Below are 44071 nucleotides of genomic sequence, written 5' to 3' on the forward strand. Positions count from 1 at the left end.
GCCCCTTGGCCGCCCCTTCACTGGCCAGCACCACCGCCGCGGCGCCGTCGCAGATGCCGGAGGCGTTCCCCGCCGTCACTACGCCGTCCTTCTTGAAGTAAGGCGCCAGCTTGGCCAGCCCCTCGGCGGTCGTATCGGGACGCATGTGCTCATCGGCGCCCCACGGCTCGTCCTGCTTCGTCTTCCGGTTGCGAATCGGCACCGGCGCGAGTTCGTCGGCAAAGAAGCCGCCGTCCCACCCCGCCTTGGCGCGCTGCTGACTGGTGAGCGCATAGGCGTCCACCTCCGCGCGCGAAATCTTGTACTTGTCCGCCAAATTCTCGGCGGTTTCCGCCATCGAGAACCCGCACTGCGGATCCTTGAGCGATTCCCAAAGGAGGTCCTCAAACGGCGGCGCCGGCCCGAGGCGCAGCCCCCACCGCGCGCCGCGCACCACGTGCGGCGCCTGGCTCATCGATTCGGCGCCACCGGCGAGCACAATCTTCGACTCGCCAAGGAGAATCTGCTGGGCGCCCTGGATGATTGATTCGAAGCCGGAGCCGCAAAGGCGGTTGACCGTGACGGCGGGGGTCTCGATCGGGAGCCCGGCCCGGAGCGCCACGTGCCGCGCCAGATAGATGGCGTCGGCGCTGGTCTGGAGGGCGTTGCCAAAGACGACGTGATCCACCGTCGAGCCCTCAACCCCGGCCTTGATCAGGGCGTGCTGGGCGGCGTAAACGCCGAGCGTGGTTGCGGTTAGGTCCTTGAGCGTGCCACCGAAACTGCCGAACCCCGTGCGGGACCCGGACAGGAAGAGGACATCGGATTGCTGGCCCTGCGTTTTCATTGCGGTGCCCTTCGTGAAAGAGGGTCGGTCGAGAACCGAAAGATGTCCCCAACCGACCCCCCGTTCAAGGAAGGCGCGCCGGATGCTATTGGGTGGGTGGAGGGGGGTGCCACATGTCGTAGAGAATCTTCCACGCGCCGTTCGATGCTCGTGCCCAGGCCACCATGTACCGCCCGGAGGCGGTCGAGGCCTCCTTGCCGTCGCGCTGGCCGGTACTCGTCCACGTGCCGACATCGACCGCCAGGTCTCCCTCGATCTGCAGGTGTTCGATGGTCAGCACATGCGAGATCTGCCGGTATCCCGGCGGCCACCGGAAGTAGTGCGCGATGGCGGCGGGGCCGACGATGTCCCGGTTGGCAGGAAAGGCGATCGCCGAATCGGCGTAGGCCCGCGCCAGGGCAAGGGTGTCATTCCGCACGTAGGCGGCCGAAAAGGCGCGGGCCGCCGCGGCGATGGCGGTACTGTCCGCGGCGTATGTTGACTGCGCCGACAGGCCCACCGGCGCGATGGCGGTGATCGCGATGATCACCGCCCACCTGGTGCTCACGCCTTCTTGAAGAGTCGGATGACGAACAACAGGATCACGGCACCGGCGGTCGCGCTGATCAGCGTGCCGATGATGCCCACCGGCAGGAATCCGAGCATCCCGAAGATCCATCCGCCCAGCCAGGCGCCGACGACACCGACCACCAGGTCGCCGAGCAGGCCGAATCCTTTGCCCTTCATGATCTTGCCGGCCAGAAATCCCGCCAGGATGCCGACGACGAGAAAGACGATGATGCCCATGGAACCTCCTCAGGGTGGAAAGGGCCTGCGAGTGTGCGACGTCTGTACAGCGATGAGGGCGGTCACGGCGTCAGGACCCGCTCGATGCGCCGATCGGGGACCAGCCAGATCAGGGCCACTGTGATGAAGGCGGTGCCTGCCATCCAGACCTGGAAGAATGAAGCGACTATTCCGATGACGTACAATGCCATCGAGATGTTTCCCTTCCGGTCCTCGCCGATGGCGCGCGCCAGGGTGGAGTCGGGTCCCTCGATGCGGAGCGCGGCGCGGACCATGATCGTGTAGGCGATGGCGGCCATCAGAAGCACGAAGCCGTAGAGCGCCACCGGCGCGGGGGCAAAGTGGTTCTCGCCCATCCATCCGGTCACGAAGGGGACCAGCGAGAGCCAGAACAGGAGATGGAGATTTGCCCACAGCAGCGGCCCGCTGACCCGGTGCATGGCGTGCATCATGTGGTGGTGATTGTTCCAGTAGATGCCGAGGTAGATGAAACTGAGCACGTAGCTGAGGAAGACAGGAGTCAACGGACGCAGCGCGGCGAAGTCCGCGCCATGTGGCACCTTCATCTCCAGCACCATGATGGTGATGATGATGGCCAGCACGCCATCGCTGAAGGCCTCGAGTCGTCCCGTCGTCATGATGCTCCCTTTCCGGGCCACCAGTTCCACCGTCCGGCGAGCTGCAGGAGGGCTGGACCGATGGCGAGGCGAACCAGTGTGGCGTCGAAGAGGACCGCGGCGGCCAGGGCAAAGCCAAGCATCTTCGTGGGCAGGAAGCTCCCCATGGCAAAGGCGCCGAAGACCACGATCATAATCGCGGCGGCGCTGGTAATCACGCTCCCCGTGGTGACCAGGCCGCGGGCAATGGCGGCGCGTTCGTCCAGTCCGCTGGCGCGCGCTTCGGCCACACGTGCAATCAGGAACACCTCGTAGTCCATCCCGATCCCGAACACGGCGCAGAATACCAGGATCGGAAGGGTGGGGAAGACCGCGTCCAGAGGGTGCGTCAGCCCGACCAGGCTGGCCCCCACGCCATGCTGGAAGACGACAACTACGGCGCCACACGCAGCCGCCACTGTCAGCAGGTTCATGGCAATCGCCTTGAGCGGGACCAGAACCGAGCGGAAGCTCAGGAACAGCGCCACGAAGGTGAAGAGGAGCACCAGCGCCACGATCGGCCAGAAGTAGCCCTCGAGGACGTCCTCGTAATCCACGTTGAAGGCGGGGAATCCGCCGACCACGAGCCGCGCGCCCGGCATGCCGGTGATGTCCGCCGCGTCGGCAAGGCGGATGGTACGCACCAGCGCCATCGCGTCCGTCGGGAGCAGCCCCTCACGGGGAATCGCCTCCGCCAGGACCATCGTGGAGTCCGCGCTGATGAACTCGGCAAGGACAGTGTCGGGGGTGAAGGCGCGCACCGCCGCCCGTGACGTATTGTCCACCGATGTCGGGAGCGACCGCACCCGGCCGACTCGCGGGTCGGTCTCGAGGTAGGTACTGAGTCGCATCGTCGCTGCCCAGCCAGCCTTCGACAGCGCGGTGGTCGTGTCCGGAAGGATCATGACCACCCGCACCATCTGCAGGACGCCACTCCGTCCGAATCGGCCCATGTCGCTGAATCCCTGCGCCGCCTCCGCCTCGGGCGGGAGCCAGTCGCCGCTCGGCAGTCCGATGTGAATCCGGCGGACCTGCCAAGTGAGAAGCAGGAGCGGGATGGAGGCGACAATGAGGACCGTCCACGGCCGGACCGTGACGAACGCCGCCCAGCGTTCCCAGCGGCGGTTGGCCTTCGCCAGGCGCGACGCGGCCTTCGCCCCCATCGGGCCGACCCAACGGTCCAGCCACGTCAGGACGGCGGGCAGGAGGGTCGTCGCCACGAGCACCGACATCGCCGCCACGAGGAGCCCCGCAGCGCCGACGGATTGCAGCTCGTCAACCGGAATCACCAGGAGGGCGGCAAACCCGATGGCGACCGTGGCGCCGGAGAGGGCGACCGTTCGTCCGGCCGTGGAGACGGAGAGTGCGGCGGCCGGCTCGGAGTCCATGCCGTCTCGCCGCGCCTCCCGCAAGCGACTCACGATGAGGAGGGCGTAGTCGATGCCGAGCGCCAGGCCGAGCAGGGAGGCGATGGTGGGGAAGAGCAGCGAGACCGGTATCAGGGCGGCGAGGATCGCCCCGATGCCCAGGGTGACCGAGACCGCGAGCATCGATGCCCCGATCGGCAGCGCGGCGGCCACCAGTCCCCCGAAGGCCAGCAGCAGGAGCACCCCCACGACCGGGAGCGCACGGGACTCCGCCAGGTGCACGTCGGCGCTGCTGGCCCGTTTCAGGTCGACGTTGAGCGGATCCTCGCCGGTCCAACGCAGCACGAGGCTGGGGTGAGCTTGTCGGAGCCGCCGCGCGACCGGCGCCGTGGAGGCGCGCAGGGCGGCGACTTCGCCGTCGATATCGGGTTCCGTGGCTGCGATTCCGACAACCACGATGGCGCCGCTGCTGTCGCCGCTGACCAGCATCGTGTCGGTGGAGGTCAGCGGCGAGAGCACGCCGGTCACCATCGGGAGCGTATCGATGCTCGCGACGATCTCGGCAAGCGCAGCGCGGGTGCCACTGTCGCGCAAGTTCAGCCCGCTGGCCGCCAGGATACCGTACCGGGCAAAGCGGGAGTTGAAGTGTTCCTGCAGCAAGTCCACCAGCTGTTCGGATTCGCTGTCCAGGATGCGACCGGCCGGCACCAGCCGATGGTCGAGATGGCGCCCGATGGGGATGATCGCCAGCCCCAGACAGATCCAGGCGAGCGTGATCCAGCGCCGATGCCGGACGATGGCGGGCCCGACCGATCCGACCTGGTGCGCAGGCGCCTCGATCACCGCGGGGCGTGCAGGTTGGAGTAGCGGGCTGCGGGCCCGCCGGGGTGCACTCGACTACCTGGACTTCGGGGCGTTGTCGCCGCGGACCGTGACCTCGAGCCGGACTGCCCGGCCGGACTGGGCGCCGGTCACCCAGACGTTGTACTCGCCGCTGGTGGTGGCGCGGATTTCCCAGGTGCTGCCCCCCTGTACCCCACCGCTCATGAGCTGACCGACGTAGGGCGACTGCGTTCCCGACATCCGCGGCCTGAGCTGCAGCTGAATTCCACCGACATCGGTCGTGGCGTTGTACCGGCAGCCGGCGACGAGGTCGATCCGGGCCCGTTCACCCGTGGAGGTGAATTCGGTGGAGAGGACGGTGGTTCCAACTGCAATGGGGCAGCTGGTGGCACTGACCTGCTCGGCGTCGCTGGCGGGAGCAGGCGCCGCTGAGGTGCTGGCCTGTTGCCCGGAGCTGCAAGCCCCGAGCAGGACAAGGAAGGCAAGGTATGCGGTGCGCATCGGTGACTCCGGCAGGGAGTGAGGGTTGAAGACTCTAAGGTACTTTACGTACCTGTCATGCGTGTGACGAGGGCGCGGCTTGACAGGACCTGAGAAATGTGACAAACTTTGTTGCAATTCAATCTATTTGAGAGTGACTCTCATTTATGCAATTGCGGCCCTTTCTCGCCAAACTTGGATTGGTCGGCACGCTCTTCTTCCTCGTCAAGGGGCTCATGTGGCTCATCATTCCGGCGCTCATCATGGCGCTCCAGTAGACAGCGACCGGGCAGGCACCATGCTCACCCTCCGGGAGAGCACGGCGAGCCACCACCGCCGGGCCGAGCAGCACGAGTTCCAGCGAGAGTTTGTGCGGGGCACTCTCCCACGGGAACTCTATCTCCGCTGGTTGGGCCAACTGCTCCACATCCACACGGCCCTCGAGACGCACCTCGATGGGCTGGTCAAGCAACATCCCGAACTCAAGACGGTGTTCGACGACACACGGCGAAAGGTCGGTCCGCTCCGGAAGGACCTCGCCTTCAACGGGGCGGCCGCCGACCAGCCGGCGCTCCCCGCGGCCAGGGCCATGCTCGCGTGGATGGATACCCTTGCCAAGACCGAGCCGCTCGCGTTGCTCGGCGTGCTCTATGTCCTTGAAGGAAGCACCAACGGGTCGAAGTTCATCGCGCGAAAGGTGCGCCCGGCCTATGGCCTGCCAGCCTCCGGCGATGGCACCGCCTACCTCGATCCCTACGGTGATGCGCAGCCGGCGCGCTGGCAGGAGTTCAAGTCAGCCATGGATGCGCTGCACCTGCCCGCCACAGACGTCGAACCGATCGTCACAGCGGCCCAGCACACCTTCGATGCGATCCGCGAACTGGGCGCCGAGCTCCTCGGGACCAACGTGGCCCCGGCGTAGTCGCAGCAGAACGGCCTACTGCAGGGATCCGAAAAAGAACTCCAGGGACACACCCGCGACGTTGAGATGGGGGGTGTCGCAGGTGGTGCAGTTCTGGCGCAGATAGTAAGTGTCCAGGACCCACTTGTCCTTGTATGGCCACTGAATGCCGATGCTGTACTGCTGTTCGTTCCAGGAATCCTTCGCCCAGTCGTAGAACACCTCTGCCGACAGGTAGGGGGAGTATCGGAAGGCATGGTGGCGCAGGTCCGCCTCCAGACGCAACCGGTTCCGGTACCGGCTGGAATAGGTGCCGTTCACCCACCGAAACTCAAAGCGGTTCCGGTCTTCGATGAGGATGGCGTCGCTGGGGCGATGCCGCCCCGTCGCCTGCGCCTTGAGCCGGTTTTCGTACTTGGGGGACGAGGATCCCTGCGTGTCCAGGTATTCGTACCCGATTCCGAAGACGTAGGCATGCTCTTTGGATGGGTCGATGTTGGTCAGGTGGGTTCGCATGATTCGCTTGACCTGGTAGCTCAGGTCGGTCCCGAAATTCCACTGCCTGGTCGGGTAGCCTTCCTCATTCTTGAGCTGCGCGTATACAGTCTGGCTCAGCCCGGAGGGCCCCTGATATCGTGCGGACAGCTCGGGCCAGAACTCTCCCACGGTGGTGGGATCCTGCCCGAACGCTCGCGAACACACCACCATCGAAAGCAGCGCGACCACCGACACCACGGCACGAGCCGGCATGCTGATGGCCCCGCTCAGGCGAGTGCGCTCATCAGTGCGGCGGCCACTTCGGTCGTCGATCCGGTGCCGCCGAGATCCGGAGTGAGCGGTCCGCTCGCCACGACACGTTCCACCGCTCGTTCCAGCTTTGCCGCTCCCGCCGCACATCCCAATTGGTCCAGCATGAGCGCCCCGGTCAGCACGGTGGCCATCGGATTGGCGACTCCCTTCCCGACCAGCGGCGGGGCCGATCCGTGCACCGGTTCGTACAGCCCCGCGCGTCCCGGGTGGAGGTTGGCGCTCGCCGCGATCCCGAGCCCGCCGATCAGTCCCGCGCCGAGGTCGGAGAGAATGTCGCCATAGAGGTTGGTGGTGACGATGACCTGGAACCGCTCCGGTTCCCGGACCAGTTCGAGCGCCAGCGCGTCGACGTATCGATGCTCCCGCTGGATGCCGGGATACCGTTCCCCGATTTCTCCGAAAAGCCGTCCCCAGATGCGCTGGTAGGGGATGGCGTTCGACTTGTCGCTCATCGTGACGCGCGTCTTGCCGTGCGCGGCGGCCCATTCGAACGCCGACTCGATGATTCGCGCGACGCCCCGGCGGGTGTTGATCTCCTCGGAGACGTGGACCTCGTCGGGCGTGCCGATGCTCTCGGAGCGCCCCTTCCCGAGATACTGACCCTCCGTGTTCTCGCGAAAGATCACGAAGTCGATGGCGGTACTGCCGCCGTCGCTCCGGCGATCGGCGCGGAGCGGCGAGAGCTTCGGGTGGAAGAGCCGCGTGGGACGGAAGTTGATGTAGAGGTCGAGCCGGAACCGGAGCCCGAGGAGAATGTCGCGCGCATGCTCGTTGCCAGGCACCCGCGGATCGCCGAGCGCCCCGACCAGGATGCCGTCCACATCCTCGCGGAGGTGCTCGAAGGCCTCGTCGGGGAGGGTCTCACCAGTGCGCAGGTAGTGATCGGCGGAATAGGGGAGGCGCTCGACCTCGAACGCCAACCCTTCGGTGCGGGCCGCCGCTTCGATGATCGGCAGCGCCGCGTCGATGACCTCCGGGCCGATGCCGTCGCCGGCAATGATGGCGATCTTCGCTCGCGTCACGACACTCCTCCCTGGGCTTCCTCGCCGCAACTCACGCAGTACCGCCAGCCCACATCCATGTCGGCGCCGCAGGCCCGGCAGGTGCCAACGTCCTGACCCATGCCGCAGTGCGGGCAGAAGTTGATGGTCATGCGGGGCGGGACGAGCCCACCGCAGAACGGACAGCGCGCCTGCGTCCGGTCGAGCGAGGCCGGCGGAACAGCCGGCATCTCAGGCTCGAGCGGGGTAACCGCGCTCGCGTTCGCCTCGAACACCGGATCCGGGACCCACGCATCATCCTGCCTGGCTGGCGCCTCGCGTGGCTCGGCGGATGCCTCGGCGTCCATCTCGTCGAAGACATCGTCCGGCACATCCTCCGCTTCCGCCACCAGCCCCGGGTCGCCAGGGGGCGCGTACCGTCGCTCGGGGTGCACCTCCATCGCGCTCCGCAGGGGGTCGGTCCGCAGCACCACGTGGGTGTCGCCGTACACGCGGAGGAACGCGAGGTCGGGGAGCGGCTTCTTGAGCTCGGCGAGCAGGGCGGTCTGGGCGGCGGGGTCGGCCTGGACGAAGTCACCTTCCCCGGCACAGAGCCGGAGGAGGAGGGTCTCGTAATCCTCGGCGCTGTCCACACCGAGCTCCCGCCGGACCAGCCGGTAGGGCAGCAGCCCGTCCATCAACTCGTTGATGGCGATCGGCTCATGGATGCGCGGCGGCTCCTGCTCCGAGAGCGTGCGCACCAGCAGCCGGAAGAGGGGGTCGAGAGACGTCATGGATGCAATCTCACCGACTTGGGCTGATGCCGCCAGACGTGACCGGTCGGCTGCCTCGCGTGGTCGGCCGCCTCGGGACTGCCCTCCGAACCACTCCCTTCGCTCGCGTTGAACCGGCAGAACAGGAGGAGGGTGATGTGGGAGGAAGGGGATCGTCGGCGCAGGAAGTTCGCAGGAGGAGTGGAGCGGGGCGGCCGGAGAACTTCCGGAGCCGACGACCCCGACGACCACATCCGTCGAGGTCAAGGGGCGCGCTACTCAACATCTCGCAGTTCAATCTGATCTCCGCGCGCCAGGCGGTCCGCCAGCCGCTGATACGTTGCGTCGGCGTCATACTCGAGGAATTGCCCCCGGCCACGCTTCGCCGTGAGCCACGTGTCGAAGCCGGACGGGATGGCCCCGTCCGAGGTGTGCTGCTCGGTGGCGGCGCCCACGGCCAGGTCGTTCGCGTATTCGTTCTTGGCGTGTCCCTGGTGGCCGCGTACCCACGTCCACTGGACCTCGTGCTTCCCGGCCGACGAGACGAGCTGCTGCCAGAGGGGGAGATTCTCGATCGGCCCTCCCTTCCGCGTCCACCCGCGCGCCTTCCAGGCGGGCACCCACTCGCGCATCCCCTTGACCAGGTACTCCGAGTCCGACACCAGGAGGACGCGCATCCGCTGGCCCTTGCCGGCCAGGAGCTGCAGCGCCGCGATGCCGCTGGCCAGCGCCATCCGGTTGTTGGTGGTGTCGGCGGCGTGCAGGAAGAAGTCCCGGCGCTGGACGCCGCCCTTCGTGGCGGTTTCGATGAGCCCGCCAGCGCCGCCAGGGGTCTTCCCCTCCTGGCCGTTGCCGAGGCAGCTCTCGTCGAGGTGCACCACGGCGATCGCAAGCGGCTGGGTCATCCGTCGTTCCTCAGGACCTGGAACCAGGCGATATCCTTGAGCAGAAACTCCATCATCTCTCCTGTCATCGGCAGGCGGGCGTGAAAGGCCTCGCCCCGTGGGCCGGCGCTCACCTTGTCCGCAATCACGATGTACTCCGTGCCGCGGCGGTCCACGACCACCCGCAGCCCGTTCCGACACGCGTGCTCAAGTTGGTCGTACTTTTCGCTGTTCCAGCGCACCAGGACTCCTCAGGCGTCCCCCCTCTCCATCATATGGAGAGGGGGACAGGGGGTGAGGTAACACCGCGGGGCAGCGGGGCCGTTGACAACGGGTTCATGAAGGCTGTCTCTCACTTATGTGGATCGTGCCCGTCTCCCCATCCACCAGCCTCCCGATCACCGCCGCGGCCAGCGATTGCGCTTCCTTCAGTCCGGCCAGAAGGTCGGCGAGGCGCTCCGGCGCGACTGCCAGCAGCAGTCCGCCGGACGTCTGTGCATCCGCAAGCAGGATTCGCTCGGCGGCCGTGACGCCCGAATCGTATGTGGTCGTGGCCGAGGCTGCCTCGATGTTGCGCTGGGTGCCGCCCGGCATCAATCCTTCCTCGGCCATCTGGCGCGCATGCTCGAGTACGGGCAGATTCTCCACCCAGAGATCGGCAGCGAGGTGGCTCCCCGCGAGGATATTGCCGAGATGGCCGAGGAGCCCGAACCCCGTAATGTCGGTCGCCGCGCGAACGCCCGTGGCACGGGCCGCGCGGGCCGCCCCGGCGTTCAGGGCCCGCATCGAGGCAACCGCCGGGGCAATGTCCGCCTCCGTCAGCCGGTCGCGCTTCAGCGCCGTGGTCAGGAGCCCGGTTCCGAGCGGCTTGGTGAGGACCAGCAGGTCGCCTGCCGTGCCAGCAGCGTTGGTCATCAATTGGTCCGGGTGCACTTCTCCGGTCACGGCCAGGCCGAACTTTGGCTCCGCGTCGTCGATGGAGTGCCCGCCGAGCAGGAGGCACCCGGCCTCCTGCGCCACCTCCGCGGCGCCGGCCATGACCTCGCCGAGCAGTTCGAAGGGGAGGCCGGTCCGCGGCCACGCCACGAGGTTGAGGGCAAAGAGGGGCGTGCCCCCCATCGCGTACACGTCGCTCAGCGCGTTGGCGGCGGCGATGGCGCCCCAGCTCCGTGCGTTGTCCACGATCGGCGTGAAGAAATCAGTCGTGGCAATCAGGGCCCGGTCGGCGGAGAGCCGGAAGACCGCCGCATCGTCGCGAGACCCGGCATCCACCAGCACTCGGGGATCCGCGACTCCCGGCAGGTGACGCAACACTTCCGTCAACTCGGCACTGCCGAGTTTGCAGGCACAGCCCGCGCCGTGTGAGAGCGCGGTGAGCCGGATCCGGGCCTCGGCCTGCCGAACGGTCATTCGTATGTTCCTCGCAGTGGAGTCGTCAAGGTGAATCCTTCGGTCGCACTCGGCACGGCGTTTCTCCTCGGCCTGGCACATGCCATCGAGGTGGATCACATGATCGCCGTCACGGCGTTTGTGAGCACTCGACCCGCGCTGCGGTCCGCGGCGGGGTTCGGCCTCCGCTGGGGACTGGGCCACTCCCTCGCCGTGTTCCTCGCGGGAGGCATCCTGATCGCGACGGGGCTCCGCTGGCCTGCCGGATACGACCAACTTGGCGAGGGGCTGGTTGGCGTACTACTCGTGGCGGTCGGAATCTGGGCCATGCTCCGCGCTCGCAAGTTACATCTCCACGCGCCCGAGGAACACGGGGACCACGCCCACCTGCACGCGCACGGGGCCGCCGCCACCGCCCACACCCATGACCACCACGAGCCCGCGGCGCCGGCGCACCCGCCGGTGGGTCATCACCACCATCACGCGCCGCACCGCGATCGGCACGGTATCACCGTGGTCGGCCTGATGCACGGCCTGGCGGGGACCAGTGCCGTGGTGGCGCTGGTGCCGGTCACCCTGATGGACCGCAAAATCGTCGGGCTGGGCTACCTGGTGGCGTTCGGGCTGGGGACGATCGTGGCCATGACCGCGTATGCGGTGGTGGCGGCGGCCGCGCTCCGCCGCGCGTCGGAAGGCTCGCTTACGTGGGGCCGGATGCTCGGACGCTTCGTGGGGATGGGGAGCATCGGGGTCGGGCTCTGGTGGATCTGGCGGGCCGTGGGGTAGTGGCGGGGCGGGGGCGGGCACTTCCCGTCCCGTACCCCACCCCAGTTCACGATATCCCTCCGAAGCGGTGGGCCACGGCAGCACGATAGGTGCGTGACAGGAGCAGCAGCGCCCCCGACTCCAGCCGGACCTCGTAGTCCCCATCTCCCAGCGGCCGCAGTTCACGCACCGCGGTGATGCGCACGATGCTGGAGCGATGAATCCGCGCAAACTTGGCAGGATCGAGCAACTGCTCCAGGTCCTTCATGGTCCGCCTCGACAGATGGCGGCCGTCGGCGGTGTGGAGCCGGACATAGTTGTCCGCCGCCTCGATCCACTCAATGGCCTCTGCGGGCACGATCGATATGTGCTTCGGTCCCCGTGCGGCAATCTGCTCCAGGTAGTGCCCGGGCCCACGCCGGGCCTGCAGCGCCTCCGTGACGCGCTGATGTTCGAGCGCGCGGTTGGCCGCATGGCGCCGGTGGACGCGTTCCATCGTCTGCACCAGGCGGGCGCGGTCGAACGGCTTCAGGAGATAATCCGCCGCCTGCACATCGAACGCAGTGATGGCGTAGCGGTCATAGGCGGTCACAAACACGATGAGGGGAGCGGTGCCTGGATCGAGCGCCGCCACGACGCCGAGGCCGTCCAGTTCGGGCATCTGCACGTCGAGGAACACGACGTCGGGGGAGTGCTCTTCGATGCGCTCCAGCGCGTCGAGGCCGTGGCCGGCCTCCGCCACGACGCGGACACCAGGAATGCCTCCCAGCATCCGGATGAGGTCGCGGCGGATGATCGGTTCGTCGTCGACCACCACCGCGGTCAGGTCCACCATTACCCGGCCCTCGAGAGTGGGAGTGTGACCACCGCCTCGACCCCGGATGGGGTCGCCGTGCGCAGGATCACGGCGGCGTCCGGATGCGTGGTGCTGAGACGTTCCCGCGTAGTACCAAGCCCGAGGCCGTCGCGCAGCTGTGCTGGAAGCGGGACCCCGTCGTTCCACACCACGATGCGGAGTTGGCCCGCCGCCACGTCGGCGGTGACACGGATCACCCCGCCGGCGGCCCGAGGCGCCAGTCCGTGGCGGAGGGCATTCTCGGCGAGCGGTTGCAGGAGCAGTCGGGGGACCATCGCCGTCCGTGCCTCGGGCGAGGCGTCGATGTCCACTCGCAGTCGATCGCCAAACCGGATCAGCTCAATATCCAGATAGCGCTGGAGCAGCTCGAGTTCCTCGGCCAGCGGCACCCGGGTCCGGTCCGGCTCTGCGATGACGTCACGGAGCAGGTCACCCAGCTGCGCGAGCATGGCGCGGGCCCGCGCGGGGTCCTCATCGATCAGCGCCCCGATGGCGTGCAGGGTGTTGAAGAGAAAGTGCGGTTGCAGGCGGGTGGCGAGTGTCTCGAGCCGCGCCCTGGCCGCCAGCCCTTCGAGGCGCGCGCTCTGCATTTCCCGTTCGCGTAGGGAACGCAACAGCCGCTCGGCGGCACCGGTGCCGAGAATGCCCGCATACACCAGCGCCCCGATCTGCATGCGGGTGCCGCTCAAGGCCTGGCCCAGCATGGCGAGATGGGACGGTGGCGTCTCTGTGGCCGGGGCGAACATGCGGAAGCCAACCCAGACCAGCAACCAGGTGAGCGGGACATACATCGCCAGCCCGGCGAGGAGATGCACGCAGGTGGCCCGGAGGCGCTGCCCCGGGGTGAACCGGACAACGCGACCGAGCCAGAGAATCACCGGAGCCACGGCCGCCCAGGGGAACCAGGCGGCGGCGCCATACGTGAACGCCCGCGCGACCGTCGTCGGCTCGCTTGCCGCGGCGCGGGCGAGATAGATCTGGAGGCCGGTGAGGAGCCCGAGGGCGGTGCATCCCACGACCGTCACCGCGGTCGCGGGGCGCACATGCGCCGCCATCCACCGGGTGATCACGGCATGGCGTTCGTCTCGAGAATGGTCGACCATGCGGTCAACTTAAGATGCTGCGCCGCGGCCTGCACGGGTGCGAATCCCTCGCGCTTTGTGGCGGCAACGACCTCCCGCGCGTAGACGGTCGGGGAGGTGGCCGACTGGATGTAGTCACCCGCCCAGAGGAACTTCGCCGATGGGAGCCAGGCCATCAGGGCCCCTTCGCTGGCCACGCCATCGATCGGTGCGAGGTCCACGGCCCCCCCGGCAAACGACTGGCGGCTGCTGACCGGGAGCATCTGAGTCGTCTGTGGGAGGGTGGTGCTCCGAATGTCGGGGGTGAGATCCCAGCGCCGGTCGATCACCCGCGTCAGGAATGGAATGGACATCGGATGTGTGGCGATCGCCGCGCCGCGCGCCGCCCAGAAGCGAACGCCCGCGATGTGCGGCCACGCCAGGTCCGTCACCACCAGCACCATCGCGTGGCGGCCCGGAAAGAGCTTCGCGATCCACGCGGAGTCGGCCTGGCTGCGCCATTCTGCCGTCGTGGCGTCGAACAGGAATACGGTGTCCTTCGCCATGGTCACCGCGTGGGTATAGGTCGGTGTCGTGAGCAGGTAGGTGTTGTCGCCAACCCTGACCGTATCAACCGGCTGGGGAGTGGAGAGCCAGCCGGTGCTGCCGCGCTGGTCCACGGCGGGCACGGGGAGGGCAGGCCAGGCGGACGCGAGCGGCACCGTCTCACCCAGGGTCTGCGAAGAGAAATCAAGGTCCCGGTGAAGCTCTTCGACCCCGTCGATGTAGCGCGCGCTGGTCACGGGGAGCATGAGCGGTCCAACCTGCCACCAGGTCGTGTAGACATATTCGGCGAGCACCTGGCCCCACAGGTAATGCGGCTCGACACGCTCATACTTGACGGGGACGGCGCTGCCGGTCTGCAGGTACAGCCGCTCCCCGGGCCGACCCCGGGACAGGACGACGCGCGGGTAGCCCCGGAAGTCGCAGGTTGCCACCACGGTCACATCCGCCGAGCGCCAGTCGGCGAGCACGGCCAGCGGGTTCAGGAAGCGGCTCGGTTCATAGAACTCGTAGAACCGCGGGATCGGGATCAGGGTAGTATCGCCACGAATGCCGAATGCGGCGGTTGGCGTCATGAGGACGCTCCGTCCCGGTGCGCCCCCAGCCGGCATTGTCAGCCGGCGCTCGGTTCCGCCCACAGGGTCAAAGGTGAACCGGATGCTCGACGTCGCCCCGATGTAGGGAGGATAGGGGCGGTCGGACTGGTAGAACTGGATGCTGGATTCCGATCCTTCAAAGACCACGGCGCCCTCGACCCGGGACATGCCTGTGGCGGCGATGGCCCGCTGGATCCACGCCCGACCATCCCCGGTGGCGGCGACGCATTGCTCCGGTTGCAGGCGCGCTCTCCCAGCCCAGCTGGTCTGGGCCCGCAGGCTGCTGACGGGGACGAGGCTCGCCGAGAGGAGGGCTGCGAAAGTGACCGCGCGTCGGAGGCGGTGGGGGGTGGGGCAGGGGTGCATGGTGACTCTCCGGATCAGGGTGTTGCCCGGGACTGCGGCGTGATCCGAGAGTAGAGTCGTGGCTGTCCGGAGAGGGTGAGGGTGGGGCAGACCGCGTGAGGACGGGGTGAATAGCGGCTGGGCTAGTTCGCGCCCGTGCTGTGCAGCAGTGCCTGCAGCCCGATCAGCGCCCGCTCCTCCTGGGCGGTCGCCCCGAAGGCGCCGTCTTTCCGCTGCATGGCGATCAGGGCAGGTACCGCACGTGTGACCGCCTTCCGCGCGGGCGGCGTGTTGGCCACCATCAGTGAGTGCAGCGCATGGAAGAGGTCGGCGTTGGCCCAGGTGCCGTCGTCCTGCTGGTTGTCGGCGATGAAGCGGGCCGTCTTCAGCGTGGCTCCCCGGTAAACGGGCGGCGAAATCGCCAGCGGATGCAGGGCCGCAATGATCAGGTCAGGCGCGTAGTACCCGCTCCAGTCGTTCCATACGTCGGCCAGCACGGCGAGGCTCATCAGGTGCTTCTTGACGCTTGCCTTCCCGGCCAGGCCTGCCATCACCACGGCGCGCAGCGCCAGGCAACTCACCGCAAAGCGCGCCTGCGCTTCCGCGCGAAAGGTCTTGCCGCAGGGCAGGGTGATTGGCGCCAGCCGCTCGGTCTCGGGCGCCGGGGCGAAGAACCCCGCCAGGTAGTGGTCACAGGCCTTCTGCTCGTGACGCGCCGGATGGCACCCCTCACCAAAGGCCCCAGGCTTTCCCGCCAGGCCGAGTGTCCAATTGATGAACCGTGCGGTGCCCGGTTCCTGTCCCGAGTGCCCCAGGTCCATCAGCTCGATGGCACGCCAGATGGTGGGGAGGGCGGCACCGCCCACGCTGCCGTCGGTCCGGAGCCCTCTCTGCAGGCTGGCAATGATCGCCGCGCGCGCGGCCTCGTCCCCAGGAGCGGGACGACCGAGCGCCTCACGTGCCAGGATCGCCGCGCGGGAGCTTCGCGGGGCGAAGAACGCTTCCAGCCGCTCGATGGCGGCATTGGTGTTGGGGTGTCTCACGCCAGGAGCAGGGAGAGGATGCCGCCCGCGGCTGCCCCGCGGATGCCGCCCAGGAGCACGTGCAGCAGTGGAGGGAAGGGCGCATGGTCCATGTCGGCCACCCGCATCCAGCCCGCCCATTCGACCAGCAAGCCGAGCAATCCGAACAGGAGCCACCATCCGCCGTGTCCGAGGCTTGCAAACCAGAGCCCGGCGATGAGCGTGAAGAGCAGCGCCTCGATGAAGTACGCACCCGGCGCACGGCGCAGCACACCGCGACCCGGCTCACGCCCGCCGCCGGCGACTTTCCCCTCGATGGCTTCCCAGATCAGGAAGAGCATCCAGATGGCCATCCACCCGAGAAGCAGGTGCACGAGGGGCATCGACGCTACCAGCGATTGCGGATCGAATCCGCCAGGACGAGTTGCCCGCGCACCATTACACGCGTCACTGCGCGGGTGTTCCTGATGTCGGCCAGCGGGTCCTTGCTCAAGATCACGAGGTCGGCGGCCTTGCCAGGCACGAGCGTGCCCAGCGAGTCGGCTCCGAGCAGCGCCGCCGCATCGCGCGTCCCAGCGCCCAACGCCTCCGCCGGCGTCAGCCCGGCGCCGACCAGCAGCTCGAGTTCGAGGTGCTCGCTGGCGCCTGGCACCAGCATCTGGTTCGATGCGTCGGTGCCGGTCACGACTCGGCCGCCCGCCTGCTTGAACGCCCTGACGAAGAGGTCCTGCATCGGCCGTCCCCGGCGGAACGCCGCGAAGTCGGCCTCCGTCCAGCCGGCCCGGGCCACCATGTCGGGGACATTCCACGCCGCGCGCTCATTGGCGGGCACCGAGAGCAGGTCAGGGTTTGTGGCGGAGGCGGAGTCGTCCAACTGACTGAACACTTCGTGGAGTGCCAGCGTCGGGACCATCGTCACCTTCGTCTCGGCGAGTTGCCCCGCCAGTCGGGTCAGCGTGACGGAGTCGAGCGTCGCCCAGCTCCGCTCGAACGCGGTCCAGCCGGCCCAGAATCCGTTCCGGTGTGCGGCAAAGAGCGGATCCGCCCGTCCCGCCGCCTCCGGCACGCCGCTCAGGTGCTCGATCGATGTGACCCCGATCTTGCCGGCGGTGAGGGCGTCGGTCAGCCCGAGGTGCGCGGCGACCGGCATCCGGAAGGTGCGGGCCTCATCGACAATCGCCTCCATCAACTCGGGGGTGATGCGGGTGTAGGCCTTGATCAGATGGGCGCCCGCCACCGAGAGACGGTCCACCGCCTGGCGCGCGCTGCGGGTGTCGGTGACCTCTGTGGCGTTGGGATAGGTGGCGGGCGCGCCGTCGATCATGGCGCCCGCAACATAGATCCGGGGGCTCAGGCTGCCGCCGCCGAGATCGGCAGCCTCCGACATCGCGAAGATACTGTCCTGGTCGTTGTGGACGTCGCGCACGGTGGTGACGCCGTATGCGATATACCGGTCGAGCGCCCAGCGGGCGACGTGGGCGTGCGCATCGATGAGGCCTGGGATGATCCAGCTGCCGGAGACGTCAATCTGCTTGGTGCCGCGGGGGAGGAGGACATTTTCCCGGGGGCCCACCGCCTCGATGGTCTCGCCGCGCACCAGGATGACGCCGTCACGGAGCGGCGTGCCACCTCGGCCGTCGAGGATCGTGGCGCCCATCAGCGCCGTGCGCGGTGGTCCCTGCTCGGCGCAGGCGCCGAGCAGCGTCAGACTGAGGAAGATGCTCGCGACGGTCGCGGTCGCTCTGGTCATGAAGGCTCTTCCCGGCATCGCTCTGCCGTTGCAGCTGTGAGGTGAGCGGGGTTGGCGGAAAAGCGCCCCGGGGTGGCCGGGGCGCTGGAGGAATCTACTTCCCTCTCTTCTTGACCGGCGTTCTCTTTCTGGCCGGCGCCTTCTTCTTCGCGGCCTTTTTCACCGCTTTCTTCTTCGCGGGGGCCTTCTTCTTGGCGGCCTTCTTGACCGGCTTCTTGCTGGCCGGCGCTTTCTTCTTCGTAACCTTCTTTGCCGCCTTCTTCTTCGCCGGTGCCTTCTTCTTGGCCGGCTTCTTGGCTGCCGCCTTCTTCGGCGTCACCTTTTTCGGCGTCGCCTTCTTCGCAGCTGGGGGCTTCGGCGGCGGAGGTGGGGGTGGGGGAGTCGGCACCTTCTGGGGCGACATCGGCATGGGGTCCATCCATCCCGCTCCGGACCAGCCCATCTCCAGATTACTCATCGGCTATTCCTCCACCTGCTGGTGCGACGCCCCCCGTCGCCGGACCGCGCAACCTGCGCGGGCGTAATTTCATCCCTAATTACTCGCACTTCGGGGGTGGTTCTGCAAGCGCCGGGCGCGAAACCGAGCGATTCGGGCGGTTCCCGGCGGAAGAGGGCAGCGGGCCCCGCGCCGTGGATATAACGATAACATTATGTTTCACAACAACTTATGTGCTCTTGCCGCCAAAATGGCGCCCACCCCGCCACGGGGAGCGCCCGACCCGCCTTTCTCCGTCCCCGTCCATCCTTTAGTTTCCCCCCGTGATCCGCCCCCGATTCCTATCCCTGATGCTCCTTGCCCTGCCCTCCCTCCTCTGGGGGCAGACCGCCGTCGAGGTTCAAGTCACTCCCGCCCAGCTGCGGCTCAAGGTGGCCCAGGAGGAGCGCCTCTTCCTCAGCGCCTACGATGCCGATGGCAACCTCCTGACCGCACCGACATTCAGCTTCGCGGTCTCCAAGGCCGGGGTCGTGAGCGTGGACAGGGAGGGCACCGTCGTCGGGGTGGCCCCCGGCAAGGCGAGTATTGAGGTGCGCTCTGGCACCGGCTCGGCCACCGTTGCCGTGACGGTGACCGGTCCGCCGCCGCCCCCTCGCGAGCCGGAGCCGATGCCGGTGCTCCCCGCCGGCGCTCGGCTGGTGCCGACTCCAGACTCTCTGTGGCTGCTCCGGCTTGAGACGGCGCGGGTGTCGATGGGGTTGGTGGTGCCGGACGGCTCGGGGCTCGGCCAGGTGCAGGTCTCCTGGCGTTCGACGGCCCCCGACATCGTCTCGGTGACGGAAACAGGTGAAGTCACGGCGCTCCAGCTGGGGCAGGCCCAGGTCATCGGCACCGGACTCGGTGGGCTGACCGGCACCGTGCAGGTGGTCGTTCGCGACGACTCGCTCGCCGTGACCCCCGATCATCTCGTTCTGCCCGTGACCGGTGTGGATTCAGTGCGGGTGTCGGTGCCGGCGCAGGGTGACCGGACGCTCACCTACGGATTGGCCTGGCGGAGCAGCGATTCCACCGTCGTGGCCGTCGGTCGCGAGGGCCTGGCGCGCGGCGTGGCGCCGGGCGAGGCCTATATGCTCCTCATCGGGTACGGACAGCAGCGCGCAGTGCGAGTGACCGTTCACCCCCCGATCGATCGCCTCCTGCTGGCTCCAGCGCCGAACACGCCGATCCGGCTCACCCCCGGTGCCACCACCGCGTTTGTGCTTCAAGGACTGGCCGCCGACTCCACGCCGGTCGCCGCCGCCGGGTATGAGTGGGTGGTGGGCGACACGACCGTGGCCACCTTCGATCCCGCCGCCCGCCGGTTGACCGCGCGTGGCCTCGGCCGCACCACGCTGGGCATGACGACGTTCGGCTTCGAGCCCACGGTCTGGGACATCGAGGTTGTCGCCGGAGGACTCGCCTTCGAGCGGCCGCGGCTGCGGCTCCTTCCCGGCATGAGGGACTCCCTCCTCGTGTCGCTGCTCGATGTCGATGGCCGCGCCATCGGCCGGCCAAGTTCGGTCGAGTACACCATCGATCGGCCGGAGGTGGCCACCGTCGACCGCAACGGGGTCGTGACGGCCGCCAGCGTTGGCGGGGCGACCATCACCGCGCGCACCCCGTGGGGCACCGCCGCCACCGCGCGCCTCTTTGTGACCGACGATCTCCTGCTCAGCATTCGCCGCGGCGCGGGCGCCGACCTCGTCCAGGTCGACCCGGAGGACGCCGGCTCCCTCGTGCCGCTGCGCGCCGACGGGAACCTGAACGAGCAGGCCGTCTGGTCGCCCGATGGCACCCGGATCGCGTTCAGCGGCACCGTCGACGGCAACACCGACATCTATGTCATGGACGCCGACGGGAAGAATCTCACCCGCCTGACGACGGCGCCGGAGCAGGACAGCGAACCGGCCTGGGCCCCTGATGGCGGAACGATCGCGTTCACGTCGCAGCGCGGTGGTACGCCGCAGATCTGGGCCATGAATGTCGACGGGACGGGCCTGCGTCAGCTCACCAGCGGCAACGGTGCCAACACCTCGCCTGTCTTCCGCCGTGATGGGAAGATGCTTGCCTTCATCTCGACCCGGGACGGGAACGCCGATCTCTTCGAGATGGGCAACGAGGGCGCCGACCCGCAGGCGATCACGCGCACCCCCGAGGCGGAGTCACATCCGGCGTATTTCCCCAACGGCGACCTGGCCGTGGTGGTGACGCGTCCCGGGCGCGGGGACATTCTCCGCATCCGCGCCGGCGACGGCCAGCGGATCATGCTCCAGTCGATGGCCGGGACGATCACCTCGCTCGCGCTCGCTCCCGGTGGTGGCACGCTCGCCTTCACGCTCGCGCAGCCGGCCGTCGACCCGACGGCGCCGCCGGTCACCTCGTTCCAGATCAAGGGTCTCGCGCCGGACCTGGCACCGCTCGCCCTCCCCGTGTCCGGTGACGTCATCTCCGCCGCCTTCCAGAGGAGCCGGTGAAGGCACTCGTCCTGCCCAAACTGGGTGGGTGGGAAGACCTGGCGGTGGCCGACGTGCCGGCGCCCCGGGTGACCCGCCCCGGTGACGTCCGGGTGCGCGTCCATACCGCGGGCATCAATCACCTCGATCTCTTCATTCTCGGCGGCCTCCCCGGCATCAGTTACACCTTCCCGCATATCGTGGGGAGCGACGCCGCCGGCGTCGTCGAATCGGTGGGGTCGGCGGTGACCGGGTGGAAGCCCGGCGACCGGGTGATGATGAACCCCGGCATCGGTTGCAATGCATGCGATCTCTGCGCGGCCGACCAGCAGCCGCTCTGCCGCGACTATCGCCTGCTCGGCGAGCATGTTCCCGGAACCATCGGTGAATTCGTGGTGGTGCCCGCCACCAACCTGGCACGGGTGGCCGACGACATGCCCTGGGCGCAGGCCGCCGGTTTTTCCCTGGCGGCGCTCACCTCCTGGCGGATGCTCACCGGCCGGGCGCGCCTCCGCGCCGGGGAGACCGTGCTCATCTGGGGTATCGGCGGTGGCGTGGCGCAGTCCTGCCTGCAGATCGCCAAGATGATCGGCGCGACGACCATCGTGACCAGCTCCTCCGATGACAAGCTCGAACGCGCTCGGGCGCTGGGCGCCGATCACGTGCTCAACCACGCCCGCGATGACGTGCCAAAGGCGGTTCGCGCCCTGACCGACGGCCGCAACGCCGACGTCGTGGTGGACAACGTCGGCGAAGCCACCTGGCAGAAATCGTTGCGTGCGCTCGGCCGCGGCGGCCGCCTGGTCACCTGCGGCGGCACCACCGGCCCGATGGTGACGACCGACGTGCGGAAGCTCTTCTGGTACCAGTGGGACATCCTGGGCAGCACGATGGGCGGCGACCGGGAGTACCAGGAAGTGGCGCGCCACGCTGCCGAAGGGCGGCTCTGGCCCGTCGTGGATTCGGTGGTACCGCTGTCGGAGGGGGCGGAGGCGTTCCGCCGCATGGCCGACGGCGCACAATTCGGCAAACTCGTGATCGAGGTGGCACCGTGAGTGAACTCTGGGACCGGCTGTCCTACGGGATGGAACAGCTCAGCTTTTTTCTGCCGGCCATCATCGGCGCCGGTGTGCTCCTGCTGGCCGGCTACTTCGTGGCGCGCCAGGTGGAGAAGTGGGTGGACCGCACCCTCATGAAGCTCAACTTCAACCGGGTGGCCGCGGAAGGCGGGCTCGCCGAGGTCATGGAGCGGGCGGAACCGTCCCTCGACCCGGTCCACGCGGTCGGCAAGCTGGCCTTCTGGCTCGTGATGCTCGTGGTCATCCTGCTCTCGAGCACCGCGCTCGGCCTCGAGAGCATCAACGAAATGTTCGGCTTGATGCTCGGCTTCCTGCCGACCCTCATCAGCGCCATCGTTGTCGTCATTCTCGGCATCGTGGTCGGTGAGTTCCTGCGCGGACTGATCGTGGCGTCGGCCGGCAAGGTGGAGGGCGTGCCGACGCTGGCCCGGGTGTCGAAGGGTGTCGTGGTGATGATTGCGGTGTTCATGGCGGTGCAGCAGGTGGGCGTCGCCGAGGACATCGTGACCACGGCGTTCTCGCTCATTCTCGGCGCCGTGGCCCTCGCGACGGGCCTGGCCTTCGGGATCGGGAACACGAAACTGGCGGGCGAGGTCACCCGCCGCTGGTATGAGGAGGGACGGCGGAAGCGGACCGAGCGCACCCGATCGACGGACCCGAAACCGCCGGAGGCATAGGGTCCATTTCGTCGGACAACACCATGCGCGGGCGGACCGACCGGGGTGGGCCTATGCCCACCCCTCTTCAAACGAATTCAACCCAACGTGCCGGATGCCAGGAATCCCCACGGTTTACCATTTCCGTGAGGCTGCCTGCTGACAGTTGCAGCCGGCGACTGCACCCGCCGCCTACCTGACGTCGAACATGTAGCTGTTGAGGTACTGGATGGTGGCGGTCTTCTCCGCCACCTGGAAGGCCAGCAGGTCGCCGCTGGTCACGAGCCCGATGAGGCCGCGGGCGTCGGTCACCGGCAGGTGCCGGATCCGCTTGCCGCTCATGATGGCGCCACACTCCTCGATGCTCGTTTCCGGCAGGCAGGTGATGACGGGTGACGTCATCACCTCGCGCACCTTGGTCTCCGCCGGACTCCGTCCCGCCGCCACCACCCGCCGCAGAATATCTCGTTCGGTAAAGACACCCAGCAGGGCGCCGTCTTCCAGGACCACGAGCCCGCCGATGGTGTGCTGGTTCATCACCTGGGCGGCGGCGAGGACAGTATCGGAGGGGGCAATCGAAATGACATCGCCGCTCTTGCGAGCGAGCAGGTCGCGGACGGTGGGCATCGGCGCGCTCCTGAGGAGGATGCTCCGATATTACGTGCTTGTGGCGGGGACCGCCAGCACGAGGCGGAAACGACCCTAGCGCCGCGAGCGCCGGATGACGGCGGCGAAGAGCCCCGCACAGGCCACGGCGATGATCATGGCCAGGATCGGCCACGAGACGCCGGCACCGCCCTCGGCGCCTCGATCCGAGACGACGGCCGCCGCAACGCCCAGCCCAACGATCCCGGCGACCAGCGCTGCGGCGATCTGCCGACGGGGCGGTGTCGTGACTGACTCCTCGCCGATGGCGATCGCGGCGGCCGCACGGAGATCCTCCCTGCTGGTGCCGGGATACTGGGTCTCGAACTTCTCGACCTCCGCCTTCAGGCGACGGCCGAGGTCCTGGGCCCGCGCCGAGACGGCGGGCTGGGGGGGCACAACGATGGGGACGAATGCCATCTAGAACTCCCGCTTCTTCATCTCCTTGAAGAGCCGTCGCGTCTCGGAGTCCATCTCCTCCGGCTTCTGGCGGAGGGTGGAGTCGTACTGGGCGGCGCGCTCCGCCACCGGTGGCTTGATCTTGGCGGCGTTCTTCTGGGCCAGCCGGGCAATCCGCTGGTCGTCTTTCTTGGACATCGGGCCTCCGATCGGGGGTGGGTGAAATCTATAGACGGGCTGCGCATTTCGCTTTTTTTGTCATTGCGAGGCCGCGAAGCGGCCGAAGCAATCTCGGCTGACGACGAAGCCGCTTTACCTCACCCCCTGTCCCCCTCTCCACCATGTGGAGAGGGGGAACGTGGGATCACGGCCCCGCGGCCCCGCGGCCCAGCTGCCCCGCCACCGGGCGCCGATAGCGCAGGAAGATCATCCCGTCGGGGCGGACCTCCTTGACCAGCACGGCGTCGGGGCTTGCAGCCAGCACATAGCCGTAGCCGTAGAAGAAAATCGACTCGACCAGCCGCCCGTCCCGGCCAACCACCTGGTAGCGGCGCACCGTATCGGGAATGACGCGGCTCTTTTCGAGCCAGACCCTGCCGTCGCCGCCAGTGAAGGCGTCATCGAACGGCGGCTTGACGGGGCTGAAGGGGACCTTCTCCGCGGCGGTGCGCATGGCCGACGGGAACTTACGGAGGAAGGCCTCGCGGTCGGAAATCGTGATGGTGAACACCTGGTCGGGAAGGACCTGGCCCTTCTTGAGCTTGCCGTCTGCCCCGAGCCAGTCCACCCGGTTGGGATAGACCCGCGCCACCCAGACGCTTCCGTCGGGAAGAACCCCCCAGTGGTCCTCGCCGCTGAAGACACGGCGCTCGAAGCGGCGGCCCGCATCGCCATTCACCTCGGCGAGGTCGAGCGGGGTGAGGCGGAGGATGGTGTCTCCCTGCGAAAAATCGGGAGGGAACCGAACGACGGCGGCGGAGTCCCGCCTGCCGCTCCCGTCCGGACCAGGCGTGGGATTGAACTGGACATACCAGTTGCCCTGCCCGTCGCGGGCCCGGGGGAGGTTGCCGTTGGTGATGTCCGGCGTGCCGATGGCTGCAGTGAATTTGCCCTCGAGGGTCCACGCCGTCAGCCGCCGGAGCGCCCAGTCTCCCACGTAGAAGCCATCCCCCCCCTTGAAGAGCGAGAAGGGCCCATCAAACGGCTCCTTCATTCCCTTTCCGACGTCCGTGATCGACCCGTCGGCAAAATCCAGGACCACGACCCGCTTGTTGGTCGGGGAGAGGACGGCCCAACGGTCGCCGCCGAGCCAGATGCCCGCGGTGGCCTCGAAGAGCGTCGTGGGGATGGAATCGGCGGTGGGGCCGAGGGCGAGGTCCGGCGCGTCGGCGGCCCTGGTGCCACACGCCGCCGTCCACAGAAGGAACGCCAGGAAGGAGAGGCGGGCAGGGGAGGAGGTCGGCATTTCGGGAATCTAAGGAATCGGCGCGCATTCTGCCTCTGTCATTGCGAGGGGCGCCAAACCCCTCACCCCCCCGACCCCCTCTCCCTCCGGGAGAGCGGGAGCTTGCCGTCGATGCACCCGGGATGCAACCATTTGCGCCGTGAAGGCATCCAAGGAAGTACAGATAGAAAGGAGGTCCCGATGGTCATGCTCGCCACAGATTCCCCGATTCCCACCTTCCGACTGGTGGATGACAACGGGACCTCCGTCGGTCGCATCGTGCTTCCGGTCGCCGAGCGAGTCAGCGGGATCGGCGCCGAGACGATCTTCCTGCGGCGCGACCCGCCATTTCGACGGCGGAACCGGTCCCCAAAGTCAGCAGAGCAAAGCCCCCTCACCCAGCACTAGCCCGGTGAGGGGGTTTGGCATTGCAGGACCGCGCCATCCGGGTGTACCCCCTCTCCATGTCATGGAGAGGGGGACAGGGGGTGAGGTGGACCTGGGCGACAGCCCATCTTGCGACAATCCCCACCGACCGCGCATCCTCCATTCCTGTACCCACCCCACTCGAGGTAACCGTGCCGCGACGCCCGTCCCTGCGCCCTGTCTTCGTCGTTCTCGCTACACTTGGCACTCTTGCCGCCGGCCGCCTGACCGCCCAGCAGCCCAAGGTCCCGGTCCAGAGGCTGACCAAGCCCGACGCCACCTTCGACGAGCCATTTACCCAGGTAGCAGGGCTGCGGGAGCTCAAGAACGGCGATGTCATCGTGGCCGACATGCGCGACCGGACCCTGCAGAAGATTGACCTCAAGAAGGGGACCGCCACGGCGATCTCTCGCGAGGGGAGCGGGCCGACCGAGTATCTCTTCCCCACCGGCGTCTACCCCTTTCCGGGTGACAGCACCGCCGTCTACGACATGGGGAACCAGCGCTACCTCCTGCTCGACCCGACGGGGAAACCCATCAGTACCTTCCGAATGGACGAGGGGAACAGTGGCGGCGGGATGATGATCCTTCGTGCCGCGAGCGGGGCCGACGACCGGGGGCGGCTCTACTACTCCACCCGCGGCGAACGCCGGGGTGGTGGATTGGATGGGGGGCCCCCCGAGTTCTCGGACTCGGGACGCGTCGTACGGTACGATCGCGCCACCAAGAAGTTCGATACTCTCGGCGTCGTGATGGTGCCAAAGCCGAACGTGCAGGCGAGCGGAAGCTCCAACAATCGGTCGATCAGCATCCGTCCCGCCCCGATGGCGCCGGAAGACGCTTGGGGCGTGGCGCCGGACGGCCGCATCGGCGTGGCGCGCATCGCCACGGACGAGGTGCAGTGGTGGCTCCCCGACGGCAAGCGGGTGACGGGACCCCCGGTGCGCTATTCGCCCGTCAAGGTGACCGACGCGGACAAGAAGGCCTGGCAGGAGCAGGCGGCGCGCGGCGGCATCATGGTCAACAACGAGAACGGCAAGATGACGGTGAGCCCGGCGCCGAGCACGCCTCGGCCGATCGATCCGTCCATCGAGTGGCCGGCCACCAAGCCGGCCTTCCCCGCCAACGCCGTCCGGGTCGCCCCAAACGGAGAGCTCTGGGAACTGCGCTCGACACCTGCCACTGATCCGCTGCCACTGTACTATGTCTTCGACGGCACCGGCAAGCTGGTGAAAGAGGTCCGCCTCCCCGCCGAGAGTCGGATCGTGGCGTTCGGGAAAAACGTGGTGTACCTGGTTCGGCGGGACGCGGATGACTTGGAGTACCTCGAGCGGTACAGGTTGTAGTCCTCTCAGCTTCGGTAACCCCTCACCCCCGGCCCCTCTCCCTCCGGGAGAGGGGGGCGGGGTGCACATGATGTTCTTCGCGGGAGCCACCCTTCATCGGTGAGCGATGCATGACCAGGTATTTGACCAGCACGCTGTTTCTTCTTGTCGCCTGCGGCGACGCTGGGCCCAAGCTCGACGCCCCGGTCGTCACCACCCTTCCGAATGGCGCGGTCGAGGTCAAGAACAGCGGACCGAGCGGCTGGGCCGACACCAACGGCTGGAAGCTGGTCGAGCTTTACCGCGTTGGGGGCATTGACGCCGAGGGGCTGGGAGCGGAAGAACTTGTCCAGCCGCAGAGCGTGGCGCTGGACGCGAAGGGCGGGCTCTACGTCGCCGACGAGAAGCCGGCCGTCATCAAGCAATTCGGGCCCGACGGCGGATATATCCGGAGTTTCGGGCGTGAGGGCGGCGGACCGGGTGAGTTCCAGGTGGCGTTCATCGCCACGGCGCCGGGGGCGCTCGCACTCCACGATCCGCGCTCGAGCCGAACCAGCGTGTTCGATTCCGCCGGCAACTTCCTCAAGAGTTGGCCGTCGAGCTGCTGCTACTGGTCGAGCATCATGGTCAGCCGCGACACGCTCATTCACGTGCCGACCTCCGGCCCGGCCACCGCGATGGGTGAGCCCAACGACACCTATTACCTGCGATACCGGCTCGACGGAACCTTCGTCGATACCATGGTCATCCACACCATTCGTCCCGGCGGTGAACAGAAGTTCTGGATGCTGCAGGGGGGGACAGGGAACAACAAGATGACCATGATGATGGGCATCCCGCTCGCCCCGGACGCGACCTGGGCGCTCGATCCCGAGGGTGGCGCGGTTGTGGCGTGGACCGCCGATCCTCGCTTCCTGGCGACGCAGAACGGACTGGACACGACCCAGGTCGTCCAGCTCGCGACAACTCCGGCCGTGGTATCCGAGGAGCGTCGCGTGCATATCCGGGACTCGATGGTCGATGAATTCGGGAAGCAGTTCGACCGGAAGGCCGTGGAGGACGCCTTCAAGCTGTCGGACATTCCCTCCACCGCCCCCTACTTCGAATCGATCCAGATAGACGGCCGCCGGAACCGGTGGCTGCGTCCGGACGACGGCGGCAATCGCGCCGCCGCACGGTTCGATGTGTTCGACTCGACCGGCGCCTATCTCGGCGCCGTGCCGGTACCAGCTGTCTTCGGCGCGTCGTGGACTACTGTCTGGGGAGCGGACAGGGTGGCGACGGCCACCGAGGACGCGGATGGGCTGCCGGTTGTGGTGGTCTACAGGATCGAGAAGCAGGGACTCGATGACTAGGACGGGGATTGCCGTTGCCGCGGTGATGCTGGCGGGGTGCGGGGATCTGCGCCCAGCGTTGGAGGCTCCCACCGTCACCACGCTTCCCAACGGCACTGTCGAGGTCACGAACAACGGCCCGAGTGGATGGGCCGACACCAGCGGCTGGAGGTTGGTGGAGCTGTACCGGATCGGAGGCGCCGAGGCAGAAGGCACGGGTCCCGGGGAGCTGGTGGATCCCATGGGGGTGGCGCTGTCGCCCTCGGGAGTCCTCTATGTGGTCGACCAGAAGCCGGGCGTCATCAAGGAGTTCGGCGCAGACGGCCGGTACCTTCGCAGCTTCGGGCGCGAGGGGGGCGGACCGGGTGAATTCCAGGTGGCATTCATTGCCGCGGCGCCCGGCGCACTCGTGCTGCACGATCCGCGTGCGGCCCGTACCAGCGTCTTCGATTCGACCGGGCAGTTCCTCCGGAGCTGGAGTTCGAGCTGCTGCTACTGGTCCAGCATCTTCGTCAGCCAGGACACGGTCATCCATGTCCAGACGGGGAATGTGCAGCGCGCGCCCACGGCGGTGAAGCAGCGGCGGTACCTCCGGTACCGGCTCGACGGAACGTTCCTGGATACGATGGCGATCTACACCGGTGGCGCCACCGACTTGAAGGTCTGGCAGATTGCCGGTGGCAGCGGCAAGGACAGCTGGGCCATGGCCACGGACATCCCACTGGTTCCCTCGGTCAGCCTCGCCCTCGATCCGGCCGGTGGCGCCGTCGTCGGATGGCCGGACCGGTACCAGTTCATCGCCTCGGCCACGGGGCGCGACACCACCCAGATCGTCACACTCGCGGCGAGCCCGGTCGCCGTGTCCGATGCGCGCCGCACGCGGATCCGGGACTCGATGGTGAGCCTGTACGAAAAAGACTACGACCCGAGCACAGTACGGGAGGCCTTCCATCTCGCCGACATTCCGGGCACCGCACCGTTCTACGAATCGATCCAGGTGGACGGTCGGCGCAATCGGTGGGTGCATCCCGACGACGGGGGGAACCGCGCGGCGGCACGATTCGATGTCTTCGACTCCACCGGTGCCTACCTCGGCGCGGTGCCGGTGCCGACCATCTTCGGCAGCGCGTGGCAGACGGTGTGGGGGACGGACCGCGTGGCCACGATCGCTGAGGATGCGGAGGGGCTGCCGGTGGTGGTGGTGTACAGGATCGAGAAGCCCTAAGGGCGTTCGTCACCCCGGCGGAAGCCGGGGTCCATGGTGCAGCCTCACGCGATTAGACCCCTCACCCCCCCGGCCCCCTCTCCCTCCGGGAGAGGGGGTGCCATGTGATGAGTGTTGGCCCCCTCTTCCCATTTTTCGCGCGTCATTGTAATAGTGGCTCATGCTGCCAAAGCCGCAGCGTGCCCTCCGACTCTTTTTGCCCACTCCCGGAGAACGACATGAAGCGCCGCGCGGTGGTGTTCGCATCAGCGATTGTGGCGGCCTGCGGCAGCAAGGAGCCTAAGCTCGCCGAACCGATCGTCACCACCCTGCCGAATGGGGCCGTAGAGGTCCAGAACAGTGGACCGAGCGCCTGGGTGGATACCATGGGCTGGAAGCTGGTCGAGGTATACCGGGTGGGTGGGTCAACGGCGACAGGCCCAGAGGAGCTGGTCCATCCGCTGAGTGTGGCGGTTGACCAGGCCGGCGGAATCTACGTGGGAAACATGGGCCCGGCAGTCGTCAAGCAATTCGGCCCCACCGGTGCATACGTTCGCAGCATCGGGCGCGAGGGCAGTGGGCCGGGGGAATTCAAGGTGAGCTTCGTGGCGACCGCACCCGGGCTGCTGGTGGTTCACGACCCGGGCACCGCGCGTACAAGCGTCTTCGATTCGGCTGGTGGCTTCCTGCGGAGCTGGAACTCTGCATGCTGCAGCTGGAGAGCCATTGGCGTCAGCCGTGAGGGAGTGATCGCCGTTCCGTCCCTAGGGCATCGCACCGGTCCGGGGGATCGGGGAGACGCATACTACGTGCGGAACTCGCTCGACGGAACGCTGGTCGATACGCTGCACATCGCGGGGCCCGAGGGCGTTGGCGAGCCGGGTCGCTGGTCGTTCGAGAGTGCGAACGGCAATCAGTACTTCGTGCCCGTCCCGCTTACCTCCGCCGTGTCGATGGCGCTGGATCCAGCAGGAGGCGCCGTCATGGGGTGGTCGGGAGCGTACCGTTTCGTTGTCACTCGCACGGGCCTCGACACCACCCAGGTCGTGATCCTGGAGGCCAGCCCGGTCACGGTGACCGATGCGCAGCGGATTCATCTCCGTGACTCGCTGGTCGAGTTGTACAGCGACGGCGAGGCCGACCGGCAGGCCACCGAGGAGGCGTTCAAGCTGGCCGACATTCCCTCCACCGCTCCCTACTTCGAGTCCATCGCGGTCGACGGCTCGGGCAATCGCTGGGTCCGCCGGATCGGCGGGACGGGCCCGGGTTCCGCGCGCTTCGATGTATTCGATTCGACTGGTTCCTACCTCGGCGCGGTGCCCGTGCCGGTCGAGTTTGGCGCTGCCTGGAAGACGGCGTGGGGTACCGACCGGGTGGCGACAATGGTCGAAGACAAGGACGGGTTTCCGGTGGTGGTGGTGTATGGGATTGAGAAGCCCTAGGGGTGTTCCTCACCCCCCCCCGCCCCCTCTCCCGGAGGGAAAGGGGCTGGGGGTGAGGGGCTAGGGCAGGTTTCTGGCTGTGGGTGATTTGCTGAATTGTGATTGCTGGGTGAATCCACGCAGGTAGACGGGACGCGCCTGAATCGTCGCACCGACGAGGTGGGAGACGAGCGGCGTGGATGTCTCCATCAATTGAACTGGAGCCGGACGACCTGCTGCCTGCCGAGCGAATCTGCTTCCACGCCGAGCCCGGTATTCCCTCTGATTGCCCAACCGACGAGCCGCACGCTGGCAGGCCATTCGGCGGTTCCCACAGACTCGCCTCCCATGGTATAGATGTCGGCAATATTGGGAGCGTGCAACGCGACACTGCGCTGAACCCAGAGCCTGCCGGTCAGGTCAAACCCGAGTTGTTGAAGGGGCGCCTTCCTGTCGGGCACGCCGAAGGGTACGGCACTCCGTGGTACACCAAGCCGCTGCGTCAATTCGGCCAACATCCTGCTGGCGGCACGGCGCTCTGGTTCAGAAACGTCAGGGCCGACCATGGCTTGATCCACGAGGGCACTGAGCCCCCTGTTCGGGTTCCGGATAGTCACCGCATAGCGGGAGCTGACGGCGGAAGCCGTGCTCCCGTCCGGGCCAATGGCGTGAAGCGAACGGGGGCCGAACGGTTGAGCGACCTCCGTCAGACCTGAGCTACCTCCACGCTGAGTTGTGATCGTCGCGCTCCGAAGGCTGTCCATGGGCGGTTCGGGTAGGGTGTCGCTGAAGCTCACTTTCTCATTCTTGTCCAGGAATACCCGCACAATCCTGAACTGCGGCGGTGTCGGAGACACCACCAACGAAACGTGCACCAGCTCACCCTGCGGCGCCCATGCAATGCGATCCCGCCTTCCGCTGGGCTGAACGGGCATCGGCAAACTCCGTGTGAACGCAAGCTGCCCGTCGCCGGCTCTGAATTCGGAATACCGCCTGTTGCCTTCCTCTTCGACCCAAAGGAATCCTGCGGAATCGAAAGCGATACAGCACGGCCGGTCCAGATCTCCGGGCCCCTGGCCCTGCTGCCCCGCGTATGCCTCAAGCGCTCCGAGGGGTGAGAATCTGAAGATCCGGTTCGCTCCGGCGTCACTGACGAAGATGTTGCCGGCCGAATCGAAGGTCAGTCCGCTGATGTCCTCGAAGAGAAGCGTGTCGCTTCCTGTGACATCGATCGCTCCGATGCGGAGGTCAATCACACCGCGGAGGGTCACGCCAGCCGGGGTCAGCGTCGCGGTATCGTCGGGTCGTGAGCACGCCGCGGCCAGCACACAGAGCAGGGTCACGGTCAAAGCTCTATTGTGCAATGGCCTACTGACATGGCACATGATGCAACCACCTCGGGTGGGGAATCGTCACACCGTCCCCCGCTCCCAAAGGGAAAGGGGCTGGTGGTGAGGGGTTTAGTCCAGGGCTGCCGAGAACCGCCGCACCTCGATCGAAAGCTCACCGTCCTCACTCATCCGCAGCAACGCAAGCCTGTCTCCGTATGCATCCAGGATCTCCGACCGGCCGGGCATGAACGCCTCGGGCGCCGCCGGGAGCACCATCGTTGCGACTGGGACGCCGGTCGGCGAAATGACCGTCCATCGCCGCTCCTTCGTCCCGGGTGTGACGTACTCGCCCACCCAGATATTCCGCTGATCGTCTACCACGAGGGCGCCCACCGCCGGCAGCCGATCGAGCTTCGGGGCGTCCTGCATTGCCTCAAGGATTACACTCGCCATTTCTCCAAAGTCGTCCGAGATGCCCTGTCGCCAGGCGGACACGTCAGCTTCGGTCGGCGCCGTTTGATGGCCGCTGCCGGTGAGGCGCAGCGTGAGTTGCGTGCCTTGGAAAAGTGAAACGTCGAGCGAGTCGGTCGGCCCGATGGCGATGGTCGAGCCGCGGGCATCGTAGACTACTGATCGGGCGAATGGGATCGGAAAGCGGCTTCCGGGAGGCACCAGCGCCCGCTCCAGTCCACGCCAGAGGCCGAGGCTGTCGATGAGCTGTCCAGTGGAGTCGTAGACGAGGAGCGGGACGGGATCGCGCTCGACGTTGCCACTCGGCAGGCCGACAATGTCGCCGCGATTGGGCCGCTGCTGCCACCAGGTGGCAACAACCCGACCCGAGCCCAGCCATCCAAGCACATCCAGTTCCCGCCTGCTCGATCCGGCCTCCAACCGAGGGATGATTCCCAGCACCCGACCATCGGCGGTGAGGTGGGTGATTCGCCCGCTGTAATCAGCGACGAAGAGCGTGCTATCCTCAGCGATCCCGACCCGGAGGATGCCCCGGTATTCGCCGGGGCCGCTGCCCTGCCGGCCGAGGCGGCGGAGGGTGTGGCCATCAGGGGAGAGCGACAGCAGGTCTGAAGCGCTGCCGATGGCGAGAGAGGAGTCGGGTGCGAAGACCGCTGTGACGGTACCCGCAAGCTGGAGGGTGTCATGTGTGGTCGTGGAGTAGAGTGGCGTGGAGCTCCACGCGGGCAACGCATCGGTATTCAGCGCAGCCAGGTGGGCGATCGTGACGTCTGCGGAGTCGCGACGGGTCACAGCCGCAGTCGCCTTGTCGCGGTCGGTGCATCCAGATAGGGCAATCAGGAGGACTAGAAAGACGAGTGAAGACCTCACTGCAACGCCTCCGGACTAAAGCTACTGGGTTACGTACAATGGCCAGCCGACGACCGTCGATGCCGAAGACGTCCCAGCAGCGTCATCGGGACTCTACCTAATGAGGCCTCACGAGAGATGGCGCTCGGCTATCGATGGGCAAGTACTGCTTCCAGCGTTGCCCTTCCTTTGGGAGAATCCAGGCCCAGAGGGTACTTCGCACCGCCCGTCGTCCCCGCCTGCTGCCAGGCAATGCTACCGTCTCGTGATATCAGAAACGACAAGGGCAATAAATCCACATGGTAGGCATCGCGGAGGCTCCTGCTCAGGTCAAACATCAACTCGTAGGTTCCACCCCAGTCCGCCAGTAGTTGCCGAGCGTGCGCCGTATCGGCTGGCTCGTCGAGACTGATAGCGACGACACGCAGTCCCTGGTCGCCATACTCCGTCTGAAGGCGTTCCAGTGCGGGAACGGTGGATGCGCAGGTGGTGCAGTAGGTCGCCCAGAAATCGAGCAGCACAACCTCACCACGATATTTCTCAAGCGCGGTGCCCAGGGGAACCCCTACTGACGCGGCATCGAGCGCTGGCGCAACGCTGCCTGTCGGCAGCCCGTGAACAACCATGTTCGACTGGTACTCGAAGAAGCTGATCGCCCCAACGATCAGGGCGAGGCTGAACATGAGTTCCCATCTCGTGCCCGGCCGCCGGACCGGCCCCGCAGGACCCTCGGTCATCAATTCTCCCACACCTGATCATGTCCTTGGAAGGGGTCCAGCCGAAGCCGGTGTTGCTCACGCCTCCCACTATGCACTCGGCCAAGGGTAGTGCGCCAGAGGGGGGCGGTCGATCGGCTCTTCCCCCCCCCATTGCGACCCTCCCCCTCCGCGGTGCATCCTTTCGAGAGCCGGATTCCCTGTCATCCCAGGATTGCCATGCGCCGAACCGCCGCCCAGCGGAGTTGGACTCTCCTTCTCTGCCTGACTGCCGCCCTCCCCGCCTGCTCCGGCAAGGCGGCCGAGGCCAAAGACGCCGCCGCCGACTCGACGGAAGCGCTGCCGTCATCACTCTCCCTCCCGGTGGTGGGGCGGGAGGTCCGGAAGGGAGACCTCGTCCTCAGCGTCGTCACCACGGGGCAGGTTCGCTCCGACGCTGTCGCCGAGTTGAAGTTCGAGGCGGCAGGCACGGTGGAAGCAGTGTTGGTCCGACCCGGTGCGGTGGTGAAGAAGGGGGATCCACTCCTGCGACTCGATCCGCGCCCCTTCGACCTAGCGGTGCAGGAGGCGCAGGCCAGCGCCGACCAGGCCGAGATGGTCTTCCTCGATGCCATCGTCCCCGACTCGCTTGTGACCGGCGAGCCCCCCACTCCCGAACGCCGCAAGAACGCGATGGCCCGCAGCGGGCTTCTCGGTGCCCGCGCCCGTCTGGGCAAGGCGAAACTCGACCGTGAACGGTCGGTGTTGACCGCGCCCTTTGACGGCGTGGTGGATCGCGTCGATGTGGCAAACGGCGAGCGGGTCTCGGTAGGCCAGGACGCCGCCACCGTGGTGGACCTCCGACACCTCCGCATCGAGGCGCAGGTGCTGGAGCACGACCTGCCGCTGATCCGTATCGGCGGACAGGCGATCGTGACCACCGCCGCCGCGCCCGGCAAGGAAGTGGTCGGCCGGATCGAGGCGGTGCTTCCGCTGATCGATTCAACCACCCGCTCCGGGCGCGCGCTGGTGCTGGTGCCCGGCGGGAACGGCGCATTGCGCCCGGGGATGTACGCCGACCTCCGCCTCGAGGCCACGCGCCTCCCCGGCCGCATCCTGGTGCCGAGCCGCGCCGTGATCGAGCGCGACGGCCGGCCGCTGGTGTTCGTGGTGAAGGGGGGCCGTGCGCAGTGGGTGTACATCAACCCCGGCCGCAACAACGGCGTCGACACCGAGGTGCTCCCCGATTCCTCCTCGAACCAGATCCCCGTCGCCATCGGTGATACGGTGCTGATCGAGGGACACCTCACACTGACGCATGATGCGCCGGTGAAGCTGGTCAACGACCAATGATCTTCGCCCGCGGGGGGATCGTCACCCCGGCGAAAGCCGGGGTCCAGTTTTCATGAGTCTTTCCTCCTCCGCAGTCGCCCGCCCCGTCTCCACCATTGCCGCGGTGCTCGGCTTGGTCCTCCTCGGCAGCGTGTCGCTGGGTCGGCTGCCAGTCGCGCTCCTTCCGGACGTGACCCTCCCCGTCCTCACCATCCGCACTGATCTGCCCGGCGCGGCCCCGCCGGAAGTCAGTCGCTTCGTGGCGGAGCCGATCGAGGAGGCCGTGGCCGCCACGCCGGGGCTCGTCGAGCTCCGCTCCATCGCCCGCACCGGTCAGCTGACTACGACCGCCCGCTTCGCCTGGGGCACCGACATGGCATCCACGGTGCTCACCGTGCGCGAGCGGCTCGACAACGCCCGTGGCCGCCTCCCCGAACAGGCCACGCGGCCCACGCTGCTGACCAGCGATCCGGGCGAGCGCCCGATTGCGGTGCTCGCACTGACCGGCCCCGGCGACCTTCGCTCGGTGAGCCGCACCGCCGAGGAGGTCCACGCCCGCCGGCTGGAACAGCTGGAGGGCGTGGCGAGCGTGGCGGTGGTCGGCGCGCCGAAGGACGAGATCCGCGTGGATGTGGATCCGGCGCGGATGCGCGCGCTCGGCCTCTCGCCCAACGACGTGGCGCGCGCCATCGAAGCCGCCAACGCGACCGCTCCCGGCGGCACCATTCGCCGAGGTCAGTTCCGTTTCTCGGTGCGGGCGCTCACCGAATTCCGCACACCGGATGAAATCGGCGCCACGCCCGTTGGTCCCGCGCAGCGCGGCATTCGACTGGCCGACATCGCCACCATCACTCTGTCCACCGCTGATCCGCTCACGATGGTCCAGCTTGACGGCGCTCCCGCCGTCGGGCTCGTCGTATATAAGGACGCGGGCGCCAATACTGTCGCCGTCACCCGGCGCCTCTATGGCTCCATCGGCCAACTCGAGGAAGAGTTCCCCGATATCGGGATGACGGTGGTGGCCGCCCAGGCGCGCTTCGTCCAGGACGCCCTCTCCAATCTTGGCCAGGAAATCGTCCTCGGTGGCTTCCTCTCGCTCCTGGTCATTCTCTTCTTCCTCCGCGACTGGCGGGCCTCCCTCGCCATCGGGCTCATCGTCCCACTTTCAGTGCTGATCGCCCTGGTGATGCTGCAACTGCTTAACGTCAGCGTCAACATCCTCTCCCTCGGCGGGCTCGCGCTCGGTGTCGGCCTCCTGGTCGACAATGCCATCGTAGTCGCCGAGGCGGGCGCCCGGCTCCGCGACCAGGGGATGGACCCCGTCACCGCCGCGCGGGTGGCCGGCGAGGAAGTGGCGGGACCGCTCACCGCTGGCACGCTGACGACGCTGCTGGTGTTTGGGCCGATCATCTTCGTGCAGGGACTCGCGGCCGCGCTCTTCCGCGACCTTTCGCTCAGCGTCGTGACGTCGCTCTCGGCGGCGCTTGTCCTTGCGCTGACCCTGATGCCGGTGATGATGGCGCGGCGCGGTCGCAGTGCCACCAACGCGCCGCGCCCGGTCTCCCGTGGGGCGCACGGATGGGCGCCCGCCTGACGGATCTGTACGAACGCGGCATGGAATGGTCGTTGAGCCATCCGCGACGCGTCTTCGGCATCGCGCTGGTGAGCATCGGACTGATGGTGTTGCTCGCGTCCCGCCTTCCGAAGGAAATCCTGCCGCAGGTGGACGAGGGGGTCGTGGTGGCCGACCTCACGCTCCCAGAGGGGACGGCCATCGAGGAGACGGCGCGCCAGGCTGGGCGGCTGGAGAAGGCGGCGGAGTCGCTGGGTTCCGCGGAGGTGTATGCGCGGATCGGCGCAGCAACAGATGAGGAAGTGCTCTCCGGCGCCGACCCCGGCTCCTCGAGCACTGCGCAGCTGATCATTCCGGTGCCGGATGGCAAGAGTGCCGCGAAGTTCGCCGAGGCGCTCCGGGCGCAGGTGCCGGACCTCGCGGCGGGTGCACTCGCGCTCGACCTGGCCGGGCAGACCGAGTTCGGGTCCCTCATCGGCCGGGAGGGTCGGCTGGTGCGAGTCGAGGTCGGCGCGCCCCGGCTCGCCACGGCCGCGGCGTGGGCCGACACGGTGCGGATGGCGATGGCCACGCTGCCCCGCCTGTCCGACGTCCGGGAGGCGCAGCGCGGCACCCAGCCGATGATCGAGATCTCCCTGGAGCGGCGACGCATCGCGGAGCGGGGCATCGACGTGCAGGCGGTGGCACAGGCACTGGCCGGCGGATTGGGCGGCGTCAGCGCCAGTGAGCTTCGCGAGACCGATCGCCGCACACCGATCACCGTGCGGCTGGCCGGCAACGCGAACGAGGACCTCGCCGCCGCGCTGCAGACCACCATCAACGGCGTGCCGGTGGGAGAACTGGTGACGGTGGAGGAGGTGCGGGCGCCGATCGAGGTGGTCCGCGTCAACCAGCGTCCGGTGACCGTGGTCGAGGCCACCGTCGAGACCGGGGGCACCGCCCGCGCCAGCAGCGATGTGGCGAAGCTGCTCCGCACCATTTCGGCGCCGCCGGGCGTCACCTGGACATTGAGCGGCGCCGACCAGGAGCGCCGCCGTACCACCCAGGAATTGTTGCTGGTGGCGCTGCTCTCGGTCGCGCTGGTTTTCCTGGTGCTGGCCGGCGAGTTCGCATCGTTTACCGTCCCCCTCGTCATCATGCTCACCGTGCCGCTCGCCGCCGCCGGCGGCATCGTGGTACTCTGGCTTACCGGCCAGAGCCTCAACGCCGTTTCGATGATCGGCATGGTGGTCATGATCGGCATCGCCGACAACGACGCCGTGGTCAAGCTCGACGCGATCCGCCGCTTCCGCGAACAGGGGGTGCCGCTCCGCAAGGCGATCATCGCCGGCGGGCGCCAGCGGCTTCGCGCCATCGCCATGACGTCGCTCACCACCATCATGGGTGTGATGCCGCTGGTCTTCGGGTTCGGCAGCGGGGGAGAACTCTACCAGCCGCTGGCGGCGGGCGTCATTGGCGGATCGGTGAGCGCGACGCTGGTGACGTTCTTCCTGATGCCGACTGCGTACTATGTGATTGAGCGGCGGAACCAGTCGGCCGAGACTGCCCCGCGGCCCCGCGACCCCGCGGCCCCGCCGAAATGATCCGCTGGGCTGTCAAACGTCCCGCAGTCATCGCCGCGACGGCGCTCGCCCTCTGCCTTGCCGGCGGCGTCGCCTTCACGAGACTCCCGCTCGCGACCCGCACCACCGTCGAACTGCCGAAAATCAGCGTGACCGTCTCCTGGCCCGGGGCCGCCGCCGAGGTGGTGGAGACCTACCTCACCTCGCCGATCGAGGCGGCGGTGCAGGCGGTGCGCGGCGTCCGGAAAACCAGCAGTGAATCCTCCGAGGGCCAGTCCCGCCTGACGATCGAACTCGATCCCACCACCGATGTGCGGATGGCCCGGCTCGCCATCCTCGAACGAATGGAACTGCTGCGCCCGGACATGCCGCCGGGCGCCCGCGCTCCCTCGGTCGCCAACTGGGTGCCGGAGGAGTTGAGCGAGAGTCCCCTGATCCGCTACACCATCACCGGGCCGTACACCGCCGGTGCGCTCAGCCGCATCGCCCGGGACGACATCGCGCCGAGGCTGAGCGCCGTGCCGGGCGTGGCCGGCATCAACATGCGGGGTGACGCCGATCTCGGGGTGGCGGTGGCGTACGACCCGACCTTTCTCCGTCGGCAGGGGGTCTCGCCAGGGTTGCTGTTCGAGGCCATCGCCAACTCCCGTATCGTCCAGTCGCTGGGTGACGAGAAGCTCGGTGCGTCGGTGCGCACGGTGGTGCTTCGCGACCAGCCCCGCGCCATCGAGGACCTCGCCGACCTTCCGATCGCCGGCCCCGGCGGGCGGGTCTTCCGGCTGGGAGATCTTGCCACCGTGCGGCCGGAGGAAGATGCGCGCGGTCGCTTTTACCGGATCAATGGGCTACCCGCCGTGTCGCTCGACGTGTCGCGGCTCGCGGCCGCCGACGCCATCCAGACCGCGGCGCGGGTGCGCGCGCTGGTCGCGGAGCTGCAGCCGGTGCTGCCGCCCGGCGTCAAGCTCCGCATCGAGGACGATGAAAGCATCGAGCTGGCCAAGCAGCTCACCGACCTGGTGCGCCGGGGGCTCCTCGCCGCGGTATCGGTGGCGCTCGTCCTCCTCCTCACGCTGCGGAACGTCCGCGCCACGGCGCTGGTGCTGGCCAGCGCCGCCGTCGCGATTGCCGGCACCGCCCTCGGCCTCTATCTCCTCGAGATTCCCGCCAACCTGCTGACGCTCGCCGGGCTCGGCATGGGCATCGGCGTCCTCGTCCAGAATGGGCTCGTGGTCATGGAGCGGCTCCGCACCGCTCCCGACACACCCGAGGGGCGCGCCGACGCCGGTCGCCGCATCATGCCGGCCGTCGTCGGCAGCACGCTCACCACCGGTGTGGTGCTGCTCCCCTTCCTCTACCTCCAAGGGAATGCCCGGGCGGCGTTCGTGCCGTTCGCGGCGGCGTTTGCCCTCGCGCTCGGCTCGTCAGTCGTGTCGTCGCTGGTGATGGTGCCGGCACTCGGCGCCGGGCACGGCGTGGCGCGCGGCGGCTGGCCGCGGCTCGACCGCGCCTACCGCTGGGTGCTCATCAAGCTGCTCCGCTGGCGCTGGGTGACGGTGACGCTCACCACCGCGGGGCTGGCCGTCCTCACCTGGGGGTTCATCAACAAGGTGCCGCGCTACAATTGGGGCGACTGGTTCGGCCAGCGGACCACGCTCAGCGCCTCGCTCGGCTTCCCGCGCGGCTCCGATCCGGTCAGCCTCGACCTCGGGATGAGGGAGTTCGAGCGCCTCGTCGTCGGTGTGCCCGGCGTCGAGCAGGTGGTGACGATGGCCATGGGCGACCGTGCCTACATGCAGGTGCTCTTCGAGAAGCAGGCCGGGCTCGGGGCCCTGCCGAGCCAGCTGCAGGAGGCGCTGACGCAGCGGGCGGTGCTGATCGGCGGGGCCAGCGTATCGGTACAGGGGAGCGGGCCCGGCTTCAATTCCGGGTTCGGTGGCGGGGGCAGCGTCTCCTACCGCGTCAAGCTCCTCGGCTATTCGTTCGACGGTGTCGAGCGGCTGGCGCTCGACCTCAAGGAACGGCTGGAGCGGATCCCGCGAGTGCGCGACGTGGACATCAACGCCGGCAGCTTCTGGGGGCAGGACAAGGCGTTCACCGTCACCCTCATTCCCGACCGTGCCGCGCTGGCGCGATACGGCCTGACGGCACGGGACCTCTCGGCGGCGGTGTCGCGCGAGGTGCGGGGGCCGGTGGGCGCCCAGCGCATCGACATCGGCGGGGAGGAGATCGAGGTGAACCTCAAGGCGGCAGGGGCCCGGGAACGGAGTCTCGAGGAGCTGCGGTCGGCGCTCGTCCCCACCGCCTCCGGCGCGCCGGTCCGGATCGGCGACCTGGCCGCCGTCGAGGAGCGCGAAGGGCTCGGGACGGTCACGCGCGAGGACCAGCAGTATGTGCGGATCGTCGGGTACGATTTCCGGGGTCCCAACAAGCTTGCCGAGCGGACGCACAACGCCTTCATGGCGTCGATTGCGGTGCCGCCGGGGTATTCGGTTGCGGACCAGCGCTTCGACTACAACCGCGACGAGAGCGGCAAGGGGCTCTGGCTGGTCTTCGCCATCGGCGTGGCGCTGGTGGTGCTCGCCGTGGCGCTGGTGTTCAACTCGGTCTGGGCCACCGCGATGGTGGCGCTCTCCCTGCCGATCGCGGTGGCCGGGGTCGGGGCGGCGTTCTGGGTGGCGGGGACGGCGTTCGGCCGGGAGGCGGCGGTCGGGGTGATCCTCGTGGTGGGCCTGGCGGTGAACCAGGCGATTCTGCTGGTGCATGGAGCGCTGGAGAGGCGGGGACGCGGGGATGCGGGGATGCGGGGAAGCTTGAGCGGGGCAGATGTGGTGCGGGTGGCCCGGGACCGTTCCGCCATGATTGTCCTGGTCACACTCACGACCGTGGCGAGCCTCCTGCCCCTGGCGATTGGGACTGATCCCGACAGCCTCTTCGGGTCGATTGCGCTCGCCACGGCAGGCGGAACGCTCTTCGGCACCATCGGCGCGATGTTTGTGTTGCCGGTGTTGTTGGCCGCGGTGCGGCCAAGGCGGGGCAGGACGGCAGCGGGGTAGTAGTCGTCTCCCCTCTCCCGGAGGGAGAGGGGCCGGGGGTGATGGGTTCTCATCCCATTGCCCCCCAATACTTTACCATCCCCCATTTCGGTTGATTTCCGACCCCAAAACAGGGTATATTTTGCTGTTCCCGGTGGCCCGGCCGGCCACCCGGTTGTCCGCACCAACCCCGAGTTCACATGACCGCCCCGAATTCCCGCGAGCGCATCCTTCCTCGCCTGATCGAAGAAGAGATGCAGCAGTCGTTCATCAACTACTCGATGAGCGTCATCGTCTCCCGCGCGCTCCCCGATGTGCGCGACGGCCTCAAGCCGGTCCATCGCCGCATTCTCTACGCGATGAACGAGCTGGGCCTGGTGCCCGGGCGGGCGTACAAGAAGTCCGCCACGGTGGTCGGCGACGTGCTCGGCAAGTACCACCCGCACGGCGACTCGTCGGTGTACGACGCCCTGGTGCGCATGGTGCAGGACTTCTCGCTCCGCTATCCGCTGGTGGACGGCCAGGGCAACTTCGGCTCGGTCGACGGCGACTCGGCGGCGGCCTACCGGTACACCGAGGCCCGTCTCACCCGCATCGCGATGACGATGCTGGAGGACATCGACAAGAACACCGTCGATTACCAGCCCAACTTCGACGACCGGCTCCAGGAGCCGACCGTCCTCCCCTCCAAGATCCCGAACCTCCTGGTCAACGGCTCGAGCGGCATCGCCGTCGGCATGGCCACCAACATTCCCCCGCACAACCTCCGCGAAATCGCGAAGGCGGTGGAGTTGCTCGTCGACAACCCGGAGGCGAGCATTGCCGACCTCCGGAAGGTCATCAAGGGCCCCGACTTCCCGACCGCCGGCTACATCTACGGGCGCGAAGGGATCAAGGAGGCCTACGAGACGGGCCGTGGCCGGGTCATCATGCGCGCCCGTGCGCAGATCGAGGAGAAGGAGTCGAGCAACAAGTCGCAAATCGTGGTCACCGAGATTCCCTACCAGGTCAACAAGGAAAACCTGGTCCGGTCCATCGCCGAGCTGGCCATGGCGAAGAAGATCGAGGGCATTACCGGTGTGCGCGACGAGTCCGACCGCGACGGCATGCGCATCGTGGTGGAACTCAAGCGCGACTGCATTCCCAACGTGGTGCTGAATCAGCTCTACAAGCGTACCACCATGCAGTCGACCTTCGGCGTCATCATGCTCGCCCTCGTGGGCGGAGTGCCCAAGGTGATGGACCTGAAGGAGATGCTGTCGCACTTCATTGCGCACCGGCACCAGATCATCGTCCGGCGCACCCAGTTCGACCTCGACGCGGCGCAGGCCCGCGAGCACATCCTCGACGGCCTCAAGATCGCCGTCGACAACATCGACGAGGTCATCAAGATCATCCGCGGCTCGGCCGACACCCCCGAGGCCGACGCCAAGCTGCGCAAGCGGTTCAAGTTCAGCGAAAAGCAGAGCGACGCGATCCTCAACATGCGGCTCGCCAAGCTCACCGGGCTCGAAATCGACAAGCTCGAGGCGGAGCTCGCCGAGGTGCGCGCCACCATCGCCGACCTCAAGGACATCCTCGGGTCGCAGTCGCGCCGCAACGGCATCCTCAAGACGGAGACGGCCGAGGTGGCCGCCAAGTACGGCGACGAACGTCGGACGGAGATCGTGGCCGACCAGGGCGACTTCTCGGTCGAGGACCTGATTGCCGAAGAGGACATGGTCATCACCATCTCCCACACCGGCTACATCAAGCGGATTCCCGTCACAACGTACAAGCGGCAGCGCCGCGGCGGCCGCGGCATGGCCGGCATGGGGACCAAGGATGACGATTGGGTGGAGCACCTCTTCATTGCCTCGACCCACGATTACCTGATGTTCTTCACCGACCGCGGCCAGGTGTACTGGCTCAAGGTCCACGAGATCCCGCAGGGGGGCCGCGCGGCGCGCGGCAAGCCGGTGGTCAACTGCATCGCCATCGGGAGCGACGAGACCGTGGCGTCGACGGTGGCGGTCCGGGAGTTCACCGACGACCGCTCGCTGATGTTCGCCACGCGGAACGGCACGGTCAAAAAGACCGTCCTCTCCGCCTACGGCAACGTCCGCTCGAACGGTATTAACGCCATCAACATCGATGCCGATGACGCGCTCATCGACGTCCAGCTCTGCGACGCCAGCAACGACATCGTGCTCGCCACCCGCGACGGCATGAGCATCCGCTTCCACCAGGGCGACGTGCGCGAGATGGGTCGCGCCACCAGCGGCGTGAAGGGCATTGAACTCGACAAGGACGACGCCGTGATCGGGATGGTCATCGTCCGCCGCGAGGCCACGCTCCTGGTCGTCAGCGAAAAGGGCTACGGCAAGCGCTCGGAGCTCTCGGAATACCGGGTGCAGAAGCGCGGCGGCAAGGGGATCATCACCCTGAAGAAGACTGAAAAGACCGGCCGGATGGTGGCGCTCAAGGAGGTCATCCCGGAAGACGAGCTGATGATGATCACCCGGCACGGCGTCATCATCCGGGTGCCGGTCGAGGGGATCAGCGTCATCGGCCGCAACACCCAGGGGGTGCGCGTCATCAACCTCGATGCGGGCGACATGCTCGTGGACGTGGCGCGCGTGGTGAAGGAAGACGACAATGGCACCGAGGAGCCGACCGGCGACGAAGCCGCCGCCCCTGCCGGTGACGACACGGACGAGGGCTGATGAACA

At 67.6% G+C, this 44071-nt stretch carries 41 protein-coding genes; 15 read left to right on the forward strand and 26 right to left on the reverse strand.

The window, feature by feature from the left end:
- The 6 genes from R2910_13045 to R2910_13070 all read right to left on the reverse strand — a co-directional run.
- A partial coding sequence (locus R2910_13045; GenBank protein ID MEZ4413908.1) for an acetyl-CoA C-acyltransferase occupies positions 1-826 on the reverse strand: 826 nt, incomplete at its 3' end.
- 85 nt (positions 827-911) lie between these two features.
- Positions 912-1373, reverse strand: coding sequence for a DUF4440 domain-containing protein (locus tag R2910_13050; GenBank protein ID MEZ4413909.1), 462 nt, complete (start codon positions 1371-1373; stop codon positions 912-914).
- Positions 1370-1612 carry a GlsB/YeaQ/YmgE family stress response membrane protein gene (locus R2910_13055; GenBank protein ID MEZ4413910.1) on the reverse strand — a complete coding sequence of 81 codons (243 nt, stop codon included), beginning with the start codon at positions 1610-1612 and terminating at the stop codon, positions 1370-1372. Before R2910_13055 ends, R2910_13050 begins: the two co-directional genes overlap by 4 nt.
- A 62-nt stretch (positions 1613-1674) precedes the next feature.
- Positions 1675-2250, reverse strand: coding sequence for a TMEM175 family protein (locus tag R2910_13060; GenBank protein MEZ4413911.1), 576 nt, complete (start codon positions 2248-2250; stop codon positions 1675-1677).
- Complete coding sequence (locus R2910_13065; protein MEZ4413912.1) at positions 2247-4478, reverse strand: MMPL family transporter; 2232 nt, start codon at positions 4476-4478, stop codon at positions 2247-2249. Before R2910_13065 ends, R2910_13060 begins: the two co-directional genes overlap by 4 nt.
- Positions 4479-4532: 54 nt before the next feature.
- Entirely contained in the window at positions 4533-4979 is a 447-nt protein-coding gene (locus R2910_13070; protein ID MEZ4413913.1) for a hypothetical protein, read from the reverse strand.
- 277 nt (positions 4980-5256) lie between these two features.
- Here R2910_13070 and R2910_13075 point away from each other — a divergent pair, with 277 nt between their 5' ends.
- Positions 5257-5880: a biliverdin-producing heme oxygenase gene (locus tag R2910_13075; GenBank protein ID MEZ4413914.1), complete on the forward strand. Its 624-nt coding sequence runs from the start codon at positions 5257-5259 to the stop codon at positions 5878-5880.
- Between the two features lie 15 nt (positions 5881-5895).
- Here R2910_13075 and R2910_13080 read toward each other — a convergent pair whose 3' ends face one another.
- The 6 genes from R2910_13080 to selD all read right to left on the reverse strand — a co-directional run bounded on the left by R2910_13080 (position 5896) and on the right by selD (position 10716).
- Positions 5896-6609 (reverse strand): DUF2490 domain-containing protein, encoded by a 714-nt coding sequence (locus R2910_13080; protein MEZ4413915.1) that lies wholly within the window; start codon positions 6607-6609, stop codon positions 5896-5898.
- 14 nt (positions 6610-6623) lie between these two features.
- Positions 6624-7691, reverse strand: a complete 1068-nt coding sequence (locus tag R2910_13085; GenBank protein ID MEZ4413916.1) for an isocitrate/isopropylmalate family dehydrogenase — start codon at positions 7689-7691, stop codon at positions 6624-6626.
- Positions 7688-8443 (reverse strand): zinc ribbon domain-containing protein, encoded by a 756-nt coding sequence (locus tag R2910_13090; protein ID MEZ4413917.1) that lies wholly within the window; start codon positions 8441-8443, stop codon positions 7688-7690. Before R2910_13090 ends, R2910_13085 begins: the two co-directional genes overlap by 4 nt.
- A gap of 254 nt (positions 8444-8697) precedes the next feature.
- Complete coding sequence (locus R2910_13095; GenBank protein MEZ4413918.1) at positions 8698-9327, reverse strand: ribonuclease H; 630 nt, start codon at positions 9325-9327, stop codon at positions 8698-8700.
- Entirely contained in the window at positions 9324-9548 is a 225-nt protein-coding gene (locus R2910_13100) for a hypothetical protein (GenBank protein MEZ4413919.1), read from the reverse strand. The genes R2910_13095 and R2910_13100 overlap by 4 nt, the downstream gene beginning before the upstream one ends.
- A gap of 94 nt (positions 9549-9642) precedes the next feature.
- A complete protein-coding gene (gene selD / locus R2910_13105; GenBank protein ID MEZ4413920.1) occupies positions 9643-10716 on the reverse strand; it encodes a selenide, water dikinase SelD in 1074 nt (357 codons plus the stop codon).
- 30 nt (positions 10717-10746) lie between these two features.
- On the opposite strand from selD, the gene R2910_13110 reads away from it, so the two are divergent.
- Entirely contained in the window at positions 10747-11481 is a 735-nt protein-coding gene (locus tag R2910_13110) for a hypothetical protein (protein ID MEZ4413921.1), read from the forward strand.
- 46 nt (positions 11482-11527) lie between these two features.
- Here the strand turns inward: R2910_13110 and R2910_13115 are convergent, their stop codons facing one another.
- From R2910_13115 to R2910_13145, 7 genes are all read right to left on the reverse strand, one after another.
- A complete protein-coding gene (locus R2910_13115) occupies positions 11528-12295 on the reverse strand; it encodes a response regulator (GenBank protein MEZ4413922.1) in 768 nt (255 codons plus the stop codon).
- A complete protein-coding gene (locus R2910_13120) occupies positions 12295-13419 on the reverse strand; it encodes a histidine kinase (GenBank protein ID MEZ4413923.1) in 1125 nt (374 codons plus the stop codon). Before R2910_13120 ends, R2910_13115 begins: the two co-directional genes overlap by 1 nt.
- A complete protein-coding gene (locus tag R2910_13125; protein MEZ4413924.1) occupies positions 13383-14903 on the reverse strand; it encodes a hypothetical protein in 1521 nt (506 codons plus the stop codon). The genes R2910_13120 and R2910_13125 overlap by 37 nt, the downstream gene beginning before the upstream one ends.
- Before the next feature lie 122 nt (positions 14904-15025).
- Positions 15026-15925 carry a hypothetical protein gene (locus R2910_13130; GenBank protein ID MEZ4413925.1) on the reverse strand — a complete coding sequence of 300 codons (900 nt, stop codon included), beginning with the start codon at positions 15923-15925 and terminating at the stop codon, positions 15026-15028.
- Entirely contained in the window at positions 15922-16287 is a 366-nt protein-coding gene (locus tag R2910_13135) for a hypothetical protein (protein MEZ4413926.1), read from the reverse strand. The genes R2910_13130 and R2910_13135 overlap by 4 nt, the downstream gene beginning before the upstream one ends.
- 5 nt (positions 16288-16292) lie before the next feature.
- Positions 16293-17654, reverse strand: a complete 1362-nt coding sequence (locus R2910_13140; GenBank protein MEZ4413927.1) for an amidohydrolase family protein — start codon at positions 17652-17654, stop codon at positions 16293-16295.
- A 94-nt stretch (positions 17655-17748) separates the two neighbouring features.
- Positions 17749-18063, reverse strand: a complete 315-nt coding sequence (locus R2910_13145) for a hypothetical protein (protein ID MEZ4413928.1) — start codon at positions 18061-18063, stop codon at positions 17749-17751.
- A gap of 377 nt (positions 18064-18440) precedes the next feature.
- Here R2910_13145 and R2910_13150 point away from each other — a divergent pair, with 377 nt between their 5' ends.
- From R2910_13150 to R2910_13160, 3 genes are read left to right on the forward strand one after another with little or no spacing between them, the layout of a single operon-like run.
- Positions 18441-20603 carry an Ig-like domain-containing protein gene (locus tag R2910_13150; protein ID MEZ4413929.1) on the forward strand — a complete coding sequence of 721 codons (2163 nt, stop codon included), beginning with the start codon at positions 18441-18443 and terminating at the stop codon, positions 20601-20603.
- The gene (locus R2910_13155) at positions 20600-21637 is read left to right on the forward strand and encodes a zinc-binding dehydrogenase (protein MEZ4413930.1); all 1038 of its coding nucleotides are present in this window, start codon (positions 20600-20602) and stop codon (positions 21635-21637) included. The genes R2910_13150 and R2910_13155 overlap by 4 nt, the downstream gene beginning before the upstream one ends.
- Positions 21634-22338, forward strand: a complete 705-nt coding sequence (locus R2910_13160; protein MEZ4413931.1) for a hypothetical protein — start codon at positions 21634-21636, stop codon at positions 22336-22338. Before R2910_13155 ends, R2910_13160 begins: the two co-directional genes overlap by 4 nt.
- 171 nt (positions 22339-22509) lie before the next feature.
- On the opposite strand, the gene R2910_13165 is transcribed toward R2910_13160, so the two are convergent.
- The 4 genes from R2910_13165 to R2910_13180 all read right to left on the reverse strand — a co-directional run bounded on the left by R2910_13165 (position 22510) and on the right by R2910_13180 (position 24826).
- Complete coding sequence (locus R2910_13165; GenBank protein MEZ4413932.1) at positions 22510-22944, reverse strand: CBS domain-containing protein; 435 nt, start codon at positions 22942-22944, stop codon at positions 22510-22512.
- A 75-nt stretch (positions 22945-23019) separates the two neighbouring features.
- Complete coding sequence (locus tag R2910_13170) at positions 23020-23382, reverse strand: hypothetical protein (protein ID MEZ4413933.1); 363 nt, start codon at positions 23380-23382, stop codon at positions 23020-23022.
- Positions 23383-23559: a hypothetical protein gene (locus tag R2910_13175; protein MEZ4413934.1), complete on the reverse strand. Its 177-nt coding sequence runs from the start codon at positions 23557-23559 to the stop codon at positions 23383-23385.
- Positions 23560-23725: 166 nt separating this feature from the next.
- Entirely contained in the window at positions 23726-24826 is a 1101-nt protein-coding gene (locus R2910_13180; protein MEZ4413935.1) for a hypothetical protein, read from the reverse strand.
- Between the two features lie 180 nt (positions 24827-25006).
- Here R2910_13180 and R2910_13185 point away from each other — a divergent pair, with 180 nt between their 5' ends.
- The 5 genes from R2910_13185 (at position 25007) to R2910_13205 (ending at position 30536) form a co-directional block, all read left to right on the forward strand.
- Positions 25007-25213: a hypothetical protein gene (locus tag R2910_13185; GenBank protein ID MEZ4413936.1), complete on the forward strand. Its 207-nt coding sequence runs from the start codon at positions 25007-25009 to the stop codon at positions 25211-25213.
- Between the two features lie 170 nt (positions 25214-25383).
- The gene (locus R2910_13190; protein MEZ4413937.1) at positions 25384-26577 is read left to right on the forward strand and encodes a hypothetical protein; all 1194 of its coding nucleotides are present in this window, start codon (positions 25384-25386) and stop codon (positions 26575-26577) included.
- 110 nt (positions 26578-26687) lie between these two features.
- Positions 26688-27911, forward strand: coding sequence for a hypothetical protein (locus R2910_13195; protein ID MEZ4413938.1), 1224 nt, complete (start codon positions 26688-26690; stop codon positions 27909-27911).
- Positions 27904-29115, forward strand: a complete 1212-nt coding sequence (locus R2910_13200; GenBank protein MEZ4413939.1) for a hypothetical protein — start codon at positions 27904-27906, stop codon at positions 29113-29115. Before R2910_13195 ends, R2910_13200 begins: the two co-directional genes overlap by 8 nt.
- Positions 29116-29333: 218 nt before the next feature.
- A complete protein-coding gene (locus tag R2910_13205) occupies positions 29334-30536 on the forward strand; it encodes a hypothetical protein (GenBank protein MEZ4413940.1) in 1203 nt (400 codons plus the stop codon).
- 188 nt (positions 30537-30724) lie between these two features.
- On the opposite strand, the gene R2910_13210 is transcribed toward R2910_13205, so the two are convergent.
- The 3 genes from R2910_13210 to R2910_13220 all read right to left on the reverse strand — a co-directional run bounded on the left by R2910_13210 (position 30725) and on the right by R2910_13220 (position 33849).
- The gene (locus R2910_13210; protein ID MEZ4413941.1) at positions 30725-31858 is read right to left on the reverse strand and encodes a hypothetical protein; all 1134 of its coding nucleotides are present in this window, start codon (positions 31856-31858) and stop codon (positions 30725-30727) included.
- Positions 31859-31975: 117 nt separating this feature from the next.
- Positions 31976-33187: a hypothetical protein gene (locus tag R2910_13215; protein ID MEZ4413942.1), complete on the reverse strand. Its 1212-nt coding sequence runs from the start codon at positions 33185-33187 to the stop codon at positions 31976-31978.
- Between the two features lie 128 nt (positions 33188-33315).
- Positions 33316-33849 (reverse strand): TlpA disulfide reductase family protein, encoded by a 534-nt coding sequence (locus R2910_13220; protein ID MEZ4413943.1) that lies wholly within the window; start codon positions 33847-33849, stop codon positions 33316-33318.
- A 252-nt stretch (positions 33850-34101) separates the two neighbouring features.
- On the opposite strand from R2910_13220, the gene R2910_13225 reads away from it, so the two are divergent.
- The 5 genes from R2910_13225 (at position 34102) to gyrA (ending at position 44065) form a co-directional block, all read left to right on the forward strand.
- Positions 34102-35214, forward strand: coding sequence for an efflux RND transporter periplasmic adaptor subunit (locus tag R2910_13225; protein MEZ4413944.1), 1113 nt, complete (start codon positions 34102-34104; stop codon positions 35212-35214).
- Between the two features lie 52 nt (positions 35215-35266).
- Positions 35267-36787 (forward strand): efflux RND transporter permease subunit, encoded by a 1521-nt coding sequence (locus R2910_13230; GenBank protein MEZ4413945.1) that lies wholly within the window; start codon positions 35267-35269, stop codon positions 36785-36787.
- Complete coding sequence (locus R2910_13235; protein ID MEZ4413946.1) at positions 36772-38349, forward strand: efflux RND transporter permease subunit; 1578 nt, start codon at positions 36772-36774, stop codon at positions 38347-38349. Before R2910_13230 ends, R2910_13235 begins: the two co-directional genes overlap by 16 nt.
- Positions 38346-41381 (forward strand): efflux RND transporter permease subunit, encoded by a 3036-nt coding sequence (locus tag R2910_13240; GenBank protein ID MEZ4413947.1) that lies wholly within the window; start codon positions 38346-38348, stop codon positions 41379-41381. Before R2910_13235 ends, R2910_13240 begins: the two co-directional genes overlap by 4 nt.
- Before the next feature lie 179 nt (positions 41382-41560).
- On the forward strand, positions 41561-44065 hold the full coding sequence (gene gyrA, locus R2910_13245; GenBank protein MEZ4413948.1) for a DNA gyrase subunit A: 2505 nt from the start codon (positions 41561-41563) through the stop codon (positions 44063-44065).
- The last annotated feature ends 6 nt before the right edge of the window (positions 44066-44071 follow it).

Source organism: Gemmatimonadales bacterium (assembly GCA_041390145.1).
GTDB lineage: Bacteria > Gemmatimonadota > Gemmatimonadetes > Gemmatimonadales > GWC2-71-9 > SPDF01.

What these genes read in the sequence shown, in the direction of transcription:
- R2910_13055 (MEZ4413910.1), bottom strand. Translation starts at nt 1,612, where the DNA reads ATGGGCATCATCGTCTTTCTCGTCGTCGGCATCCTGGCGGGATTTCTG.
- R2910_13060 (MEZ4413911.1), bottom strand. Translation starts at nt 2,250, where the DNA reads ATGACGACGGGACGACTCGAGGCCTTCAGCGATGGCGTGCTGGCCATC.
- R2910_13070 (MEZ4413913.1), bottom strand. Translation starts at nt 4,979, where the DNA reads ATGCGCACCGCATACCTTGCCTTCCTTGTCCTGCTCGGGGCTTGCAGC.
- R2910_13075 (MEZ4413914.1), top strand. Translation starts at nt 5,257, where the DNA reads ATGCTCACCCTCCGGGAGAGCACGGCGAGCCACCACCGCCGGGCCGAG.
- R2910_13080 (MEZ4413915.1), bottom strand. Translation starts at nt 6,609, where the DNA reads ATGCCGGCTCGTGCCGTGGTGTCGGTGGTCGCGCTGCTTTCGATGGTG.
- R2910_13090 (MEZ4413917.1), bottom strand. Translation starts at nt 8,443, where the DNA reads ATGACGTCTCTCGACCCCCTCTTCCGGCTGCTGGTGCGCACGCTCTCG.
- R2910_13095 (MEZ4413918.1), bottom strand. Translation starts at nt 9,327, where the DNA reads ATGACCCAGCCGCTTGCGATCGCCGTGGTGCACCTCGACGAGAGCTGC.
- selD (MEZ4413920.1), bottom strand. Translation starts at nt 10,716, where the DNA reads ATGACCGTTCGGCAGGCCGAGGCCCGGATCCGGCTCACCGCGCTCTCA.
- R2910_13115 (MEZ4413922.1), bottom strand. Translation starts at nt 12,295, where the DNA reads ATGGTGGACCTGACCGCGGTGGTGGTCGACGACGAACCGATCATCCGC.
- R2910_13120 (MEZ4413923.1), bottom strand. Translation starts at nt 13,419, where the DNA reads ATGGTCGACCATTCTCGAGACGAACGCCATGCCGTGATCACCCGGTGG.
- R2910_13125 (MEZ4413924.1), bottom strand. Translation starts at nt 14,903, where the DNA reads ATGCACCCCTGCCCCACCCCCCACCGCCTCCGACGCGCGGTCACTTTC.
- R2910_13135 (MEZ4413926.1), bottom strand. Translation starts at nt 16,287, where the DNA reads ATGCCCCTCGTGCACCTGCTTCTCGGGTGGATGGCCATCTGGATGCTC.
- R2910_13140 (MEZ4413927.1), bottom strand. Translation starts at nt 17,654, where the DNA reads ATGACCAGAGCGACCGCGACCGTCGCGAGCATCTTCCTCAGTCTGACG.
- R2910_13145 (MEZ4413928.1), bottom strand. Translation starts at nt 18,063, where the DNA reads ATGCCGATGTCGCCCCAGAAGGTGCCGACTCCCCCACCCCCACCTCCG.
- R2910_13150 (MEZ4413929.1), top strand. Translation starts at nt 18,441, where the DNA reads ATGCTCCTTGCCCTGCCCTCCCTCCTCTGGGGGCAGACCGCCGTCGAG.
- R2910_13165 (MEZ4413932.1), bottom strand. Translation starts at nt 22,944, where the DNA reads ATGCCCACCGTCCGCGACCTGCTCGCTCGCAAGAGCGGCGATGTCATT.
- R2910_13170 (MEZ4413933.1), bottom strand. Translation starts at nt 23,382, where the DNA reads ATGGCATTCGTCCCCATCGTTGTGCCCCCCCAGCCCGCCGTCTCGGCG.
- R2910_13175 (MEZ4413934.1), bottom strand. Translation starts at nt 23,559, where the DNA reads ATGTCCAAGAAAGACGACCAGCGGATTGCCCGGCTGGCCCAGAAGAAC.
- R2910_13180 (MEZ4413935.1), bottom strand. Translation starts at nt 24,826, where the DNA reads ATGCCGACCTCCTCCCCTGCCCGCCTCTCCTTCCTGGCGTTCCTTCTG.
- R2910_13185 (MEZ4413936.1), top strand. Translation starts at nt 25,007, where the DNA reads ATGGTCATGCTCGCCACAGATTCCCCGATTCCCACCTTCCGACTGGTG.
- R2910_13195 (MEZ4413938.1), top strand. Translation starts at nt 26,688, where the DNA reads ATGACCAGGTATTTGACCAGCACGCTGTTTCTTCTTGTCGCCTGCGGC.
- R2910_13200 (MEZ4413939.1), top strand. Translation starts at nt 27,904, where the DNA reads ATGACTAGGACGGGGATTGCCGTTGCCGCGGTGATGCTGGCGGGGTGC.
- R2910_13205 (MEZ4413940.1), top strand. Translation starts at nt 29,334, where the DNA reads ATGAAGCGCCGCGCGGTGGTGTTCGCATCAGCGATTGTGGCGGCCTGC.
- R2910_13220 (MEZ4413943.1), bottom strand. Translation starts at nt 33,849, where the DNA reads ATGTTCAGCCTCGCCCTGATCGTTGGGGCGATCAGCTTCTTCGAGTAC.
- R2910_13225 (MEZ4413944.1), top strand. Translation starts at nt 34,102, where the DNA reads ATGCGCCGAACCGCCGCCCAGCGGAGTTGGACTCTCCTTCTCTGCCTG.
- R2910_13230 (MEZ4413945.1), top strand. Translation starts at nt 35,267, where the DNA reads ATGAGTCTTTCCTCCTCCGCAGTCGCCCGCCCCGTCTCCACCATTGCC.
- R2910_13235 (MEZ4413946.1), top strand. Translation starts at nt 36,772, where the DNA reads ATGGGCGCCCGCCTGACGGATCTGTACGAACGCGGCATGGAATGGTCG.
- R2910_13240 (MEZ4413947.1), top strand. Translation starts at nt 38,346, where the DNA reads ATGATCCGCTGGGCTGTCAAACGTCCCGCAGTCATCGCCGCGACGGCG.
- gyrA (MEZ4413948.1), top strand. Translation starts at nt 41,561, where the DNA reads ATGACCGCCCCGAATTCCCGCGAGCGCATCCTTCCTCGCCTGATCGAA.